Here is a 56,559-nt window from a genome sequence, read left to right on the forward strand (position 1 = left end):
CGGTGTAGAGACGCATCTTTGCGTCTTGTCGTTGAAGGAAATCGCCCAACGACAAGACGCAAAGATGCGTCTCTACACCGTTTAAAATCAGAAGAATTAACTCAAATAGCGTCTAAGGCTTGGCCACTCTAACGGGTTTGAGTAGGTCGTCATGCAGAGCGCAGCGAAGCATCTTTACCGCAATAGTAAATCGAATTACTAGTGGCGGCCAAGATGCTTCGCTGCGCTCTGCATGACGACCTTACGCGCTGCGCAGCCAGGCCTTAGCCAGCTCCAAGTCCTGAAACAGCCGAATCTCGAAGTTTTGGCCCACGCGCGTCACCAGTTCGGCGGCCGAGGCCTGCCCAAAAATGCCCGGCGATACGATGTGCGCAAAGCGCTTCAGGCCCAGGGCCAGCGCTTGCGGCATCCAGTTCTCGGCAATCCATTCATTGGCCGAGCTCCAGGAACCGATGATTTCGCGGTTGTCGTTCAGCATGTGGGCGCATGGGTTTTCCCGCAGGAAATCAATGGTCGCCTGGCAGCCCTGGATAACTTTTTCGGTGGGCAGCACCCCCACCCAGTTGTTGTAAATCCACTGGTTGGCTGCATCAAATTCGATGGTTAAGAATACTTTGTCGAACGCGTTGACCAGGGATTTCTTCATGGGTAAACAGGGAGTAGTAGGTGATTATATCGAAAGGTAGCCATATTATTTCAGCAGTTCTCTTATAAAGCAAAAGGGCCAGTGCTTCGCAGCACTGGCCCTTTTGTAATTAGTTGGCTGGCACTACGCAGGCTGGGCGCTGCTCATTTTGTCGAGCGCATCCATCACCTCTTTCACGTGACCGCGCGAGGTTTCGAGCATGGCTTTCTCTTCGTCGTTGAGCTGCAGCTCAATCACGCGCTCCACGCCGTTTTTGCCGAGGATAACCGGGGCACCGAGGTACACGCCGTTGATGCCGTACTCGCCCTGCAGCTCGAGGCATACGGGGAACACGCGGCGCTGGTCGCGCACGATGGCTTCCACCATCTGGGCGGCCGCCGCGCCGGGCGCGTACCAGGCCGACGTACCCATGAGCTTCACCAACTCGCCGCCGCCGTTCTTGGTGCGCTCCACAATGGCGTCGAGCTCCGCTTTGCCGATGAGCTCGGTAACGGGAATGCCACCCACGGTGGTGTAGCGGGGCAGGGGCACCATGGTGTCGCCGTGGCCACCCATGAGCACGGCCTGAATGTCTTTCGGGCTCACGTTCAGGGCCTCGGCCAGGAAGGCGCGGTAGCGGGCCGTGTCGAGGATGCCAGCCATGCCGAATACTTTTTCGCGGGGCAGCTTGGCGGTGAGGTGCGCCTGATAGGTCATTACGTCGAGCGGGTTGCTCACGATAATGATAATAGCGTTGGGAGAGTGGGCCACCACCTGCTCGGTCACCGATTTCACGATGCCGGCGTTGATGCCAATCAGGTCGTCGCGGGTCATGCCGGGCTTGCGGGGCAGGCCGGAGGTAATCACCACCACGTCCGAACCAGCGGTGCGGGCGTAGTCGCTGGTTACGCCCACGGTGCGCGAGTCGTATCCGATAATCGGAGCTTTCTGCCAGATATCCAGGGCTTTGCCTTCGGCAACACCTTCCTTAATATCAACCAGGACAATTTCGTTAGCAATTTCACGGGTGGCGAGCACATCAGCGCAAGTTGCGCCGACATTGCCGGCTCCGACTACGGTAACTTTCATAGGAAAAGAATTGGGGGGTTGGAGTTTCGCGGGTAAAAGTACGGACGGGCCGCCCAAGCTTGGGTGAAAAAAGCAAGTTTTTACCCAAGCCGGAGTTCGGGAGTTAAATCGATTGCCCAAAAAACCTACATCCGCTGCACCGTCAGCACACGCTCGGAGGTTTCTTCCACCTTAAAACGGTCGTCGACGCGCCAGCCCACCACCCAGCAGATTTTGCCATCGGCCGAGGTGAGCACGCGCACGTCGTCCTTCAAATTCAGCGGCACTTTCTGGTCGATGAGGAAGTCGCTGAGCAGCTTTTTGCCCTTCATGCCCAGCGGCATAAACCAGTCGCCTTCCTGCCACTTGCGCAGCGTAAGCGGAAACTTAATTTTGTCGGCATCGAGCGCGGCCGTGCTTTTCGAGCGTGGGATGATGAAGTGCCGGGAGTCGTCGTGCAGCTCGGCTTTCAGGCGCATGCCATCGGCCAGCAGGTCGGTCTGACCCGCCGTCAGTTGGAAGGTGCCATACTGCGACAGCCGGCGCGGCGTGATAACCAGATGCTCCCGGTCCTTCACCAGCCGGTGCGTAGGCGAGTCGAACTTCCGGCCACTCTCGCCGGGGAAAGCGGCCACAATGTCCTTCACCACCAGCCACGAAAAACCGAACGGTCGTAGGATTTCGTGCAGCACCAGGGCCGTGGCGGCCGTTTTTTGCAGGGTGCTGATATTTAAATACGTTACCTCGGCCTCGTCGTGGCGGGCCTGGGCGGCGGTTTCCTCCACGTAGCGGCGCACGATTTCCTCGGCGCCGCCCACGCGCTCGGCGGTGCCGTGCATGGTCTGGTCGAGGTTGGGGTTGATTTCGCGCAGCACGGGCAGCACCTCAATGCGCAGCAGGTTGCGCTGGTACACGGGGCTGGCGTTGCTGTCGTCTTCGCGCCAGCGCAAGCCGCGTTCCGCCAGGTAATCGTGCAGGGCATCGCGGCCCAGGCCCAGCAGCGGCCGGATGATGTGCCCGTTTTTCACCTGAATGCCGTGCAGGCCGGCCAGTCCGGTGCCGTGCGTAAGGTTAAGAATCATGGTTTCAGCCTCGTCGCGCTGGTGGTGGGCCGTGGCGATGTAGGCGAGGCCCTGCGCCTGCCGTACCTGCTCAAACCAGCGGTAGCGCAGGAAGCGGGCCGCCATCTGGGTCGAAATGCCTTCCTGCTCGGCGTAGGCTTTTGTCTGGAAAAACTCGGCGAAGTAGGGGAGGCCATACTGCTTGGCCAGCTTGCGCACAAACTGCTCATCGGCGTCGGCATCTTCGCCGCGCAGGCCGAAGTGGCAGTGCGCCACTGCCACCTGCGCGCCCAGCTTGTGCAGCACATCGAGCATCACCACCGAATCGAGCCCGCCACTTACCGCGACTAGAATGGGGTCGTTTTCGATGGAAAATAGATTGTTTTCTTCAATGAAGCGGCGAACGGAATCAAGCATGGTGCAACGGGCAGCCCAGAGGGCCAATAAGTACTACAGTGCAAAGATGGCCGTTAGCGCGGCCTCCGTCCGTACCTTTGCGCCCTCAATGGCCGTATTCCGCGTTTTATTACTTCTGTGGCTGCTGCTGCCACTGCTGGGGCAGGCGCAACGCGCCACGCCGCCGGCTGCTAAAGGCTCGCCCATCAAATTGCTGACGGCCGGCGAACTGGTGGGCGGCGACTTTGAAGGGGTGAAAATCCGCAAGCTGATTACCAACGTCAGCTTTCAGCAGGACGACGTGTTCCTGTACTGCGACTCGGCCTACCAGTACCTGGAGCGCAACCAAGTGGAGGCCTTCAGCAACGTGCGCGTGGTGCAGAGCGACACCATGACCATCACCGGCGACCACGGCTTTTATGACGGGGCCCAGCGCACCGCCCGCATGACCGGCAATGTGGTGATGCGCGACCCGCGCATGACTCTGACCACGCCCAGCCTCGACTATGACCTGAACCGCAAAACGGCCTCCTACACCGAAACCGGCCACCTCACCGACCCGCAGAACACCCTAGACAGCCAGCAGGGCTTCTACGATACCAACACCAAAGTATTCGTTTTCAAGCAGAACGTGCACCTCGTAACGCCCGATTCGGAGCTGAACAACGACACGCTGCGCTACAACACCGTTAGCAAGATTGCCTACTTCAACGGCCCCACCCGCATCAAGGGCAAGCAGGGAAATCTGTACGCCGAAGGTGGTAACTACAACACCAAAACCCGCGTTTCGGACTTCAAGCGCAACGCCAAAATTGACACGCCCAACTACCTGCTGGGCGGCGACCAGCTGGTGTACGATGAGGTGAAGCAGTACGGCGTGGCGAGGGGCCACGTCTCGCTCACGTCCAAGAAGGACAACCTGGTGCTGCGCGGCGATGCCGGCAAGTACTGGCGTGCCCTGGGCCGCACCAAGCTCTACGGCGGCCGGCCGGTGGTGCGCAACATCGGCAGCCAGAAAGACACGCTTTACATGGCCGCCGACACGCTCATCAGCGTTGAGGCCCGGCCCGGCCAGACCACTACGCGCACCATTCTATACGCCTACCCGAAGGTGCAGATTTTCCGGGGCAACCTCCAGGGTATCTGCGACTCGCTGACCTACGACCGCCAGGACAGCATCATCTACCTCAACCGTGACCCCGTGCTGTGGCAGGCCAAAAACCAGCTCACGGCCGACTCCATCCAGATTCGCTCGAAGCGGGGCAAGGTGGACGAGATGCGACTCTATTCCAACGCGTTTGCCGTGAATCAGGACACGCTCCTGAATTTCAACCAGACCAAGGGCCGCAACATGATGGCCTATTTCCGCGACAATAAAATGCGCCGCGTGGATGTGCTCGGCAACGCCGAAAGCATCTTTTACGCCCTCGACGGCGACACCGTGACCACCGGTATGAACCGCGTGCTCTCGGCCAACATGCGCCTGCTGTTTCTGGATAGCAAGCTGAATAAAATCTCCGTCCTCTCCAATCCGGAGGCTAAGTTTATCCCGCCCCACGAGCTCAAGCCCGACGACGAGCGCCTGAAAGGCTACCAGTGGCGCGCCAAGGAACGGCCCACTCGCCGCCAGGTGTTGGGCAAACAGTTCGACGACCGCCCCAAAAAGAAAGTCGTGAAGAAGAAAGTGGTGAAGAAAAAAACCACTTCCGCTACCAAACGCACCACCAAACCCAAGGCCAAAACCACCAGCACCAAGCCCGCCGCCCCGGCCAAATCTGCGAAGCCGGCCACTAAACCCGTCATTTCCGCCCCGGCCAAACCAGCGGCCGCAGCTGCTCCCGCGCGGCGCTAGCTGCAACCTTTGGATGGCTACCGGGCATCTGGCTTTCAGCCGGGCCTGCTCGGCCGCCGGCCGGTTTGCCTCCGCCGGCTCAAATCGTTACCTTTGCACCCCTTATGCCGATTTCCCGCCTCACGGTTCTGTTTCTGCTCGTTAGTACGCTCATCCTGGGCTCCTGCGCCAGTGGCTACCAACGCCTGCTGAAAAGCACCGACGTCAATAAAAAATACGAAGCCGCCGTTAACTACTACGAAAAGGGCGACTTTTTCCGGTCCGGGACGCTGCTCGAAGACCTCATTCCGCTGCTGAAAGGCCGCCCTGAGGCTGAAAAAGCCCAGTTCTACTTCGCCAACACCAATTACAAGCAGCGCAACTACGTGCTGAGCGCGTTCTATTTCAAGTCGTTCACCGACACGTATCCGAACTCGGAATATTCCGAAGAGGCCTCGTACCTGCACGCCAAGTCGCTATTTCTCGACTCGCCGGGCTATGAGCTCGACCAAACTAATACGGTGTCGGCTCTCGAATCCATCCAGGATTTCCTGAACCGCTACCCCGAAAGCAAGTTCAAGGCCGAGACCGAGAACATGTCGCAGGAGCTCCAGCGCAAGCTGGAAAACAAGGCGTACGAAAGCGCCCGGCTCTATTACCAGCTGCGTTACAACCAGGCGGCCGTGGTGGCACTCACCAATTTCCAGTTGGGCTATCCGGCTTCGGCCTACGCCGAGCAGGCCGCCTTTCTGCGCCTGAGCGCTCAGTACGCCTGGGCCAAGGAAAGCATCGAATCGAAGCAGCGGGAACGTTTTTTGGATGCCGTGAGCTTCTACCAGCAATTTCTCGATGCCTACCCCAAGAGCAAGAGCCTGAAATCTGCGCAGGATATGTACGATTTCAGCCAGGCTGAGATTGTTCGCCTGAAGGCCGTGCCCACGGCCGCCGCCAATTAATTTGTCACTAAATCAGCCCATGAAACCCAATCCCAACACCCCGTCGAGCTCCATCATCACGCGCAACGTGGCCGACATTACCGGCGACAACGGCAACGTGTACGAGGCCATTGCCGTGATTTCGAAGCGTGCTAACCAGCTGTCGATTAAACTGAAGGAAGAGCTGAACGACCGCCTTGCCGAGTTCGCTTCCACGGTGGATAACCTGGAAGAAGTGTTCGAAAACCGCGAGCAAATCGAAGTTTCCAAGCAGTACGAGCGCATGCCCAAGCCTACCAGCCTGGCCATCGAGGAGTTCCTGCAAGGCAAAATCTACTACTCCACGCCCGAGCCGGAAGAAGTGCCGGTGCCCCGCGAGCTGTTTTAGCGTTTAGTGCATGGTTGTTAGTGCTTGGTGCCTGGTTTTAGCGAAGTTTGCATTATGACTGCACTAGGCACCAGAAACCAGGCACCAGGCACCAATTTAGCCGGCCGGCGCATCCTGCTGGGTGTCAGCGGCAGCATTGCCGCTTACAAAGCCGCACCGCTCACCCGCCTGCTCATTAAAGCCGGGGCCGAAGTGCAGGTCATCCTCACCGAAGCCGCCACGGCCTTCGTGACGCCCCTCACGCTGGGAACCCTCTCCAAAAAGCCCGTCCTGACGGGCTTTTTGCGTGATGCGGCGGCAGGCCAGTGGCACAACCACGTTGAGCTGGGCCTGTGGGCCGATGCGCTGCTGATTGCGCCCGCCAGCGCCAATACCATTGGCCAGCTGGCCAATGGGCTGTGCCCTAACCTGCTGTGTGCGGTGTATTTATCGGCCCGCTGCCCGGTTTTTCTGGCCCCGGCCATGGACCTGGATATGTTTGCCCATCCGGCCGTGACGCAAAACCTGGCCCGGCTGCGCTCCTTTGGCAACCACGTTTTCGATTCGCCCAGCGGCGAATTGGCTTCGGGCCTCAGCGGCCAGGGCCGCATGCTGGAGCCGGAGGACATTGTGGCGAAACTTATAGAAGGGTTGAATTTTGAGGGTTGAATGTTGAGTCGAAAAGAACATTTTTGTGCTTCTTTTTGACTGAGCAATTCCGTTCAACTCAGCATTCAACCCTTAAAATTCAACCCTTCCCAAGTGCACGTCCTCCTCACCGCCGGCCCTACCTACGAGCCCCTGGACCCCGTCCGTTTCCTCGGCAACCGCTCCACAGGCAAAATGGGCTACGCGCTGGCCGAAGCTTTCGCGGCTCAGGGGGCTACGGTTACGTTGGTGAGCGGCCCCAGCCAGCTGCCAGACCCGGCCAGCCCCCGCATCCACACGGTGCGGGTGGAAACGGCGGCGGAGATGTTTGCAGCGGCGGCCGAAGTGGCGGCTGAAGCCGACGTTTGGGTGTTTGCGGCGGCCGTGGCCGACTACCGGCCGGCCCAGGTGGCCGTTGATAAAATCAAGAAATCGGGCGAAACGCTGACGCTGGAGCTGGTGAAAAACGTGGACATTGCCGCCACCCTCGGCCAGCGCAAGCGGGCTGAACAATTTGCCGTCGGTTTTGCGTTGGAGACTACGAACGAGCTGGCCCACGCCCAGGACAAGCTGCACCGAAAAAACTTCGACCTCATCGTGCTCAATTCCCTGCGCGATGCGGGCGCGGGTTTCGGCCACGACACCAACAAGGTGACGGTGCTGGATGCGGCCGGCCAAATCGTTAATTTTGAGTTACAGTCCAAGGCCGATGTGGCCCGCGGACTGGTTAGCCTGATTCTGGCCCGTCTGACCCCTTCCTCATGATGCGAAAATTCCTCGCGGCCCTGCCCATATTTGCCCTGCTACTCCTTGCCGGCCCCGCCGCCCGCGCCCAGGAGCTGCTGGCCGAAGTACGCGTATCGACCGAAAACGTGACGATTTCGGACCCCACCATCGTCACGTCGATGCAGAACGACATCCGTACGTTCCTTAACAATCGTGCCTGGACCACCCAGACGTACCGGCCCGAGGAACGGATTCGGCTGAAGATATTTATCGGCATTACCGCCATCCCGCAGAACGGTACTTATAGCACCACCATGCGCCTGATTTCGACGCGCCCGGTGTATGGCACCGGCTACGAAACCAACGTGGTGAGCATCGTGGACCGCAATTTTAACTTCAATTATTCGCAGCAGAATCCCCTGGATTTTTCGCCCAACAGCTTCGTTTCCAATCTGTCGTCGCTCTTAGGGTATTATGCTTATCTCGTCATCGGGATTGACCGCGACACGTTTGCCCGACTGGGCGGCACGCCATATTATGAACTGGCCCGCAACGTGGTCAACTACTCGGCCAACCAGACGCAGACTAATGAAGCCGACGAAGGCTGGCGCGGCAGCGGCTCACGCGAGCGCCACTTCATCCTCGATAACCTGACCGACCCGCAGCTGGAAGCTTTTCGCACCGGCCTGTATGGCTACTACCGGCAGGGCATGGACATCTTTATCGAAAAGCCCGAAGAGGCCCGCGCCTCGGTGATGGCGGCCCTGACGGGCGTGCAGAAAGCCGCCCTCACGCGTCCGGGCACTTTGTTCGCCCGCGCTTTCTTCGATGCGAAATCGGATGAAATTGCCAACATCTTCCGCACAAGTCAGGACCAGAGCCAAAAGCAGCAGCTCGTGACTATGCTCACGGAGGTAGACCCGACAAATTCGGCAAAATATCAAACAGTTTTAAAGTGAATTATAAATTATGAATTATAAATTATAAATGTTGGCAAGTCGTTGTGAGACTGTCATCATAAACTCAATTTATAATTCGTAATTTATAATTCATAATTCAAAAATATGCTCGTCGATTTACGGATTAATAACTACGCGCTGATTGAGCAGCTGGAGCTGCGTCCGTCGCCATTGCTGAATATTATTACGGGCGAAACCGGGGCTGGTAAATCCATTATGCTGGGCGCCATCGGCTTGCTGCTGGGCAACCGGGCCGATTCGCGCATGCTCTTCGATACCGAGCGCAAGTGTGTGATTGAGGGGCAGTTCGATATTGCCAACTACCACTTGCAGGATATTTTTGAGGCCGAAGACCTGGACTACGACTCGCACTGCATTCTGCGGCGCGAAATCAGCCCAAATGGCAAATCGCGCGCCTTTGTGAACGACACGCCGGTGACGCTGGAAGCGCTACGGAAAATCGGGGCCAACCTGATGGATATTCACTCGCAGCACGATACGCTGCTGCTGGGCGATGGGGTTTTCCAGTTGAATTTGCTGGATTTGTACGCCGGGCTGGTGCCGCAGCGCACCATGTACAGCCACGCTTTCCGGCAGTACCGCAAGCTCGAAACCGACCTGCAGGCGCTGGAAGGTCAGGCGGCGCAGGCCAGCAAGGAGCTGGACTACAATAGCTTCCTGCTGAATGAGCTGGAGGAGGCCCGCCTCGACAACGAGGACCAGGACGCGCTGGAACAGGAGATAAAGCAGCTGGAGCACGCCGAAGAAATCAAGTACAAGCTGAGCCAGGCGCTGCACGGCCTGCGCGACAGCGAAACCTGCGCCACCGGCAACCTCAAGGAAGCCGTGGGCCTGCTGGGCCAGGTGGCGAGCTACGCCGATAACTTCCGCGACCTGCGCGAGCGGCTGAGTTCCTGTCTGATTGAGCTGCACGACATTGCCGATGAGGTAGAAACCGCCGAGCGCCGCACCGAAGGCGACCCCGCCCGCGCCGAGGAGCTCCAGGACCGTCTGAACGTGCTCTACACGCTGCAACGCAAGCACCAGGCCCGCGACCTGCCCGCCCTCATCGAAGTGCGCGACGCGTTGCGCCAGAAGGTGAGCTCGGTGCTGAGCCTGGATAAGGAAATTGCCCGCCTGCGCAAGGATTCGGATGCCGCGCTGGCCGCCGTGACCAAGCAGGGCAACAAGCTGTCGGAGAGCCGGCGCAAGTCGTTTCCGCACTTTGAAAAGCAGCTGGGGCTATTGCTGGCCGATTTGGGTATGCCGCACGCCCGCATTGTGGTGCAGCACAGCACCAGCGCGCCGGCCACCAGCGGCATCGACGTGGTGAGCATCCTCTTTACCGCCAACAAAGGCGCGCAGCCCCAGACGCTGAGCAAGGCCGCCTCGGGAGGCGAGTTCTCGCGCCTGATGCTGTGCATCAAGTACATGCTGGCCGATAAAACGGCTTTACCGACCATTGTTTTTGACGAAATTGACACCGGCATCTCGGGCGAAATTGCCGTGAAAGTGGGCCGTATGATGCAGCAGATGGCGCAGAAGCATCAGCTCGTGGCCATTTCGCACTTGCCGCAAATGGCGGCGGCCGGCGACGTGCACTACTTCGTGTACAAGGAGGACCGCGCCGACCGCACTGTGAGCCGCATCCGCGAGTTGACCCAGGAGGACCGCATCAAGGAAATCGCGCACATGATTGCGGGCGCCAAGCCCAGCGAAAATGCTTTCCAGAGCGCCCGCGAGCTGCTGGCGCTGCGGGGCGAGGTGGTTGGAATGTGAGGTAAGCTTTAGCTTGCCGCCAAATTCCTACTTTTGTCCAACACTTTTACCCCAACGGCAAGCTAAAGCTTACCTCACTTATATGGCCAACAACCTTCTCGCCGGCAAAGTCGGCATCATTTCCGGCGCCCTCAACGAACATTCCATTGCCTGGAAAGTGGCCCAGCGGGCGCACGCCGAAGGGGCGCGCTTTGTGCTTACCAACGCGCCGCTGGCCATGCGCATGGGCGAAATCAACAAGCTGAGCGAAGAGTGTAACGCGCCGATTATTCCGGCCGATGCTACTTCGACCGAGGAGTTGGAGGCGCTGTTTTCGGGTGCGCAGGAGCAGCTGGGTGGCAAGATTGACTTTGTGCTGCACAGCATTGGCATGAGCGCCAACATCCGCAAAAAGAAGCACTACGGCGAGCTGGACTACAAATTCTTCAACCAGACCATTGATGTTTCGGCCATGTCGTTTCATAAGATGATGGCCGTGGCCGAGAAGCAGGATGCCATGAACGAGTGGGGCAGCATTGTGGCCCTGAGCTACATTGCCGCCCAGCGCGCCTTCCTCGACTACACCGACATGACCCAGGCCAAGGCCATGCTCGAAAGCATTGCCCGCAGCTATGGCCAGCGGTTCGGCAAGCTGAAAAAGGTGCGCGTGAATACGGTGTCGCAGTCGCCTACCAAAACCACGGCTGGCACCGGCATCACTGGCTTCGACGCCTTCTACAACTTCGCCGACATGATGTCGCCGCTGGGCAACGCCCCGGCTGAAGCCTGCGCCGACTACTGCATCTCGCTGTTCTCGGACCTCACGCGCTACGTGACCATGCAGAACCTGATGCACGACGGCGGCTTCAGCACCACCGGCATCTCGGCCGAGATTGTGGACATGATGACCAAGGCAGCCGGCGTTTCGGAGCAATAAGCCTTCGTATTGATTGACCAGAAAGCCCAGCCACTTGGCTGGGCTTTCTGTTTTTAGACGCTTTTGGCATTTAAGTACTGGCGCAGAAGTAAGCGTATGCTCCGGTCCGACCGCCCAAGGCGGTCTGACCAGCAGGCCGGACTCGAATACAGTTACTTCTGCGCCAGTAGTTAGAATGATGCAGTGACGCGACCATTTTCGTCTCGGCTAATGCAACATTACCGGCATCGATTGCGCAGAAATTTCGTGCTTTCGGCGCTGCCAGCCGTTAGGTTTGCGCCACAATAACCGGCTTAACCTATGAAGAACCTATTGCTGCTAATGCTGCTGAGTTTCGGCGGGCTGGGCCAGGCCTTCGGCTACGACTTCGTGGTGGCAGCAGACGGCAGCGGCAAGTTTCGCACGGTGCAGGAGGCCTTCAATGCCGTGCCGGACTTCCGGAAAAAGGTCACTACCATCTTCATCAAGAAGGGGATTTACAAGGAAAAGCTCATTCTGGCCGGCTCCAAAAATATGGTCCGGCTCATTGGCGAGGACCGGGATTTGACCATCCTGACCTACGACGACTACAACCAGAAGAAGAACATTTTCGGGGAGGACAAGGGTACCTCGGGCTCGGCGAGCTGCTACATCTACGGCTCCGATTTTTCGGCCGAAAACCTCACGTTTCAGAACTCGTCGGGGCCGGTAGGGCAGGCGGTGGCCATGTGGGTGGATGGCGACAAGGCCGCGTTTGTGAACTGCCGGTTTCTGGGGTTCCAGGACACGCTGTACACGTTTGGGCGCGGTAGCCGGCAGTTTTACAAGGGCTGCTACATCGAAGGGACGGTCGATTTCATCTTCGGCTCCAGTACGGCATGGTTTGAGGACTGTGAGATTTTCTGCAAAAAGGGCGGGTACGTCACGGCCGCCAGCACGCCCGACACGGCGCGGTTTGGCTACGTGTTCAGTCACTGCCGCATTGGCGGCGATGCGCCGGCGGGCAGCTTCGGGCTGGGCCGGCCCTGGCGGCCCTATGCCAAAACTGTGTACCTGAATTGCGAGCTGGGGGCCATGATTCGGCCCGAAGGCTGGGACCCGTGGGAGAAAGAATCGAACAAGAAAACGGCCTATTATGCCGAGTATCAGAGCTACGGGCCGGGGGCGGCGGCGGCGGCTAAGCGCGCGCCGTGGGCGCATCAGCTCACGGAAGCCGAAGCCAAAAGCTATACCCGCGACAACGTGCTGCACGGCTGGCAGCCGGCCAAGTAGGGGCGGGGCTTGCCCCCGCCCGCCGTGCGAGCCAAAAAAACGATTCTGTTCAACGATGGGCGGGGGCAGGCCCCGCACCCTACACTTATGAAACTCCTATTTCTATTGCTGCTGGCCGCCGCGCCGGCTTTTGCCCAAACGGTTCCCAAAGCCGGCCCCATTACCGTGGCACAGGACGGCAGTGGCACTTACCGCACCGTGCAGGAAGCCGTGGATGCCGTGCCCAACCAATCGCAAACCACGGTTATCATCCGCATCAAGCCGGGCACCTACCGCGAAAAGCTGGTAGTTCCCACGCTCAAAATCCATCTCAAACTAGTTGGCGAAAATGCTGAAACCACCATCCTCACCTTCAATGACCACACCGGCGACGCGGCCGGGCATGACACGTATTCGTCGCACTCGGTGCTGGTGCAGGCCAATGACTTCGCCGCCGAAAACCTCACCTTTGAAAACAACGCCGGCTACACCGCCGGGCAGGCCGTGGCCCTGCACGTAGAGGGCGACCGCTGCACCTTCCGCCGCTGCCGCATAGTGGGCAACCAGGATATCCTGTTTCTGGCCGCTGGCCACACCCGCCAGTATTTCCAGAACTGCTACCTCGAAGGCACCACCGATTTTATCTTCGGGGCCAGCACGGCCGTATTCGACCATTGCATCATCAAGAGCAAGAAAAACTCGTTCATCACCGCCGCGTCCACGCCCGAGCAGCAGCCCTTCGGCTTCGTATTTCTGAATTGTAAGCTGAAGGCCGACACCGCCCTGGCACAGAAAGTACACCTCGGCCGGCCCTGGCGGCCCAACGCCAAAGTGGTGTACCTGAACACCGAGATGGGCAGCCACATTGCCCCCGCCGGCTGGGACAACTGGAAGAATCCTGCAAACGAAAAGACGGCCTATTTCGCGGAGTATAACTCCACCGGCCCCGGTGCCAAGCCGGCGGGGCGGGTGGCTTGGGCGCACCAGCTCACCGCGAAAGAAGCAAAAGCATACACGCTAAAGGCTATTTTTGCGGCCGAGGTGCCGTGGCAGCCGTGAAGAAAGTAGCGCGGACTACAAAGTCCGCGCTGCATCAATACCCCCGGCTCAAATCCACCAGATTCTCCAGCGGCTGGCCGTGGCGCAGGCGCTCCAGGTTGCGCAGCAGTACGTCGACTTTGCTTTCGTCCTCGTGGTGCTGGCCGCCGCCGGTGTGCTGGGTGAGCAGCACGTTGGGTAAGGTCCAGAGCGGGTTGTCGGCGGGCAGGGGTTCAACGGCGGTCACGTCGAGCACGGCCCCGCCGAGGTGGCCGGCCTGCAGCAGCTTGATGAGGGCGGGCTCATCGGTGGTGTTGCCACGGCCCACGCTGGCGTAAATGCTGCCCGGGCGCATGGCCTCCAGCAGCTCGGCCGAGAAAAAGCCCTTGGCGCTGCCCGGCAGAGTGTTTATCACGATGTCGGTTTCGGGCAGGGCGGCTTTCAGGTCTTCTTTGGAGTGAAGCTGCGCCTTGGGGTTGGTGCGGGCCAGCAGCTGCACGGGGCACTCGAAGCCGGACAGCTGCTGCTGCACGGCCAGGGCAATGGCTCCGGCCCCCAGCACCACCACGCGCTTGCCGCGCAGCAGGCCCGAGCGGTTGCGAACGTAGGCCCCACCCACCCATTTTTTCTCGGCTTGCAGCACAGCCAGCTCGCCTAGGTGGCGGTAGAGGGCCAACAGGCCGCCCACCATGGTTTCGGCGCAGGGCCAGGCGAAAAAGTCGCCCATATTGGCCACTGGCACATCCAGGTGCAGGTGGCGGTAGCGTTCGAAACCGGCCGAATCAATCTGCCAGAAACGCAGCAGGGGCGAGGTGCCGGCCGCCAGCCAGACGGGCGGCGGGTTGCCGAGCAGCACTTCGGCCTCCTGGAAGGCGGGAAACTGGTCTTCGGGGGCTACGTCGTGGCAGAACGTGACGTTGACCTCGGCCGGAAGCTGCTGTTGCAGGTAAGCGCGGGCGGAGGGGCTGAGGGGCGAATAAACGAAAAGATTCATAGCGGAGTGGCCGGCACGGCCGCAGGCAGTTGACAAGCGTGAGCCCCAGAAACGGGATGATGGGCAAAGTTGCTGCCCAGGCGGCGTACTTTTCGCAAAGAAGCGGCCCGACCAGCCGTATTTGCCGTTTTTTCGCGTATTCCGTCCGTTTCCTCTGCTTATGCGCGCCTACCTGCACCAGCACGCCCACCTCACCGATGCCGAGCTGGAACAAACCATGGCGCTTATCCAGCCCTGCACTTTCCGCAAAGGCACCGAGCTGTTCCACCCCGGCCCGCCGCCCGACCGGCTCTACTTCATCGAAACCGGCCTGGCCCGCGCCTACCGCCTTGTGCGCGGCGAGGACATCACCAGTGCCTTCTATGGGGTCGATTCCTTCTGTTTCGATACCCTGAGCATTGTGGCCCAGGTGCCCACCGAGCTGTATTTCGAATGCCTGACCGACGTGCAGGCCCATGAAATCCTCATTCCCGACCTCAATCGCCTGTTCCGCCGGGTGCCGCCCATCGAGCGCCTGGGTCGCCGCATCAATGAAAACCTGGTGTGTGGCCTCACCGAGCGCCTCCGGGCCTTCCAGATGGACGACCTGCGCACCCGCTACCTCGCCCTGATGCGCCAGAATCCTGAGCTGATTCAGCAGGTGCCCCAGCGGCACATTGCCACCTATCTGGGGGTGAAGCCGGAGAGCCTGAGCCGCATGCGGGCACAGCTGTGAGGGTAACTTGCTGGTATTGGTTGGCGCGCGTCTGCGACGCGTGCCGGCTGGCTCGCGCCTGTGACTCACGTTGCGAACGACTCGCAATTGCGCTGTTATGCGGGCTCTGTACCCGAGCCGCAGGCTCGCACCCAGTCGGCACGCGTCGCAGACGCGCGCCAGCGGCAACATGGGGATTGCGCATTTCTTAACCTAGGTCATTGGGGCCCGCGAAGCAAGCCGGTACTTTTACCCGCGCTCCCTTCCCACCCAACCCCTAGTCCTAATGGCCAAGCAAGCCTATTCCCGCCGCGACCTCGCGTTTCAGCTTCACGAAGTATTGCAGGTTGAACGACTCAACCGCTTCCCCTATTTTAAAGACCACGACCGCGGCTCCATCGACCTCGTGCTCGACACCGCCGGCCAGTTTGCCGACCAGCTCCTGAAGCCCCTGCTCACCGAGCTCGACCGCCAGGAGCCGCAGCTGGTGGATGGCACTATTCGCGTGCACCCTGGCGTGAAGGACATTGTGCACCGCTTCGGCCAGGATGGCTGGATAAACGCGCTGTTCTCCTATGAAGAAGGCGGCCAGCAGCTGCCTGGTACCGTGTACAACGCGGCGGTGTTTGCCATGCAGGCAACCAACTACTCGGCCAGCGTGCCGCCCTTCCTCACGCTGGGCGCGGCCAATTTGCTGCGCAGTTTCGCCGCGCCGGAGCTCACGGCTGCTTTCACGCCGCACATGTACGCCGGCCGCTGGCAAGGTACCATGGCCCTTACCGAGCCCGACGCCGGCAGCTCCCTCTCCGACATCAGCACCTCGGCCGAACCCACGGAGGATGGCTACTACCGGATTCGGGGGCAGAAAATCTATATTTCCTCCGGCGACCACGATGCCTGTGACAACGTGGTGCATCTCATGCTGGCCAAGATTAAAGGCGGACCAGCGGGGGCCAAGGGCATTTCGCTGTTTGCCGTGCCGCGCCAGCGCGTGGCCGAAGGGCTGCCCAACGAGGCCACGCAGCCGGAGGAATTAATTTCGAACGACGTGGTGACGGCCGGCATTTACCATAAGCTGGGCTGCAAGGGTGCCCCCATTGCCCACCTCATGATTGGCGGCGACGGGGACACGCGCGGCTACCTCGTGGGCGAGCCCAATAAGGGCCTCAGCTACATGTTTCAGATGATGAACGAGGCCCGGCTGGCCGTGGGCGTGAGCGCGGCGGCCATCGGCACGGCCGCGTACTACGCCGCCCTCGAATATGCCCGTGCCCGGCCCCAGGGCCGCCCCATTGCCAACCGCGACGTGACCCAGCCGCAGGTGCCCATCATCCGGCATGCCGATGTAAAGCGCATGCTGCTCTTTCAAAAAGCCACCATGGAAGGCGCCTTGGGGCTTCTATTACAGTGCAGCTACTACATGGATGTGGCCCGGGTAGGGGAGGGCGCGGAAAAAGAGCGCGCCGAGCTGCTGCTCGATTTGCTGATGCCCATCGCCAAAACCTACCCCTCGGAAATGGGCGTGCTGAGCACCAGCGCCGCCATCCAGGTGCACGGCGGGGCGGGCTACACCACCGATTTTCCGGTGGAGCAGTTCTGGCGCGAGTCGCGCATTCACCCCATCCACGAGGGCACCACCGGCATTCAGGGCCTTGATTTGTTGGGCCGGAAAATCACCCAGCACGGCGGCAAGGCCGTGGGCCTGCTGCTGGAAGAAATTCAGGCCACCATTGCCTCCGCCGCTGTCGTGTCCGAGTTGGCTCCGCTGGCCGCTCAGCTCACCAAAAACGTGGGCATTTTGCAGCAAGTAACCGGCCATCTGCTGGGCGTGGCAGCCAGGGACCACGAGCTATTCCTGGCCGATGCCACGCTTTACCTGGAGCTGGCCGGGCTGGTGGTAGTGGCCTGGCAGTGGCTGCGGCAGGCCCGCGTGGCCCAGGCCGCCCTGCCCGCCGCCCACCCCGACGACCAGAATTTCTACCACGGCAAGCTCATGGCCGCGCAGTATTTCTACGAATACGAGCTGGTGCGCGCCCCTGGTCTGGCCAAGCGCCTGCAATCGGCCAATGCCGTGACGGTGGCCATGCAGGAAGCGTGGTTTTAGCGTCACCTCACCCCCCGGCCCCCTCTCCTTGGGGAGAGGGGGAGGCTAACGGTTTTCGTAGGCACTCCTTTCTTCTGTTTTCCATCGCGCCGCCTCAGCTCCCCCTCTCCCCAAGGAGAGGGGGCCGGGGGGGGAGGTGACCCGTCAGCACATGAAAAAACTCCAAAACAAAGTCGTCTTCATTACCGGCGGAGCCTCGGGCCTGGGCCGCGCCGCCGCCGTGGCCGCCGCTGAAGAAGGCGCGAAAGTCGTCATCGCCGACCTGCCCGGCTCCGACCACGCCGCCGCGCTGGCCGAGGTGAAGTCCACCAGGGCCGAAGCCGTTTTTATTCCGCTCGACGTGACCGATTCGACCAATATCCAGCAGGCCATTGCCGCTACGGTGGCGCAGTTCGGCCGGCTCGATGTGGCGTTGAACAACGCGGGCATTGGCGAAGGCTTCTTTAGCTTCCTCGAAACCAGCGAAGAGTCGTTTCAGCGCATCATCGACGTAAACCTGACCGGCGTGTTCACCTGCATGAAGTACGAGCTGGCCCAGTTCATGCAGCAGGGTGGGGGCGTGATTGTGAACATGTCTTCCCTGGCTGGCCTGAAGGGCGCGGCGGGCCTGAGCGCCTACGTAGCATCCAAGCACGGCGTGCTGGGCCTCACCCGCGTAGCGGCCCAGGAGTTCGCCCGGCACAACGTGCGCGTGAATGCGCTCTGTCCGTACTACATCGATACGCCGCTCATTCAGGATGTTCACCCCGACCAGCGTCAGCAGATGATTTCGGCCAGCCCCATGAGGCGCCTCGGGCGGGCTGAGGAAGTAGCCAAGGCCTTTATTTACCTTGCTTCGGATGATTCGAGCTACACCAATGGCACCCAGCTGGTGATTGACAGCGGCATCATTTCGTGATGTAGCGCGGAAGTTCAATTCGCGACTCACGCACTAATCCAGCCCACTCGCGGACTAAAAGTCCGCGCTACTTCGCATTCAATATGGATTTCACTCCCAGCCCTAAAACCCAGGACTACCTTGCCCGCGTGCAGGCCTTTATGGCCGCGCACATCACGCCCATTGAAGACGACTACCACCGCGAAAATCTGGCCGCCAACCCTGGCGCCGACTGGCAAAGCTGGCGCGTGCTGCCCATCATCGAAGAGCTGAAAGCGAAAGCCAAAGCCGCCGGCCTCTGGAATTTATTTCTGCCTGATGCTACCCACGGTGCCGGCCTCAGTACCCTCGAATACGCGCCCATTGCCGAGGAAACCGGCCGCAGCTTCCTCGCGCCCACCGTGTTCAACTGCAACGCGCCCGACACCGGTAACATGGAAGTGCTGCACTACTTCGGCAGCGAGGCGCAAAAAGCGGAGTGGCTCGCGCCGCTGCTGGCCGGCGAAATTCGCTCCGTTTTCTGCATGACCGAGCCCGACGTAGCCTCCTCCGATGCCACCAACATGCAGGCCACTATTGTGGAGGACAACGACGAACTGGTGCTCAACGGCCGCAAGTGGTGGGCCACCGGCCTGGGACACCCCAATGCGAAGCTGGCCATTTTCATGGGCCTCTCAAACCCCGAAGCTGCGCCCCACGCCCGCCACAGCATGGTGCTGGTGCCGCTCGATACGCCCGGCGTGAACATCCGGCGCATGCTGCCCGCCTTTAGCGACTACGACCCGCCCTATGGCCACGGTGAAGTGTGGTTTGAGAACGTGCGCGTGCCCCGCGCCAACCTGCTGCGCGGCCTGGGCGAGGGCTTTGCCATCGCGCAGGGCCGCCTTGGGCCGGGCCGCATTCACCACTGCATGCGCTGCATCGGGGCCGCCGAGCGGGCGCTGGAATTGCTGATAACCCGTGGCCTCGCGCGCACCGCTTTCGGTAAGCCGCTGCTGCACCTGGGCGGCAACCTGGAGCGCGTGGCCGACCTGCGCATGGCCATCGACCAGGCCCGCCTGCTCACGCTGTACGCCGCCTGGAAAATTGACACCCAGGGAGTGAAAGCGGCCATGAGCGAGATTTCGGCCATTAAAGTAGTGGGCCCCAACGTGCTTCAGCGCGTGGTGGACGAGGCCATTCAAATTCACGGTGGCGCGGGCGTGTCGCACGACGTGCCGCTCACGGCCCTCTTCACCGTGGCCCGCGCCCTGCGCCTGGCCGATGGGCCCGATGAGGTGCACCGCGCCATGGTGGCGCGAGTGGAGCTGGCGAAGTATAAGGCGAAGCGGGAGTGAGTGAAACGAAACTCCCCTCCTCAGATGAGGAGGGGACGCTGGCGCGAAGCGCCAGCTGGGGTGGTTGAACTCGTTGAACGACACCCGAACAACACCAGAACAAACCCAACCCTAACCGTTCAACGCCCACAACCACCCCCGTTTCCGCTGCGCTGAAACATCCCCTCCTTGGTAAGGAGGGGAGTTTGACGTTCCATCTTTTCCTGACTTTATGACTCCTAATCCCGCCGCCCGCCTCCTCGACACCGCCGGCCCGCTACGCCCCGGCGAGGAGCTGGACGCTACCGCCGTCGATGGCTGGCTGAAGCAGCAGCGCCCCGACCTGCGTGGGCTGCCGCGCGTGACGCAGTACGCCGGCGGGGCATCGAACTGGACCTATCGCCTCGAATACGACAACGCTGACCTCATCCTACGTCGCCCACCAGCCGGAACCAAGGCCAAATCGGCCCACGACATGGGCCGCGAATACCGCGTGCAAAAGGCTCTGAAACCGGTGTTTCACTACGTGCCCGAGATGGTAGCCTACTGCGAGGACACCAGCGTTATCGGGGTCGATTTCTACGTGATGGAGCGCGTGGCCGGCATCATCCCGCGCAAGAACCTGCCACGGGGGCTGGAACTGCCGCCCGCCACCGTACACCAACTCTGTCTGAACGTGCTCGATGCGCTGATTGAGTTGCATCAGGTCGACTACCAGGCAGCCGGCCTCGCGGGCCTGAGCAGCGGCACCGGCTATACCCAGCGCCAGATTTCGGGCTGGAGCAAACGCTACACCCAGGCCCGCACCTGGAACGTGCCCAGCGGCCGCCGCATCATGCAGTGGCTGGAGGCGCACCAGCCGCAGCAGGAACGCATCTGCATCACGCACAATGATTTTCGGTTCGATAACGTGGTGCTCGACGCCGACGACCCCACGCGTATTCTGGGCATTCTGGATTGGGAGCTGGCCACCCTCGGCGACCCGCTCATGGACCTGGGCAACCTGCTGGCCTACTGGGTGCAGGCCGACGACGACTTCCTGGCCCAGGCCACCCGCCGCCAGCCCACCCACCTCCCGGGCATGCTCACCCGCAAAGAAGTGGTGGCCTACTACTGCGAAAAAACCGGCTTCCAGCCCGAAAAATGGGCGTTTTACGAGGTGTATGGCCTATTCCGGCTTTCAGCCATCGCCCAGCAGATTTATTACCGCTACCACCACAAGCAGACCCGCAATCCGGCGTTCAAGAACTTTTGGATTTTCGTGCATTACCTGCACTGGCGCTGCCGGCGGGCCATGCGTGGGAGTTGATAACGATACCAAAAGGGCGTCATGTCGAGCGCAGCCGAGACATCTTGCGTGCTCCCACAAATCAATGACGTGGCAACGATTGGATTACTATCACACGCGAGATGTCTCGGCTGCGCTCGACATGACGTTCAATTCATATCCTCATTCCCACCCTAAAACATGACCACCACCCGCCACAACATCCTCATCACCGGAGCCAGCTCGGGCCTGGGCGAAGGCATGGCCCGCGAATACGCCCGCATGGGCCGCAACCTCGCCCTCTGCGCCCGCCGTACCGACCGCCTCGACGCCCTCAAAGCCGAGCTGGAAACCGCTCACCCCACCATCAAAATCTTCGTGCGTGCCCTCGATGTGAACAACCACGACCAGGTTTTCGAAGTCTTCCGTGCTTTCCAGACCGACCTGGGCACCATCGACCGCATCATTGTGAATGCTGGCATGGGCAAGGGCGCCTCGCTGGGCACCGGCTACTTCCACGCCAACCTGCAAACGGCCCAGACCAACTTCGTGGCCGCGTTGGCGCAGTGCGAAGCGGCGCTGGAGATTTTTCGGGCCCAGAACGCGGGCCATTTGGTCACTATTTCGTCGGTGGCTGCCATGCGCGGCATGCCCCGCGCCCAAACGACCTACGCCGCCACCAAGGCCGGCCTCTCGGCCCTCACCGAGGGAATTCGGGCCGATTTGCTGAACTCGCCTATTAAAGTCAGCATTATGTACCCCGGCTATATCCGCTCCGAAATCAATGCCAAAGTGAAGAGTACGCCCTACATGGTGGATACCGAAACCGGCTGCCGGGCCCTCGTGAAAGCCATTGAGCGCGAGCCGGTGCAGGCCTTCGTGCCCGGCTGGCCCTGGGCCCTGATGGCCCGTGCCATGAAATGGCTGCCGCTGCGTTGGGTACAAAAGCTATTGTAATACAATGATTTAATTAAACAATTGCGGCGGTTTGCTGAAAAATCCGTTTCTTGCATGCCCAAATTCCTGACCCACCAGGAAAGTACGGTGACTGGCCTTTCGGAGCAAACCGCCGCATTTTGTCTTTGCTACTTACTTCTATCTCTGTGAATCAAACGCTACGTAAACTGCTGGTAGTGGCCGTGGTGGGCTTGCTCCCATGTACGCCAGCCCCCGCCGGGGCGCAAGGGCGGCCCGTTCGCACTCCGGCCGCACCGGCACCCGTCAATACCATTCTATTCGTTGGTAATAGCTTTTTTCACGGCAAATACCAACCCGTACTGGCTTACAACGCCGCCCACGTAACCGACGAGAACTACGGCCTGCCCGCTACCCACCCCCGTTGTGAAACCACCACCGGCGAGCCCGTGGTATGGGGCGGTATTCCCGGCATCTTCCAGAAATTCACCGAAGAAGCAGGCCTGAAATACGAAGTGCACTTCGAGGAAATTAACGCCCGGCCGCTGCAATACCACTACGAGCACGCCCTCCCCATCATTCAGCAGCCGCGCTGGAACACTGTGGTGCTGCAGGAGCACAGCCAGTGGGCCCTGCCCCCGCGCCACGGCGGCCACCCCGAGCTGTTCCGCGACTACGCTACCCGGCTGGAGCAGGCCGTGCACGCCGCCAACCCCGCCGCCAGCGTATTCCTGTTCCAGACCTGGCCCCGCGCCGACCTTTGCTACCCAGCCGGCACGCCCTTCGCCGGCCTGCCCATCGACTCGATGGCCCGCGAGCTGCACGCGGCCTACTACGGCTTGCTGGCGCAAAACCCGGGCTTCAAAAGCATCGCGCCGGCCGGCGATGCCTGGCTGCGCGCCGTGCAAACCGGCCTGGCCCAGCGCAACCCCTACGCCCCCGAGCCCGGCAAAATCGACCTCTGGGCCGAAGACCACTACCACCCCAGCAACTGGGGCGCCTACCTCACGGCCTGCGTACTGTTTGGCGAAATCACCGGCCGCGACCCCCGCGCCCTCGGCGCCGCCGAGCAGGCGGCCGTGGCGCTTGGCATCAGCCCGGCCGAGGCCGTTTTCCTGCAGCGCGTAGCCGCCGAGCAAGTACAGGCCGCCCGCCCCGGAGCGTTTGCCGACCAGCCGTTGAAATCGGGAAAAGCTGCGCCTGGTAAAGTCAAGCTCAAATCGTGACCTGCGCGCCGGGCGGGGTTAGCGGGATATTCCAGCCCGCCTCCGCCATTATCGCAACGCTGGTTTCATCGCGTGGCTGCAGGGTAGTCGCGGCCACGCGTACGCGCACAAGCTGGTCTGCAATAGTTAATTCCACTTCCGAGTAGCTGCCCAAAAACCGCACGGCCTGCACCGTGCCCCGGGCCCCGCCGCTGCCCACCGGCCGCAGCTGTAGCTGCTCGGGTCGCACCAGCAGGGCCGTGTCTTTTTTGATGCGCCGCCCCGGCAGCAGCGCCCGCCGGGCCGCGCCGCGCACCAGGTTATAGTCGCCAAACAGGGCCGCCGTGGCCTCGTCTACCGGCTGGTGGTAGAGTTGTCCGGGGGTGCCCTGCTGCACCAGCCGGCCCCGGTGCAGCACCAGAATCTCATCGGCCCAGCCCAGCACGTCGGCCGCGTCGTGCGATACCAGCAGGCAGGTAATGCCCAGCCGCGTGCCCAATTCATCAATGATGCCCTGCAAAAGGCGCTTGTGCGTCCGGTCAAGGTTCGAGAACGGCTCGTCGAGCAGCAGCAGGCGCGGCGCACCTAACAGCAGCCGCGCCAGGGCCACGCGCTGCTGCTCGCCGCCGGAAAGCTGGTCGGTGCGGCGCGTCATCAGGTGGGCAATGCGGCACAGCTCGTACACCGCCTGGGCTTCGGATTCGGGGCGCTTATTGGCGTAGCGTAATACCTGTTCCACGCGCAGAAACTGCGGCAAATCGGACTTTTGGGAGAGGTAGGCCACGCCGGGGTGGCCGGGCACCAGTACGTCCTGCGGCCCGCGCACACGGCTGCCGTTGGCCTGCACCGTGCCAGTAGTAGGCTGAATAAGGCCGGCCACCAGTTGCAGCAGCGTGCTTTTGCCGGCTCCGCTCTCACCGGCCAGCGCCAGCTTTTGCCCAGGCTTTTGTCTGAAGCTAATGGGCTTGAGCGCGGTAAAGCCGTTTTCGGTGAGGCTGAGGTTGGTTACAGTGAGAATGTCCATGCGGCCGCAAAGAACGGGCTTGGGTTCGCATCGTCTACTGCTGGCGCGCGTCTGTGACGCGTGCCGACTGGTGTGACGGTGGCTTACGAAGATAGCAGTAGCTGCTTGCCGGGCTTTTCGTGGGGATAGTTGGCAATGATGTCGCACAGGATGGCCATGTCGTGGGGGCAAGCCTGGGCGAAGGCTTGCCAGTGCTGCAACAGCCAAGCAGTCCGGCATTTCGACCACGGCGATGATGGCATCCCAAAAGGCGTCCCAGCTCACGCCGTACCAGTTGGGAAAGCCCAGCTCGCGTTTCATCAGCATGTGAAAAGCGGCTTTGGTGTCGATGTCTATGAGGTCGATGGTCATGGGGTAGATATACTACCGGCTGATTAATACCAACAGCTTTTTGTAAACTGCAAAACATAATTCGGCGTCTTGATACGCATTGTGATGAGCCGACCTTTCTAGTCCAAAATAATTAATACAGTCGGATAATGAATTTATCTGACTATCAAATTTCCCCAGCCTGTTAGCTACTTGTGATATTGTTTGCACATCAATATGTCTGTAATTGACTTTATTGAATTTATCCATCATGTCATTTTCATGACATACTTTTTTGAAAAAGCCCACATCGAAACTGATATTCCAAGATGCGAAACAAAAATCGTGGCCCATAGTGCTGAAAAAACGCTGAATAACGTCTCTTCTTGAGGGGCTTTCTAATAAGTCTCTGTCCGAAATACCATGAATGCTAAATGATTCATTGCTTATGTTTTTTCCTTTTGAAAGTTGAAATCTGGAATGAAACTTATTCTCAACAACAGATTCATTATTTACAATGATTGCACCAATTTCTATTGGCTCATCGCTGTATACATCAATGCCAGTAGTTTCAAAATCAATGAAACATATTTTAGGTGAAGTGTTTTTCATTCTTTTTAAAAGTTTCGCAACTCGTAAGAGCTTGTCTCTTCCATTACCCCACGTATTTCATCCATACACTTGCTAAAGATGCATCCGCTGTTACCGTTGTCGCGGACGTATAATGCCATTGGCTTTACTGACTTGTTAGTAGATATTTTTGATGGGCAGAATAATATATGGTTATCTAGCTTGTAAAAAGAGTAAAATACAGGATGTTTCTTCATTAGAAATATCTGAACTTTAGCTTTCAATAGCTTCTTTTTTTTTAGCTCGTCGAAATACGAAATCATGGTTTGCTGCGACTCCAGGACTCTTTGTTTGATACGCATAACATTGTAATTCGGGTCATTTGCTCCCCAATGTTTGCCGAGGCCATTGATAAACTCATTGTCTTCGTGGTACATGAAGATTTTGATTGTTGATTTCTTCTTGGCAACTATGTCAAGGGAGTCTCTTATGTTACTGAATGTAGTTTGTCCATAGGTCAAATAAATTATTATATCAGTTGAGTTGCTTACTGATTTTCGTAAATCAAAATCGGAAAAATTTTGATAGTATTTCATAATGCCTGCGCCAAGCACTTCTTTGGACATCTCAAAGTGCTTAAGCATATTATCTGCTATCTCCGACCTAGATGAAAGGTCAAAGTAAATTCCAACAATCAGACCAGTCAATATTGCAAGCAGTATGTTAAAGACTACATTTATTGATGTATTTGCAAGACCAACTTTGTAAACTGTTTTAAGGTATTCAAACAGAAAGACCAGAGCCAACAAAGAGACGGTTCCGAGCCATAAATAACCTTTCTTGTTCATCGTTTTGCTTGTTAAGTTGTAATGAATCACATCTGGGTGTGCATTCGAGGTTTACAGAATGTGAATCTACTCTACGAAGCCGTATCCAGCACCTCGTCCCCATCATCGGCCATACTCTTCGCCAGCTTCTCGATATTTAAGCTTCTCGCTGAGGCGTCGAAAATCTCGCGGTAGGTGCCTTTCATATCGTAGAGTTCGTCGTGGGTGCCGCGTTCTACCATGTGGCCTTTTTTCATAACGTAGATGCAGTCCGAATCCACGATTTGGGCGAGGCTATGGGAGATGATAACCACCGTGCGGCCCTGCTTGATGGCGTCGAGCGAGTTTTTGATTTGCTCGGTGGCGATGGCGTCGAGGCTGGCGGTGGGCTCGTCGAGGAAGATGATGGGCGGGTTTTTGAGGAAGAGCCGGGCGATGGCGATGCGCTGCTGCTGGCCGCCGCTGAGCTGCTGGGCATCGGATTCGTACTGGCGCGGTAGGTCCAGAATCTGGTCGTGCAGGTAGGCCTGGCGGGCGGCGGCTTCGATGTCGGCCTGGGTGGCGTGGAAGTCGCCGTAACGGATATTTTCTTCGATGGTGCCCTTGAAAATGTGGTTTTTCTGGAGCACCAGGCCGATTTCCTGGCGCAGGGCGAAGGTATCGTACTCGGCCAGCGGGTAGCCGTCGAGCAGGATTTCGCCGCTGTCGGGGCGGTAGAACTGGCAGAGCAGGTTGATGATGGTGCTTTTGCCCGCGCCGCTGAGGCCCACCAGCGCGGTGGTTTTGCCGGCCTCGATGCGGAGGCTCACGTCGTGCAGGGCGGCCGTGCCGCTGGGGTAGGTGAAGTTGACATTGCGCAGCTCGAACTGGCCGCGCAGGTCGGCGTCGGGGGCCAGTGGGCCGGGGCGTTCGCGCTGGTCGTCGGCGTCGAGGATGGCGAAGAAGCCTTCAGAGTATGTCAGGGCCTCGTTCATCTCGTCGTAGATGCGGTGGAGCTGCCGGATGGGCGCCGACACGTTGTTGAACAGCAAAATGTGGAACATGATGGCCCCGATGGAAATCTGGCGGCCGAGCACGAGGTAGGCCGTGAGCACGATGATGGCCACCACGCCAATCTGCTCGACGAAGGTTTTGAGGCCGTCGAAGCGGAAGTTGGTTTTGCGGGTTAGGAGCTGGGCGGCTTCGAGGCGGCTTTGCACTGCTGCTTGTTTCGTGCCCTCGTAGGGCTCGCGCACGAAGCTTTTGATGACCACAATGCTGTCGATAATGCTGATGAGGCCGTGGTTTTTCTCCTCGCGCAGGCGCTGGAGGCCGCGCCGCACACCCTGCAATTTGGCGGCCTGCGCGTAGCTGAGCCAGAAATACACCGGCAACACGGCCAGCGCCACCAGCCCCACCCACTTGTTGTTCAGGAAAATGACCACCAGCGCCACAATGGCATTGGCGAAGAGCGGCATGATGTCGATGAAGAAATTTTGCACCAGCTTCATGAGGCTCTCCACGCCCCGGTCGATGCGGGTCTGGAGCTTGCCGGTCTGGTTGCCGTCGTCGGAGAAAAAGCCGAGCTGGTAGCTGAGAATCTTGCTCACGGCCGTCTGGGCCAGCACGCCGGAAATGTGGATGCGGATTTTCTCGCCGAAATACTTCTGCCCGAACTGGATGAAGGTGTTGATGATTTCCTTGCTCAGCAGCAGCCCGCTCACCCAGGCCAGCAGCGTCCAGCCCTGGGCCAGGCCCTCGCCGCGGTCCAGCATGCCCTGCACGGTGTCCACGGTGTAGCGCAGCACGAAGGGGTTGACCTGCGCGGCCAGCGAGCCCACCAGCGTGAGCAGCAGCGTGGCAATGACGAGGCGGCGGTAGGGCCGCACAAAGGGCAGCAGGCGTTGGATAATCTGCCAGAGGCTCATCTAATCGGGGGCTGGGTGAAGCCGGTTAGACGAGTGGGGTGGGGGCGGGGTTATTTTACGCTTCGCCAATGGGTTGAGGTGGACCAAAGCCTCCACCTAATTTCCCGCCGAATTTTATAATTGAAAGCATTCGCTCTACAGCCCGATACAAATAATCCTGATTGCACCAGTATTCTTCGAACTCGCCATAGCGCCTGTAAGGCGAAATGTTGAAGCCATCTTCAATATCATTGTACCAAATGATATGCCTGCCGCAAACGGCTACTACCCAAAATCCACCACCTTCTTTACCATATTCTTCCTGCGTCCACTTCTCAGGAAATATTTGAATCAATTCCCAAAGCCGTAAGATTTCGCCGTGCATTTCTTCTTCTGAGCGCAGAATTTCATCATACAGCTTTTCGATAGTTATAGACTCCCAAGTCATCATCAATTTTAGTTTGATTACATTTCAATTGAAACGAATTTAGGGGTTTTCGGGGTACCTGTTCCTGGCGCGAGTTTAGCGCAGCGTAACTCGTGCCCACTATCGGGTAAGGCATGTGCTGCTTAACAGCATGGTTTATGCCAGCGCAACTTTTCCCAAACCTCCCTTGCCGCTGGCGCGGCAAGGGAGGCGCAGCCTCCCCACCATAATCGGCACGAGTTACGCTGCGCTAAACTCGCGCCAGCAGGGCCAGCAGGACCAGTAAAAGGGTAATTACTGCGAAATACGAAATGTTGAACATTCAATAAATAATTAAATGAGTGCTAATTAAAGATGGATAAAATTATTAATTAGCACATAATCTGCTGATTGTTGCTGAAAGTGGAGAAAAATAACATGAGCTATTAACTGCTCATTCTCAACTGTTCAGACACCTGTTTCGTCGATTAGAAGAAAGTGATAGTCGATAAAAAGGACAACGCAGGCAATAATTCTTCCGTTTTCGGAGTTACTGTTTCAGTAGCAAGCAGCTACCGCTGGCGCAAAACGCCATGTGCACGTACCACCATTACCACCTTTTTTATGCTGCGTACCGCCCTGTTATTTTTCTGCATGTTGGGCTTTTTGGCCTCCGAATCTTACGCCGCGCCGGCCACGGCAGCCACGTCGCGACCCATTCATCGGCGCAAGCCCACTGCTGGCAACTACGTGCCGGTGTACCGCTACTATCGCGGCCACAGCAACCAAAAAAGAGGCTTCTTTGGCCTGTTCAAGCACCGCTCCAAGGCGGCCAAGCGGCATAGCTCGGCACCGCGCGTGGCCCGGGGCGGCCGGGCTCACCGCACGCTGTAGCGCTGGAGCTTCCCCAAAAACGAATAATGAAAAGGCTACTCCTGCATCAGGAGTAGCCTTTTGCTTTTCAGGACTCCGGCCCCGGACGCCCCACGGGACGCAATGCACCAAAACGCAACAACGCCCCGGCCAGCTGGCCGGGGCGTTGTGTTTTCAGCTGCCGAAGCCGCTTTATTTATCGGTTTTTACTTTGATTTTGTCACCGTCGGTCGACTTGGCTTTCATTTTCTTCATATCCGGGCCGCCCATTTCGGGGCCGCCGCCGCGGTTCTTGCGGTCAGCCTGCATGGTGGTGTACTTGTTGTACTGGTCGGCGGTCAGTACTCCCTTAAACTGGGCGTCATACTTGGCGCGGCCGGCCTGCATTTGCTCGCGCATCTGGTCGCGGTTGCCGGCGTCGCGACCCTGGCCGCGCATGGCCTGCATTTCCTGGTCGCGGGCCAGCATAATCTGCTGCACCTTGGCCGTCTGGTCAGTATTGAGGCCGAGCTCTTTGGTCATCCGGTCGGCCTGGCGCTTGGCCATTTCATCAGGCGAGCCTTGCTGGCGGCCCCGGCCCTGCATGGCGCCGGCATCGTTGGGGGTGGTGGTTTGGGCGGCAGCAGTGCCAACGGTGAGGGCGAAAGCAGCCAGCAGGGGAAACAGAAACTTTTTCATGGATTGGGTTGGGGAAAATTAGAAAAAAATGGGTGGTGGCAAAGAGTTGGCGCGGAAAGTCCCGTTCCCAAGGGCCGAACGGGACTTTTTAGACGGCAGTTACTGGCTAAAGTTTAGCGGCGGCCGTCGTAGCGGTGGGCGGCTTCCCAGCGGGCGCGCTCCTGAGGCGATACGCGGTGGTTGCGGTCGTAGCCGTAGTTGAAGTTTTTGTCGTTGCGGTCGTCCTTGGCATCGTGGCGGGCGTCGCGGAGGTCGCCTTTGGCCTCGCGCAAATCAGCCTTAGCCTCGCGGATATCGTTTTTGGCGTCGCGGCGGTCACCTTTGTTGTCGCGGTGAGCCGCTTCCCAACGGGCGCGCTCATAGTCGGTTACGCGGTGGTTGCGGTCGTAGCCGTAGTTGAAATCCCGGCTGTTGCGGTCGTCGTAGCGGTGGTCGAATGGGCCGGCAGCGGCAAAAGATGCCGTTGAGGTGAAGAGGGCAACGGCGGCGATAATGGAGAACAAGGAAGCTTTCATGGTTTCTGAAGGAAATGCAAGGGAGAAATGGTGGGGAAGCGCTGGGTTCGGCTGCTGCAGGCAGCGGGCTCCTGAATGTGAGAATCGACTCATCCTGCCAGGGTATTTGCAAACCACCGGCCACATCCCGCCCGGAAATAAAAAGGTGGACGGACGGGCCGGAAACCCCGACCAGACCGTCCACTTCCCGGACTTAAATACCATTTGAACAGGTCGAAATTGTCATTTCTCCCGCCTCGGAACGACCGTTTATCTACTCCACCAGCCCCAGCGTGCGGGTCAGCTTATTCTTCGGAATCGTGAAACGAAGGCTCTGGTCGCCTTTTTGCGACCGCTCGCGGCGGCGTTCCACCAGCGCCTTTACCTTGTTCTCGTCCTCGTTGCGCGAAAACAATATGCTGGCCGCATCCGCAATCAGCGACACGGCGCGGGGTACCGGCACGCTCACCTGCTCATAGTCAGGGTCGGGCGGGGGCGAAGACTGGCTTTGAGCCCGCGCCCCGCCGGTGCGCAACAGCAGCAATAGCAGCAGAATGGGTAGTTTCCTGAGCGACATGGATAGCGGATGGACACCACAAAGATGCCGCAAATTGCTACGCCGTTGCCCGGCTACCCCACTTTTTCCTTGAATAACCGCAGCGTGCGGTCCCAGGCCAGCTTGGCCGCCTCGGCGTTGTAGCGGGCGGGCGAAGTGTCGTTGTTGAAGGCGTGGTTCATACCCTCATACACGTAGAGCTCATACTTGGTGCCAGCCGCTTTCAGGGCTGCTTCGTAGGCCGGAATGCCAGCGTTGATGCGCTGGTCGAGGCCGCCGTAGTGCAGCATCAGGGCCGCTTTTATTGAGGGCACGTCCTCGGGCTTGGGCTGCTGGCCGTAGTAGGCCACAGCGGCGTTCAGCTTGGGGTCGTGCACGGCCAGCTGATTGGCCAGGCCGCCGCCCCAGCAAAAGCCCACCGCGCCGGTGCGGCCGTTGCAGTCGGGCCGGGCGCGCAGGTATTCCAGCGCCTTGAGGTAGTTATTGAGGTTTTTCACCGGGTCGAGCTGGCCGATGAGCTCGCGGCCCTTGTCCTCGTCGGCCGGCGTACCGCCCACTACCGATAGCGCATCCACGCCCAGCGCCAGGTAGCCGGCCTGGGCCACGCGCCGCGTCACGTCCTTAATGTGCGGCGTCAGCCCCCGGTTTTCGTGGATGACGACCACCGCGCCGCGCTTCTGCCGGCCCTTGGGGTGCACCAGGTAGCCGCGCACGGGGCTGCCATCGCCAATCCAGGCCACTTCCTCGGCTTCCAAATCATCGGCCCCGGGCGCAATGGTGGCGGCCGCCGCATAGCCCGGCTCCAGCACCGAGAGCGCCGTGAGGGCCAGCGCCGTGCCCCCGGCCAGCTTTATCAGCCGGTCCATAAATTCCTTGCGGGTGAGCGGGACGTGGGTATACTCGTCGAAAAGATTGATGATGCGCTGGTCCATGAGGCTAAATATAAGGGGTTTGGAAGCCGGATTATTCTTCCCGATGCACGGTATCGGGGCTAAACGCCGGCACACAAATGGACCAGTACTCGCATTCCGCATCGAAGGGGTTGGAATAGCGCACCCGGGCGCCGCCCTTTATCAGCAGGGCCTGGCCGGCTTGTAGCTCCACGATATCGCCATCGATTTCGAACTGCTTGCGGCCGCGCACCACAATCGTGATTTCATCGAACGTGGGCGTCTGGTGGGGTTCGCTCCAGTGGGGCGGGGCTACCATGTGGGCCAGGCTGTAGGCCGAAGTGCCGGTGCTGGCCCCGCCCACATGCTCTTCAATGAGCTTGCCGTCGGTGGTGGGCACTACAAAAGGAGCGGGGTTGAGGATATAGCGTTTTTCGGACATTGTTGGGGAGAATGAAGAGAAGAAAAGAGGTTAACTAAAGAAGCTGGTTTGTTATCGGCGTTTGTCATCCTGAGCGGAGCGAAGGACCTTTTCGCTCTGATTAGTCATTGCTCAGCCGCTAGAAGGTCCTTCGCTCCGCTCAGGATGACAAACGTTAAAAAGACTGCATGACCAACCTGTATTTATTATGCAGATGCAAACTTCTACGGCTTCAGCTTCTCCAGCAACTCAAAAAGCCGCGAATTGTATTTCCAGACAAAGAAATACGGCGTTTGCACCGCCCCGAAGCGCACGCGAATCCGCTCCACGCCCGGCAGCATGCTGCCCTCGAAATCAAAGCAATCCAGGTTCAAAACCTCACTGGCGTAGCGGATGCACTCCCAGGCCAGCAGCACGCCCGCGCCGCTGGCCCGCAACGCCGGGTCGTCGCCGGCCAGCAGGAAATATGCCGTGGTAGCATCCCAAATCAAATACGCCACCGAATGCACCCGGTCCTGCTCATCCACGGCAAAAAACAGCTGCCGGGAGCCCGCCGCCGCCAGCGCCGCATCGAACCGCCGGAACTGCGCGGCCGAATACGGCGCGGGCAGGCCCTGCCGGGTAAAGCTGAGCATGTTCACGCGGTAGAATTCCTCGAGCGGCAGGTCATGCACCACGCGCATTTTTTGGCGCGCCAGTCGGATGTCGCGCCGGATGCCGGTGCCCAGGCCGGCTTCTACCCCTTGCAAATTGCGCAGCTGGTGCAGGCGGTAGGTGTAAAATGTCGTCTGGCGGTATTGCTCCCAGTAAAACGGCAGCCAGTTGGTGGCAGTAGGATAAAAGTTCTGCTTGAAGGCCGCAAACTCGGGCAGCTGTGCCAGCAGCCGCTTCAGCAGCTCATGCTCTTGGGGCAGCCGGCCCCGGAACTCGGGCAGTACATATGGCCCCAGCCATTTCACAAAGGGCGGCATGGTGACGTACCGGAACGGGCCTTTCTGCTTGCAGAAATACGGCAGCGCGGCCACCACGCGGCCTTTTTCCTCGGCCAGCACCACGTCCCAGGTGCCGCCTTCGGCGCAGGCGTCCAGGTACCACGGCTGGCCAAACACCGGCACATCGGGGGCGGTGCGGCAGAAGTCGTGGTAGCGGGCTTTGGCAGACATCAACACGAAGGATTATTTAGCCGGAGCCGTGGCACAGGGGCCGGGCGTGGTGGTGCGCACGCCCGCGTTGGTGGCCACGCAGCGGTTGGTGTAGGTCTTGCCGTCGCAGCCGCACACGGGGTCGTAGTTCATAGGGCAGATGCCCTGCGGGTCGATTTTGCTCGAATCGATGCAGGCGGCGGCCGTGGCCGTGGGCACGGCGTGGCGCTGGCACGAAGCCGCACCCAGCAGCAGGACCACACCCCAAATCCAATGCTTTTTCATGGTGCCAGAAAGTAGGAGAGGGGCGAAGCTACACTGCCCGCCCGGGATTTGGCCCGGCCGTAAACCTGGATATTGAGGAATCCGGATGTCGCCACGGAAAATTTGCCCGTAAGCTCAACCCCGGGCGGAGCCTTTCGTATAGTCAGCCAGAACCAAACGCCGCCGCAAACAAAACGCGTAGTTTTGAATTCGGCCCCGCGCTGCTCTAAACGAACTTTAACCCTCATTCACCCTTCATTACCCTACACCATGTCGTACCAAGAAGAAGACAACAACGCCGGTAAAATCCTTTTAGCTGCTCTCGCCGGTGCCGGCGCTGGCATTATTGCCGGTATGCTGCTGGCTCCCGATAAAGGTTCGGCCACCCGCGAAAACTGGAAAGGCGCTGCCACCAAGTACAGCGGCCAGCTCGGCGAGCAAGCTACCAAGCTGGGTTCCGACCTCGAAAATAAATTCAAAGAATACGCCGGCAAGCTGGAGGACATGGGCGTAACCCTGCCCGGCAGCAGCCTGAAAATGAAAGGCAACTGGGACGACGTCAAAGGCAAGCTGAAGCAGCAGTACGCGCAGCTGACCGACGAGGACCTGACCTACGCCGAAGGCAAAGGCGACGAGCTGGTGGGCAAACTGCAGGACAAGCTCGGCAAAGGAAAAGCCGAAATCACCAAAATGCTGAACGACATGTAATCCGGCTTCCAGCCCGATTATTTAAAGCTCCGCGCCGCAAGGTGCGGAGCTTTTTTGTGGCCCAACCAGCCGGGCTGCTTTCCCGTTAGTAAATAATCAGATTTCTCCATTTTCCTGCAAACCCATGAAAGACGACAAAGGCAAAGTCATTTTCTCGCTCATCGCCGGGGCTACCGCCGGCATCGTGGCCGGCCTGCTGCTGGCCCCCGAAACCGGCGACGATGCCCGCTCCAACCTGCGCAAGTCGGCCACCAAGTTTGGCGGCGACCTCAGCAAGCTGGTAAAGGACACCCTGGCCAAAGCACAGGGCCAGGCCCCTTCCGACCACCCGACCCCTGACGGTGCCGTGAGCGAAGACAAACAGGCCGCCGACCGCCTCCTGCAAGGTCTGGGAACCGGTACGCCTTCCACGGCCCACACCCACAACGAGGACAACCCCGATTACGACGGCTTCGGCGATGATACCCGCCACCGGCCCAACGCTTAAGGGCGTAGCGATAGAGAAATTTTTTTCTCTGTCATTGTAACCTAAGGCCATATCACTTCGTAAAACCCCTTACAATCGCCTTGAAAGAAGGCCGAAAATATTGCCAGCAAAATTGCCGGACGTAGGAGCTTCTACCGACATTGGTTAAACAACTCGGTAGCAAAATCAGACATCCCATCGCAAGCTTCTGCCAAGAAAAGCGGTTTGAAGGGTAGGGAGATTGTAAAAGAAAAGCCCCGCACGATATTTCGTGTGGGGCTTTTCCGATTTTAGGGCTGTCCTGTTATCCTAAGCGGAGCGAAGGACATTATCACATTAGAACAAATCATTCTGACGTGATAAGGTCCTTCGCTCCGCTCAGGATGACAGACGGGCTTACTTCTCCTCGTGCTTCTCTTTCTGCACGTTCTCCGGCTTCATCTGCGGGAAAAACAGCACGTCCTGAATCGACGGGGAGTTGGTCATAATCATGCTCAGGCGGTCGATGCCGATGCCCAGGCCGGCCGTAGGCGGCATGCCGTATTCCAGGGCGCGCAGGAAATCCTCGTCGAGCACCATGGCTTCGGTGTCGCCGCGCTTGCCCAACTCCAGCTGGTCTTCGAAGCGCTGGCGCTGGTCGATTGGGTCATTAAGCTCGGAGAAGGCGTTGCAGATTTCCTTGCCGTTGCACACGGCCTCGAAACGCTCTACCAGGCCCGGACGGTCGCGGTGCTTCTTGGCCAGCGGCGACATTTCCACCGGGTAATCGGTGATGAAGGTGGGCTGGATGAGCTTGGGCTCGACATGCTCGCCAAAAATCTCGTCGATGAGCTTGGACTTGCCCATGCTGGGGTCTACGTGCACGTTCAGCTCCTGGGCGGTGGCGCGCAGGGCGGCTTCGTCCATCTCGCCAATGGCTTTGCCGGTGTACTTCTCAATGGCCTCGAACATGGTGTAGCGCTGCCAGGGCCGCTGGAAATTGATGACGTTCGGGCCCACCTGCACTTCGGTTTTGCCGTGCAGGGCCATGGCCACGCGCTCCACCATTTCTTCCACCAGGTCCATCATCCAGGCGTAGTCCTTGTAGGCCACGTACAGCTCCATCTGGGTGAACTCGGGGTTGTGGAAGCGCGACATGCCTTCGTTGCGGAAGTCCTTGCTGAACTCGTACACGCCATCGAAACCGCCCACAATCAGGCGCTTGAGGTACAGCTCGTTGGCAATGCGCAGGTACAGCGTCATGTCCAGCGTGTTGTGGTGCGTGGTGAAAGGGCGAGCCGCCGCACCGCCGTACAGCGGCTGCAGAATCGGGGTTTCCACTTCCAGGTAGCCCTTGTCGTTCAGGAAATTGCGCATCGACTGCACCAGCTGGGTGCGCTTGATGAAGGTGTCGCGCACGGCAGGGTTCACGGCCAGGTCCACGTAGCGCTGGCGGTAGCGCTGCTCGGGGTCGGTAAAGGCGTCGTAGGTCACGATTTCGCCGGTGGCCTCGTCCTTCTGGGTTTTCACCACGGGCAGCGGGCGCAGGGCTTTCGAAAGCAGTTTCAGCTCCGTGACGTGCACGGAAGTTTCGCCCACCTGCGTTTTAAATACGTGGCCTTTCACACTGATGAAGTCGCCCAAATCGAGCAGCTTCTTGAACACCACGTTGTACAGCGTCTTGTCTTCGCCGGGGCAGATTTCGTCCCGGTTGATGTAGAGCTGAATGCGGCCCGTGGTGTCCATCAGCTCGGCGAACGAGGCCTTGCCCATCACCCGCGACGACATCAGACGCCCGGCCAGCGTCACGTCCTGAAAATTATTCAGCTCAACGTGATAGTTGTCGTGGATTTCCTTGGCGTAAAACGTCACGTCCACCAGGGCCGATGGGTATGCTTCAATGCCCAGCTTTTCCAGCTCTTCGAGTTTCTGACGGCGCAGGATTTCTTGTTCGCTAAGGTGTTGCATAAATTATCTGAACCACGGATTCACTCGGATTTTTCGAATTCCACGGATTTTGTGGACGATTCAGGCGAGCCAATCGGAACACCTAGAAGCCAAGTGCTCAGACGCGGTAAGTAAAAAGTGAACCACAAAAGTACGGCACGAAAAAGCCGCTCCGAAACCGGAGCGGCTTTCCGTTCACAAAATCTGTGGAATCCGAAAATTCCGGGCGAAACAAGGGATGGCGCAACCAATCCGTGGTTGATACACTAAGCGGCCATGCGGTAGTGCGGGGCCTCTGTAGCCAGCGCCGGGGCGCTCGGCGGGGTAGGGGCCAGCACCGGCTCTACGCGGGTGCGCAGCCGCTCCTGCACGAAGCCAGCCTGCAGATGCAACGGCAGCTCGGCCACCAGCTGGCGGTAGCGCTCCAGGCCCAGGGCCTTGGCCACGTAGGTTTCGTGCACGCCGTTGAGGTAGCTCACAATGTTGAGCAGCGAGGCGTGGAAGAGGCGGAAATCAATGTCGGCCTCCACGTAGCGCTCAATCTCGCGGCTGGTTTGCGAAATGCGCAGGCGGCCCAGCAGGTCGAAGATGGTGGTGTAGCCCAGCCGCCAGGTAATCTGCTGCCAGTGCGCGGCCGTCCATTTATCCAGCGGGCGGCCGGTTTTCTGGCTGCGGATGGCCGTGTTGGGATTGGTCTGCACCTGGGCACGGGTCCACTGCGCCTGCATCTTGCGGGTGGTGCGCAGGAACTGGCCTACCTGCGCCTGTGCGTCAATCTCCTTGCTGGCAATGTGCAGCCCGGCCTTGTAGCCGGCCAGCGGCAGGCGGTGAATGCTGAAATCGCCATAAGCCCCGGCCGCATAGAACGACACCGGGCGCGGGTAAGCATTCTTCACCACCAGCCGGCCCACCTCGCGGCGCATCAACTGGCCATTGTTCGAGCGCACGCCGGTAGTGTACAGAAAGGCCTGCAGCCCCGACCAGATGGCGTGGTAAGCCTGCGGAAACGTCCAGTGCAGGGCATTGCGCAGGAAGTTCTCGTCGCCCAGCTCGGCCGTGGCCCGCAGGGCGTACTCGGTGCTCCAGCTGGTGTGCAGCATCTTGGTGAGCGCGGCCACGTCGGCGTCGGTCAGCTCAGCCTGGTGGCTGCGGAAAAACGGTAGGTTCTGCAAGCCGCCGAGGGCATCATCGTTTTCCTGAATGTGATAGTTGATAGCGAAGAAATAGTTGAGGAAAACCTGCGCCGGAATAGACTTGCGCCAGGTTTCGTCAGCTAGCTTCTGCTGTTGCTCATCGGCGATAGCGGCTACCGGCGGGTTGAGCGGGATAATGCGGGTTTCCTCTTGAGTCGTCATGCTAAGTAAACAGCAGAGGGCAGGTTTTTAGTTGCCTGATTGCTAATTTTTTTGACAAATTTTACTAACTAAATAAGTATTGTTAATCAAACAGTTATGTTGTTGCCTTGACGATTGTTGGCATTAGTAACTGAAAGGCGATTTGCTAATGAGTTGAAAGACTGCGAAAGCCATAAAAAATGCCCCGACTCAACCAGAGCCGGGGCATTCTCAATCAGCGAAATCACGGTTAATCCGCGAAAATCAGTGATTTATTTCGTCCTGAATCACCGCCACAGCTTCGCCGATAGTGATGTCCTTCTTCAGGCTCTTGGTGAAGCGGGCGGCCCGGTTCACCTTCACCGTGTCGCCACCCACGGCGCGCACGTCGGCGGCCAGGGGCGAGAAGGCCAGGGCAGTGTTGGTCTTTTGGGCAGCCTCGTAGCGGTCCGAAATGGCTTTCGATTCCTGCTGCTCGGCGCGGTAGGTGCTTAGCTTGAGCGAAACCGTGGTTTCGTCCTTGCGCTTACGCATGCTCTTCACCATCTCGTCCATCACCTTAAAGCTGGAGTTGGTCGCCACGCGGGCCTTGCTGCTGGCGCGGAGCTTATCGAGGGCAGGCGGGGCATCCCAGGTGCGGTAGCGGGCGGGCTGAATCTCATCCCACTTCAGCGGGTAGTCCGACTCTTTTTCGCCCTCATCGAGGTAGGAGTACAGGTCCGGCACCACAATATCGGAGGCCACGCCTTTGAACTGGGTCGAGCCGCCGTTTACGCGGTAGAATTTCTGGGTGGTGAGTTTGAGCGAGCCAATCGGCTTCACGCTGTTCAGCTCCGAAGGCAGGGCTTCATCGAGGTCGAAGATGCGCTGCACCGTTCCCTTGCCATACGTGCTGGTCGAGCCCATAATCACGCCCCGGTGGTAGTCCTGGATGGCGGCGGCCAGAATCTCGGAGGCCGAGGCGCTGTACTTGTTCACCAGCAGCACCAGCGGGCCGCTGTACTGCACGCGGGGGTCATTATCGGTCAGCACCTGGGTGTGGCCCTGGCCGTCGCGTACCTGCACCATGGGGCCGCTGGGCATAAACAGGCCGGCCATCGAAACAGCGTCACTCAGCGAGCCGCCGCCGTTGAAGCGCAGGTCCATCACGATGCCTTTCACGCCTTCGGCGTTGAGTTTGGCCAGCTCTTTCTTCACGTCATCCGACGAGCTCCGGCCGCCGTTGTCGTTGAAATCAGCATAGAAGCCGGGCAGGCGCAGGTAGCCAATTTTCTGGCCCCTCTCAGTGATGATAGAAGACTGCGCGTACTTTTCATCCACCACCACTACGTCGCGGATAATTGGGATAATCTTGGTGCTGCCATCCGGCTTTTTCACCGTCATGCGCACTTCCGAGCCTTTTTTGCCCCGAATCAGGGTCACCGCTTTCGCCGTGTGCCAGCCCTCGATGCTCACCGGCTCGGCCGCGCCCTGGGCCACGCGCAGAATAGCATCGCCCTTTTTCAAGTCGCCCTGCCGGGCCGAAGCCGAGCCGGGAATAATTTCCTCAATGTAAATCAGGCCGTCCTTCTCGCGCAGCGTAGCGCCGATGCCTTCAAAGCGGCCGGTCATTTCGTAGTCGAAATCCTCCTTGGCTTTAGGGGCGAAGTATTCGGTGTGCGGGTCGTAGGTATTGGCAATGGTATTGGCATAGGTCGCCAGGCGCTCATTGGCATCGGTGTCGTTGATTTCCTCGAACTGGTCGTCGTAGTACTTCAGCACGCGCTTGCGGGCTTCAGCTTCCATTTGGACGGGCGTGCGCACGGGCTCGGCAGCGGTGGGGGCTGAGGCATTTGCGGCAGCGGGGGCGGCAGTAGCAGCGCTGGGCTTGGCCTCCTTGGCCTTGTCCTGGGCTTCCATCATTTCCGAAACCCGGCTCAGGGTTTCGTACTTCAGCAGCTTGCGCCACAGCTCGCGCTGGGCCGCTTTGTCGGCGGGAAAGGCGGCTTTCTCGAAATCGGTCTGGAAGGTTTCATCCGTCGTAAAGTCAAACGGCTTGGCCAGAATGTCGCGGTACAGGCCCTGCATTTCCTTGGTGCGCTCAGTCATCAGCTTGGTACTGAGGTCGAGAAACTCATGGGTGCCGCTTTTTACTTCGTCATCAATCCGGGTTTGGTAGGGGCGCAGCTGCTCAATATCGGTCGCGAGCAGAAACTGCTTGCGGTAGTCCAGGTGCTTGAGGTACAGGTCGAAAACCCGTTTCGAGAAGTTGTCGTCAACTTTTTCGGGCTGATAATGCTGCGACGAAAGGCCACTCAGCATGAGGCCAATCAGCACCTGGTCCTTGCTCGGTACTGCCGAGTCGGACCGGCGGAACAGCCGGTAGGATGCCAGAACAAACACGGCTGCCACCAAAAAGGCATACAGGCCGACCTTCAAGCGAGGAAAAGACATTGGCAAGAAAATAAAACGAGGATGAAAATCAAATATACGGAGATTGCCAGGCAACGCGGGCACCAAACCGCTGCCGCAAAAACGCCTGCGCGGTGGGAATAAGTGCCCGGTTTTACAAATGGCTGCCAATAAGCAACTACTAATCTACAAACCCCTCAAATTGACTGAAGGTTGCAATAAAAAAGCCTTTCCCAGACGGGAAAGGCTTTTTTGATGACTAACAGGCCGGAACCTGCGACGAGACTAGTACTTGTAAATCTTGTCGCCGTTGTTGCGGCGGAACTCGTCTTCGAAATATTTGGCGTCGTCGGCGTTGCGGGGCTTCACACCCATCACAATGCCACCGTCTTTGATGCCGCTCTCGTACTCAGCAGCGTGCTCCTCGGGAATGCCCGAGCCCACCAGGGCGCCTACCAGGCCACCCGTGAGGCCACCGGCACCAGCGCCGGCCAAAGCAGCAGCCAGCGGACCGGCAATAATCAGGCCCAGGCCGGGCAGCGCTACCGAAGTACCAATTGCAGCAATTGCGCCGATGATAGCACCAGCCGTGCCACCAATGGCCGAGCCTACGCCGGCACCTTCCATGGCTTTGTCGCCGAGGTCGGTGTGCACGGTGTCATCACCGAAGTGGGTTTTGCGGGTTTCGTCCGACATCAGCAGGTTAACGTCGTCTTTGCCATAGCCACGCGAGTGCAGGGCGCTGTAGGCCTTCTCGGCGCTGCTACGGTCGCGGAACATGCCGCTCATCGAAGAGCCATCGCGGTAAGGCTCGCCAGTTACGGCGTGGGCGGCGCTGTCGGCCGTGTTCTGCACGCCATCAACGGCGCGGCCTACTGCGGCACCAACCGTGCCGGCCATAGCACCACCTTTAGCAGTAGCGCTGAAATCATCGCCGTCAACAGCGTTGGAAACGCTGGCTCCCGAGGAAGAAGAAACGCCCGTGCCCGAGGTAGAGCCGGTGCCCGCGTTGTAGCTGGTGCCTTCGTTGCTGAGGCCGGTGCTGTTGCCCATACCGGTACCGGTATTTTGGGTGCCGTAGTTAGAGCCTGCGCCGGTGCCAGTGTTTTGCGGGTTGTTCGAATCGTTAGTGTTCATGGGAAGGGAATAGAATGTGAGAAAGAAGTCCAGTCATAGCGAGCTGGATATGTCCCTTCAACGGAGCCGCCTCAACGGGGGTTACAGCAGGCCCTAATTCTATTCATTCCGCTTTCTATACTAACTGGTGGGCACAAAAAAACAGTGCATTCATATGGCAAGCTGCTCATTATGAATGCACTGTTATGAAATTACTTTCTTTCAAACAACTCAGGAAAATTTCTGAAAATTTTCTTCATCGCCCCAGAAATCCCGGCAGTCACGGATGAGGCCTTTGAGAAAATCCTCATCCTGTTTGAGGCTGCGCCACTCGCCCATTCCCATTTTTTCGCACAGCTTATAAAAGTTGTCGCCCTGGCCTTTTGAGCCCTGCACTTTCACCAACGCACTGAGCGGGGGACGGCCGGCCTCGTGTTCAGCGGTGGATATTTCGGCCAACATTTCGTTGAGTCGTGATTTTTCGTGCGAAATTTCCAGGTTGAGCCCCAATTCGGCTTCCTGTACCAGCGTGAGGTAGCTCACGGTACCGGTTTGCACCCGGGAATAGCGAATTAAATACTTGCGAATACGACCAATCATGGCAGGGTTACAAATGAACAAAAAACCGTTTTGGGGCTGAAAATTAGTGATTTTTAACTGCCGAACGCAATGTACCGGTTGCAGCTTTGTCAGTAATCCACAGTCTTGCGGCTTTGTGCATGCCACAATCGTTCCTAAAATTCTATAGCGCCCCTTTTTAATGCCAGAAAGGGTGTTTTATCCACCTGAATCTTGTGTAAAATTCAGGTGGATAACTTACAGAATTATTGCTTTTTATATCTTCAGATTTCCTTCAGAATTAATGCCTTTTGCGGCGGCGAATTTCTTTTTGAATCAGCAAAAACTCCCGGCTGCTCTGGCCGGCGATGGCTGTGTTTTCATCGGCGCGGCGCAGTAGGTAGGGCATCACGGCGGCTACGGGGCCGTAGGGTAAGTATTTGGCCGTGTTGTAGCCAGCATTGGCCAGGTTGTAGGTGAGGTTGTCGCTCATGCCATAGAGCTGGGCAAACCACACGCGCGGGTCGTTGGGCGCAAGGTGGGCCTGTTGCATGAGCTGGGTGAGCAGCAGCGAGCTAGCCTCGTTGTGCGTGCCGGCGCAAATGCTGATGCGGTCAACGTGCTCGATGCAATAGCGCAGGGACTCGTCGTAGAGGTCGTCGGTGGCCTGCTTGGTGGGGTTGATGGGGTTTTGCTGGCCGCGCTGTTTGGCTACGCGGGCCTCCTTTTCCATGTAGGCACCGCGCACCAGCTTGGCCCCGATGTAGTAGCCGGCTTCGGCCGCCACGTCGTGGGCGGCCTGCAGGGCTTCGAGGCGGTCGTGTCGGTAGAGCTGGTACGTATTCCACACAATGGCCGTCGAGCGGTTGTACTTGGCCATCATGTCATAAGCCAGCAGGTCGATGGTGTGCTGAAACCAGCTTTCTTCGGCATCCACAAACAGGCGCACGCCGTGCTGATGGGCGCGGGCGCACAGGGCCTCCACGCGGGCTACGGCCCGGGCGTGGGCCGTTTCCTCGGTGGCGGTGAGGAGCTGGCCGGCCTGGATTTTTTCGAGAATGGCCACGTTGGCCACACCGGTTACTTTAAAGACGGAGAACGGGATGTGGGCCGAGCGATGGGCCTCGTCGATGGTGGCCAGAATTTCATCGCGGGTGCGGTCGTAGCTCTGGTCGCTGCCTTCGCCTTCCACCGAGTAGTCGAGGATGGTGCCGATGTTGTATTTGCCCAGCTCGGCCGTCACGGGGCGGCATTCGGCAATGGTTTCGCCGCCGCAAAACTGCTCGAAAATGCTGTGCTTGATGAGGAACTTCGTGCCGGGCAGATTCCACTTCAGGGCCGCTTTCATGAGGCCGCTGCCGGTTTTTACGAGGCTGCCGTTGTTCATGGCCGCGAACAAGGCATACACCTTGCGCAGCTGCGCATCGGACTTGGACGCGAAGGCTACGCGGGTGTCTTCGAAGGAAACGGGCGGGGCCAGAGTAGGGGGGGCAATAGACATAAGCTGCAACTAAAACACGTGGGAATTGGGCCGGATGAGAACAGGGCGCGAAGGTAGAAGGTAAACAACGTTTCGGGGAAACGAGTTACGTTTGCCGGGCTTTTCGGCGGCTGATTGGCCGTTGGCTATTATTTGTCCCTTTCGCAGAATGCTCCCCGCTACTGATACGTATTTCACCCGCTTGCTGGCCCAGAAAGGCCAGCCTATTATCATCGCCGGTCCCTGCTCGGCCGAAACCGAGGAACAGGTGCTGGCCACGGCCCACGGCCTGAAGGCATTGGGGAAGATTGATTTGTTCCGGGCCGGCATCTGGAAGCCGCGCACGCGGCCAGGCTCGTTTGAGGGAATGGGCGCGGTGGCGCTGCCCTGGCTGCAGCGCGTGAAGGCCGAAACCGGCATCCCGACGGCCATTGAAGTGGCCACCCCGCGCCACGTAGAAGACGCCCTGCGCCACGGCATCGACGTGCTCTGGATTGGGGCCCGCACTACCGTGAATCCCTTCGCCGTGCAGGAGCTGGCCGATGCGCTGGCCGGTACCGGCGTGCCCGTGATGGTGAAAAACCCGGTGAACCCCGATGTGGCCCTCTGGGCCGGTGCGCTGGAACGCCTGGAGCGGTCCGGAATTACGGATTTGGCGGCTATCCACCGGGGTTTCAGCATGTTTGCGCCCAGCCGCTACCGCAACGCACCCACCTGGATTTTGCCTATTGAGCTGAAAACGCGGTTTCCGCACATCCCGCTCATCTGCGACCCCAGCCACATTGGCGGCCGGCGCGACCTGCTGCTGCCCATCTCCCAGAAGGCCCTCGACCTCGACTACGATGGCCTTATCATCGAAACCCACCCCGACCCCGACCACGCCTTGAGCGACGCCGAGCAGCAGGTGACCCCGCAGCGCCTGGGCGAAATCCTGAATGAGCTGAAGTACCGCTACCGCTCCAGCGACAATGCCGAGTACCTGAACAAAGCAGAAGAGCTGCGCCAGAAAATGGACGAGGCCGACCGCGAAATCGTGGAAGCCCTGGCCCGCCGCATGGCCCTGGTGGAGGAACTGGCCGAATACAAGAAGGAAAACAACGTGAAAATCCTGCAATTCGACCGCTGGCAGGAAATCTTCAATACCCGCACCGAATGGGCCACTAAACTGAACGTGAACGACAAGTTCGTGGCCGAGCTCTACAAGCTCATTCACATCGAAAGCATCCGCAAACAAACCGAAGTGCTCAACGGCCGCCCGCAGGTGGACGGCGTGGAACACCTCGGGCCGGGACTGTAACGGAGAGCAAAGCAGATTTCTCCTTCAATGTGTCACAACTATCACCAATACAAGCTATTTGAACCCAGTATCCGGCGTTGATAAGTCGCGCTGGGGCCATCATATGCATCAATGGCGAGAACCAGCGTATTGGCATCAACCCGCACGGTTTGCAATACCTGCGTATTACCAGGGTCGGTTACTAAGTAGGTTTCAAGTTGCTGAGTGAGCATGGATTGACGTTTCACCAGCGAATACGGCGTGGTATTCACCACTGTGCCGTTGAGCAGCATGGTCAACTGCCCGGCAGCGGTGAAAACAAGTTTGAGCCGCTGGGCTGGGTCAGCCGGACTGGTTCGCCCTGTCATTCCATTGGTCGAAGTTGTCTGCTGCCACTGGCCTACCAACAGCTGTTCCGGAGTAGATGCCGTAGTGGGAGTTGCCGTGTCTTTCGAGCAGGCAGAAAGGCCAGCCAGGCTTAACAGCAGGGCCGTGGCAAGCGTGTGGATGGAGTGATGCATACTGCCGAAAATAAGGATTAAACAACGGTGTACATTTTTGACCGGTTCGCCTAACGAATGGTTGCACCGGCTCACAACTTTTTGTGCCGACTTTTGCCCCATGGATAATTCCGTCATCATTGGCCCCGAGGCCCTGCCCGCGCTGGCCGAACTACTGTATCGCCCGGCCGTGAGCCAGGTATTTGTACTGGCCGACAGCAATACCGCCCGCTTGTGCCTGCCGCTGCTGGAACCGCACCTGCCGGTCGATTATAAGCTCATCGAAATACCCGCCGGTGAAGAGTATAAAACCCTGGCCAGCTGCGATACCGTGTGGAGCATGCTCACGGAGCAGCGCGCCGACCGCTTCGCCGTACTGGTGAACCTGGGCGGTGGCGTGGTCACCGATTTGGGCGGCTTCGCGGCGGCACTGTACAAGCGCGGCATCCGGTTCGTGCAGGTGCCCACCACGCTGCTGGCGCAGGTAGATGCCAGCGTGGGCGGCAAAACCGGCGTCGATTTCCAGGGCTATAAGAACCAGTTGGGCGTGTTTCAGGCCCCGGCCGGCGTTTTCGTTGAGCCAAAATTCCTGCAAACCCTCGACCCGCGCCAGCTTAAATCCGGCTACGCCGAAGTGCTCAAGCACTGGCTCATTGCCGATGCCGAAGCCTTCGACACCAACCGCCGCCTGGGCTGGCTCACCGATGACTGGACCCCCATCATCCGCGAGTCGGTGGCCCTCAAGCAGCGCATCGTGGCCCAGGACCCGCTCGAAGCCGGCCCGCGCAAGCTGCTCAATTTCGGCCACACCGTGGGCCACGCCCTCGAAAGCTACCTGCTCACGCAGCCCGGCCGCGAGGCCCTGCACGGCGAGGCCGTGGCCGCCGGTATTGTCTGTGAAAGCTGGCTATCGATGCAGCACGGCCTGCTGGGTGCGGACGCGCTGGACAAAATCGAAACCTTCGTGTTCTCGGTATTCGATAAAATTGATTTCGTGAGCCTCGAAACCGAAGCCATTGCCGACTTTGCCCGGCAGGACAAGAAAAACACCGGGGCCACCATCAACTGCACGCTGCTCGAAGGCATCGGCCACGGCGTGTATGACCAGCCGGTGACGGTGGCCGAAATCGCCGAGTCGCTGCGGTACTACAACCGGCTGTAATTGTGAGGTAAGCTTTAGCTTGCCGTCTTATCATATCAAGTAGTCAGACAGAAATCAATTGACTGATTTTTAGGTGGATGAAATCTGATTGCTGACTACCTGCTTACCAATGCTACCCACGGCAAGCTAAAGCTTACCGCACAATCCTTATGCACCTATCCTGGCCCGGCGGGCCGCTACGCGGCACCGCCCAACTCCCGGCTTCTAAAAGCGAAGCCAATCGCGCCCTCATCCTGCAAGCGTTGGCGGGCGGCGGCACCCTCGGCAACCTTTCCGATGCCAACGACACCCAACTGATGCTGCGCCTGCTGGCTGCCGCGCCCGGCACCACTGAGCTCAGCGCCGAAGATGCCGGCACGGTCATGCGCTTTCTTACGGCGTACCTGACGGTTACGAATTGGCGCGGCCGCCTCACCGGCACCGCCCGCATGCAGGAGCGGCCCATTGCCGTGCTCGTGGATGCGCTGCGCCAGGCCGGAGCCAGCATCAACTACCTGAATAATGACGGCTATCCACCGCTGGAAATCGCCGGTTTTGCGGCGGCTCCCGAAACGACGGAACCTACCGAGTTATCCGTGCGCGGTGACATCAGCAGCCAGTACATTTCGGCACTGCTGATGGTGGGGCCGCGCCTGCCCGGCGGCCTGCGCCTCACGCTCACCGGCCACATTGGCTCGCGTCCATACATCAACATGACCGTGGCGCTGATGCAGCGCTTCGGGGCCGATTACTCGGCCACCGGGGACGTGCTCACGGTGCGCCCCGGGCAGTATCGGCCCACCGATTACACGATTGAGTCGGACTGGTCGGCGGCCAGCTACTGGTACTCGTTCGTGGCGCTGGCCCCGGCGGGCTCCGAGATAACGCTGCCCGGCCTGCGCCGTGAGTCGCTGCAGGGCGACCAAGCCATTGTCGGAATGATGACGCAATTCGGGGTTGAAACGACGTTCCTGCCCGATGGTGTGCACCTGCGCCAGATGCCCCTCGCCGCCCAGACCGGAATTCAAACCCTCGATTTCACCGACTGCCCCGACCTTGCCCAGACCGTGGCCGTGGTAGCCGCCGCCCTCAACCGGCCCGTGGACATGACCGGCCTCGAAAGCCTGCGCATCAAGGAAACCGACCGCATTGCGGCCCTGCAAACCGAACTGGCCAAATTTGGCGGCGACCTGCGCGACCTCGGCGAAGGTCGCTTCCGAGCCGAATCCCGGGAGTTTGGCGTGAGCGGCCAGCTGGTGGCCACCTATCACGACCACCGCATGGCCATGGCCTTCGCGCCGCTGGCCCTGCGCGGGGCCCTCCGCATGGAAGCCCCCACGGTAGTGCGCAAGTCCTACCCGCAATTCTGGAAAGAACTGTCTAAAAGCGGCTTCGTTGTTACGGAAGCTGAGTAAAATAGGCGGCCGATTTCAGCAAGCGGCTGCCATACCAGCTGAATAATTCGCCGTCAACTATCTCAATCTTCGCGGCGGGGCATAGCTGCTGAAATTCAGCCGCATGCTTCGCCGCGAAAGGGTAGGGTTCCGACGAAAGGAAAATGCGCTGCGGAGCTGCCTGCGCTAGCTGCTCCGCGCTAATTTCAGGATAGCGGCCCAGCCCGGCGAAGGCGTTGGTGAAGCCCGCCTGGTGCAGCATGTCGTCGATAAAAGTGCCCGTGGCAGCCACCATGTAGGGTTTGCGCCAGATGAAATAGGCAACGGAAATGGGCGCGGCCGCAGAAGCGTCGGGAGTAGCCAAAGCGGTAAAAGATGCTGCAATGGTTTCGGCCATTATTGCGGCTTTCTCCTTCGCGCCGACAATAAGACCGACGCGCCGAATCATGTCCAGCGCCTCGGCCAGATTGCTGATATCGCTCAGCCAGACCGGGTATCTTGCGGCTAATTGCTCTATTCCCTCCCGGTAATTCTCTTCTTTGTTGCCGATAATTAAATCGGGTTTCAGCGTGGCTATCTTCTCAAAAGCGAAATTTTTGGTGCCGCCAACAACGCTGGCACTCGTGCGCGCCTCGGCCGGATGGATGCAGAATTTGGTTACGCCCACCACTTTCGCACCCAGCCCCAAATCAAAGAGCAATTCCGTTTGCGAGGGCACCAGCGACACAATGCGCTGCGGCGGAAACGGCACCGCCACGCGCCGGCCCATCTGGTCGGTCACGTTAAGGGGCAGCGAGGGAATGGTTGGCAGGTCCATATAAAAATAGTCATCCTGAGCTTGCGAAGGACCTTATTACGTTGAGGCACTCGCTCAGCCGTGATAAGGTCCTTCGCAAGCTCAGGATGACAGACCGTTAGTTAAACGCCTTAGTTGAAATACCGAAAGTCCTGCCCGTCCTCGATGCGCAGCAGCGTCTCGTAAATCAGGCGCGTCACGCTGTCCACGTCGTCCTTGTGCACGGTTTCGACGGTGGTATGCATGTACTTGAGGGGCAGTGAAATAAGGGCCGAAGCCACGCCCGAGCCGGAGTAGGCAAAGGCATCTGTGTCGGTGCCGGTGGCGCGGGTGGCGGCGGCGCGCTGGAACGGAATTTCCGAGGCCTTGGCGGTGTCGATGATGAGGTCGCGCAGGTTGTTTTGCACGGCCGGGCCATAGGTAATCACCGGGCCTTTGCCGCAGCTGATGTCGCCGGCCGTCTTCTTCTCATACATCGGCGACTGGCTGTCGTGCGTCACATCGGTGATGATGGCCACGTCAGGCTGGATGCGGTGGGCCACCATCTCGGCTCCGCGCAGGCCAATTTCCTCCTGCACTGCGTTCACAATGTAGAGGCCGAAGGGGAGGGTCTTGTTGTTCTCCTTCAGCATGCGGGCCACCTCGGCAATCATGAAGCCGCCCACGCGGTTGTCGAGCGCCCGGCCCACGTAAAACTTGCCGTTCAGCACCGTGAACTCGTCCTCAAACGTCACGACAGAACCCACGTGGATGCCCATTTCGGCCACCTCGTCGGCACTGCTCGCGCCGCAGTCCAGAAACACGGTTTCAATGGTGGGCGCCTTGTCCTGCTCTACCTTACGCACGTGGATGGCAGGCCAGCCGAAAATGCCCTTCACAATGCCCTTTTCGCCGAAGATATTGACACGCTTACTCGGAGCCACCAACGGGTCCGAGCCGCCGTTGCGGCGCAGGTAGAGGTAGCCTTCCTTGGTGATGTAATTCACGAAGTAGGAAATCTCATCGGCGTGCGCTTCGATGACGACTTTATACTTGGCATCGGGGTTAATGACGCCCACCACCGTGCCGTAGGTATCCACGAAATACTCGTCGATATACGGCTTGATGTACTCCAGCCACAGTTTCTGGCCTTCTTTTTCGAAGCCGGTGGGGGAGGGGTTGTTGAGGTAGCTTTGGAGGAATTCGAACGATTCGGGACGCATGTTATCTGTCATTCTGAGCGCAGCGAAGAATCTTATCACTTCTACGCCGTCTAAAAAGCTAAATCTAACGAAAGCAGCCGTGATAAGATGCTTCCTTCGTCAGCATGACAAGCGAATCTACAGCGGAATGTTGCCGTGCTTCTTACGAGGCATGGTATCCACTTTGTTTTCCAGCATTTTGAAGGCGCGAATCAGTTTCTGGCGCGTCTGCGAGGGCAGAATTACTTCGTCCACAAAGCCGCGGTGGGCGGCACGGTAGGGCGTAGCGAACTTCTCTTGGTACTCGTCCACCTTTTCCTGGAGCTTGGCTTCGGGGTTTTCGGCGGCGGCTATTTCGCGCTTGAAGATGATTTCGGCCGCGCCTTTCGCGCCCATCACGGCGATTTCGGCGGTGGGCCAGGCGTAGTTCATGTCGGCCCCGATGTGCTTGCTGTTCATCACGTCATACGCGCCGCCGTAAGCTTTGCGGGTAATCACGGTGATGCGCGGCACGGTGGCTTCGCAGAAGGCGTAGAGCAGCTTGGCCCCGTTGGTGATGATGCCGCGCCACTCCTGGTCGGTGCCGGGCAGGAAGCCGGGCACGTCCTCCAGCACCAGCAGCGGGATGTTGAACGCATCGCAGAAGCGCACAAACCGCGCGGCCTTGGTGCTGGCGTTGATGTCGAGCACGCCGGCCAGCACGGCCGGCTGGTTGCCCACAATACCGATGCTACGGCCCGCCAGCCGCGCAAATCCCACCACAATATTCTCGGCAAAATTCTGGTGCACTTCCAGGAAAGAATCAGCGTCGATAATGCCCTCAATCACCTCGCGCATGTCGTAGGGCTGGTTGGCATTGTCGGGAATCAGCTTGTCGAGCACCGGGCGGCTTTCGTCGCTGCCGGCATCGTAGGGCTGCGCGGGCGCGGTTTCCTCGCAGTTCTGCGGCATATAGCTCAGCAGCTGCTTGATGTGCGTGATGGCCGCGACCTCGTTAGCACACGAGAAATGCGTCACTCCGCTCTTGGCCGAGTGGGTGCTGGCGCCGCCCAACTCCTCGCTGGTCACGGTTTCGTGGGTCACGGTTTTCACCACGTTGGGGCCGGTCACAAACATGTAGCTCGTGTGTTCCACCATCAGAATAAAGTCGGTGATAGCCGGCGAATACACCGCGCCGCCTGCGCACGGCCCCATAATGGCCGAAAGCTGCGGCACCACGCCGCTGGCCAGCGTATTCTTGTAGAAGATGTCGGCGTAGCCACCAAGGCTCACCACACCCTCCTGAATGCGCGCCCCGCCCGAGTCGTTGAGGCCAATCACGGGCGCGCCATTCTTCATGGCGAGGTCCATGATTTTCACGATTTTCTCGGCGTGCGTCTCACTCAGCGAGCCGCCGAATACTGTGAAATCCTGCGAGAAAACGTACACCAGACGGCCATTCACGGTGCCGTAGCCCGTTATCACGCCATCGCCGAGGTAGTGTTCCTTGTCCAGGCCAAAGTCCTTGGAGCGGTGCATCACAAACTTGCCGATTTCCTCGAAGGAGCCTTCGTCCATCAGCAAATCAACGCGTTCGCGGGCGGTGAGCTTGCCTTTTTTATGTTGGGCATCGATGCGGGCCTGGCCGCCCCCGAGGAGGGCTTCTTCGTTTTTGCGGGCCAGCAAATCGGTTTTGGACAGGTGGGCGTGGGCGTGCGGGTCGGGCATGAGCAGGGGTTAGCGCGCGGGTGGGATGATTGCGCGGGAGTTGGGTCCCAAAGGTAGGTTACGGGTAGATTACGGAACTCACAAAAGGAACGTCATGCCGAGCGTAGCCGAGGCATCTCGCGTGGGGCAGTAATCCAATCGTATGAATTGGTGGTAGCACGCGAGATGCCTCGGCTGCGCTCGGCATGACGTTCTTTTACTCCGACAGGACTACAAATTCTTCCCCAGCAACATCATCATAAACGCGTATTGCCGAGCCGTGTCGTCAATCGACTTGAAGCGGCCCGAGGCCCCGCCGTGGCCTGCCGCCATGTCGGTGTGCAGTAGCAGCAGGTTCTTGTCGGTTTTCATGGCTCGGAGCTTGGCTACCCACTTGGCAGGCTCGTAATACTGCACCTGCGAGTCGTGCAATCCGGTGGTGACGAGGATGTTGGGGTATGCCTGGCGCTTCACGTTGTCATAAGGCGAGTACGAGAGCATATACTTGAAGTAATCCTCTTCGGCGGGGTTGCCCCACTGGTCGTACTCGCTGGTAGTGAGCGGAATGCTGGGGTCCGACATCGTCGTGACCACATCCACGAACGGCACGGCCGCGATGACGCCCTTGTAGAGGTCGGGCCGCATGTTCAGCACCGCGCCCATGAGCAGGCCGCCGGCGCTGCCGCCCATGGCAAAAAGCTTGTCGGTGGCGGTAAATTGCTGCTTGCCTTTGGCCGTTCCTGTGGTAGAAACCTGCGGCGTAGTGAGGTAGATAGAACAGTCGATAAAATCGGTGAAGCTGTTGATTTTGTGGAGCATGCGGCCGTCCTCAAACCACTGCCGGCCCATTTCCTGGCCCCCGCGAATGTTGCATAGCGCGTACACGAAGCCCCGGTTCAGCAAGCTCAGCCGAGCGGCGCTGAAGGTGGGGTCCTGCGAGAAGCCGTAGGAGCCGTAGGCGTACTGCAGCAGCGGCGCGGTCCCGTCCAGCTTCGTGCCCTTCTTGTACACGATGGACATGGGAATGAACTTGTTATCGCGCGACTTCACGAATACGCGCTCCGTCACGTAGTCGAATTTATTGTAGTTGCCCAGTACCGGCTGCTCTTTTAGCAGGGTGCTGGTGCGCGTGCTCATATCGTACTCAAAAATGGACGGCGGCGTGGTGAGCGAAGTATAGTTGTAGCGCAGCACGGGCGTGTCCAGTTCCCGGTTCACGCCAATGGTGGCGGTGTAGGCAGGCTCCTCAAACGGCAGGTAATGCTCCTGCTTGTCTTTCAGGCTCACTACGCGCAGCTGGCGCAGGCCGCCCTTGCGCTCATTGAGTACCAGATACTCTTTGAACAGCTCGAAATTATCGAGGAAAATTTCGGGGTGCCGGGTCAGGGCATCGGTCCAGGTGGCTTTGCCAGTGGTGGCCACGGGCGTGGTCATCAGGCGGTAGTTGGGGGCCTGCCAGTTGGTGCGAATGTAGAACTTATCTCCCAGGTGCTCAACCTGGTAGAGGTGGCCTTTCTCGCGGCGCTGAAATACCTTGGGCTGTTCGGTGGGCAAGTTGGCGTCTACGTAGCGGAATTCCGACGACAGCGAGCTGGCCAGCTCAATACCGATGTATTTCCGGGATTTCGAACGGTTTACGTGCACGTTAAACGTGTTGTCGCGCTCCTCATACACCAGCGCATCGGCCTTGGGGTCGGTACCCAACACATGCCGGTACACCTGGTAGGGCAGCAGCGTGGTCACGTTCTTTTTGGTGTAGAAAACCGTCTTGTTATCGGCCGCCCACACCACTTCGCCGCCGGTGTTGGCAATGCGCTCGGGGTAGTTTTTGCCGGTGGCGAGGTTCTTAAACCGCAGCGTATAGAGGCGGCGGCTCACCGTATCCACCGAAAAGGCCAGCAACTGGTTGTTGTCGCTCACGGCCCAGTCGCCAATCTGGAAATAGGTCTGGCCGGTGCCCATCTCATCCCCATTCAGCAGAATTTCCTCCGGATTGATAACGCTACCTTTTTTGCGGCAGTACACCGGGTATTCCGACGCAAACTCGTAGCGCGAGTAATAGTAGTAGCCGTTGTCGCGGTACGGTTCCGAGGCGTCTTCCTGCTTAATGCGGTTTTTGATTTCCAGGGCCAGCTTCTTCTGGTTTGCCTTGGTGCCAGCCATTTGCTGGTCGTAGTAGCTATTCTCCGCGCCCAGGTATTTGAGGACGGCCGGGTCGGTGGGCTGGTTCAGCCAGTAGTAGTTATCGGTGCGGTTAATACCGAAATCGGTAAATACTTTGGGCTTAATGGGGGCCACCGGGGCCGATTGCGCCATTGCGCCGCTGCTCAGGGCAATGCCAGCCCCGGTTAGTGCGGCACGTTGTACAAAATTCATCACAGAAAGAAAGATTAATTGAAAAAGAGCGCTCGAAAGTAACTTGTATATTACGATATTTTACATGAAGTATTCATGTGGGAGTATTCGTATGCGAACAGGGCCTTTCGGTCCGACCGGGGCATGCAATTATTGCTGCACGAATACTTAAATATGTCCTGCTGAGAAATGAGTCGGCCCAAACAACTGCTGTTTGACCCGAGCCGCTGGCAGCGGCTACTATACTTCATCTGTCGGCAACAGCCCGGCGTAAAGCTCGGCCAGCGCTATGTGGCAACCTACGCTGGCCAGCGTCAGCGTTTCCTGTAAATCATTGGCCGGCGAGTAATTCCAGCCGCCCGATTCCTGGCGCGTAAACAACTCCACGGCCACCGTGCGCGGGTCAATCAGCACGTATTCCTGCAGCGACTCAATACTGCGGTAGCGCATAAATTTGCCAATCCGGTCATAATCGGCAGTAGAATCGGAGAGAATTTCGATGAGCACCCTTGGGTTTAGCAGCGACGGCAGGGCCGCGTCCGGGTCGTGATATTCCGGCTTGCCGCATACGATAACGACATCAGGGTACGCGTAGGCGCGGGTGATGGGAATGTGCACGCGGGCATCGCTGGAAGCAGCTTCGCAGCCAGAGGCCAATCGGCTAAATAATAATCCTATAAGCCGGTTTTGGATGCGATAGTGCGCGGGAGTGGCCCCAGCCCGAAAGGTCGGGTCGAGTACGTTGACCATGCCCGGCGCGCCGACGGGCGTAATCCGGCCATCGGCGTACTCAAACCGGCCCTCAGCGGCGTTATCGAAGGCGAGGTACTCTTCCGGGCTGTACCAGGTTTTGGGAGGAACAACGGGTGGTTCCGGTTGCGAACGGGCAGCAGACATGAGTACTATGCTAGAGGATGTATGGTAAAAATAAGCGAAAAAAGCCGGCCCCATTACTGGAACCGGCTTCTGCTAACTGGCACAGGCTAACGCATGTGCTACAGGCTTACTTCTTCGCGTCCGCGTCGGGCGTTTCCGGCTTGTCGGCCGGGCGCTCGTCGCTGGCGAGGTTCTGGACCTCGCCGCTCTTGGTAACGGAGAAAACCAACTCTTCAGCGCCTTCGGTGTAGTCGGCGGTGATAACATCGCCGTGTACGACCTGAGCTTTGAGGATTTCCTCAGCAATCGGGTCTTCGATATACTTCTGGATAGCACGGTTCAACGGACGGGCACCATATTTCGGGTCGTAGCCTTTGTCCGACACAAAATCCTTGGCCGCTTCGGTCAGTTCGACACGGTAGCCGAGGGCCTGCACCCGCGAGAGGAGCTTGGCCAGGCTGATGTCGATGATTTTGTGAATATCCTTTTTGTCCAGCGAATTGAAGACGATGACGTCATCCAAACGGTTGAGGAATTCGGGCGAGAAGGTCTTCTTCAGGGCGTTGGTAATGGTGCCCTTGGTCAGCTCGTCCAAATTGTCCTGACGGGCCTTGGTGCCGAAGCCGATGCCGGCGCCGAAGTCCTGCAGGTCACGTGCCCCGATATTCGAGGTCATGATGATGATGGTGTTGCGGAAGTCCACCTTACGGCCCAGACCATCGGTCAGGATACCGTCGTCCAGCACCTGCAGAAGCAGGTTGTACACGTCCGGGTGCGCCTTCTCAATCTCATCGAGCAGGATAACCGAGTACGGCTTGCGGCGGATTTTTTCCGTCAGCTGGCCGCCTTCTTCGTAGCCCACGTAGCCGGGAGGCGCGCCCACCAGGCGCGACACGCTGAATTTCTCCATGTACTCCGACATATCCACGCGCACCAGCGCATCTTCCTTGTCGAACAAGTAAGTGGCCAGTACCTTGGCCAGCTCCGTCTTACCCACGCCCGTTGGGCCGAGGAATACGAACGAGCCGATGGGCTTCTTGGGGTCCTTCAAGCCAACGCGGGTACGCTGGATGGCTTTCACCAACTGCTTGATGGCTTTGTCCTGGCCAATTACTTTGCCCTGCAGCTCCTCGTTCATGTTGAGGAGTTTCTGGCTTTCGTTCTGAGCCACGCGCGAAACGGGGATGCCGGTCATCATGGCGATAACCTCGGCCACGTTTTCCTCTTTCACCGTGTAGCGCTTCTTCTTGGTTTCCTCTTCCCAGCTCTTCTTGGCCGTTTCGAGTTGGTCCAGCAGCTTCTTCTCGGTGTCGCGGAGCTTGGCGGCTTCCTCGTATTTCTGCGATTTCACCACGCGGTTTTTCTCGCCTTTGATGTTCTCAATCTGCTCTTCGAGCGTGAGAATGTCTTCGGGCACCACGATGTTGTTGATGTGCACGCGGGCACCGGCCTCATCGAGAATATCGATGGCCTTGTCCGGCAGAAAACGGTCGCTCATATAGCGGTCCGACAAAAGCACGCACTGCTCAATGGCCTTATCGGTGTACACAACGTGGTGGTGGTCCTGATACTTGTCCTTGATGTTGTGCAGGATTTCGATGGTTTCCTCGGGCGTGGTGGGGTCCACCATCACCATCTGGAAACGACGGGCCAGGGCACCATCCTTCTCGATGTACTGACGGTACTCGTCCAGCGTAGTGGCACCGATGCATTGAATCTCGCCCCGGGCCAAGGCCGGCTTGAACATGTTGGAAGCGTCGAGCGAGCCCGAAGCCCCGCCAGCACCCACGATGGTGTGCAGCTCGTCAATGAAGAGAATCACGTCGGGCGACTTCTCCAGCTCGTTCATCACGGCCTTCATGCGCTCCTCAAACTGGCCGCGGTACTTGGTGCCGGCCACCAGCGAAGCCAAATCGAGGGTCACAACGCGCTTGTTGAAAAGCACGCGGCTTACCTTTTTCTGAATGATGCGCAGGGCGAGGCCTTCGGCGATGGCCGTTTTGCCCACGCCGGGCTCACCGATGAGGATGGGGTTGTTCTTTTTGCGGCGGCTCAGGATTTGGGCTACGCGCTCAATTTCCTTT

52 protein-coding genes and 1 pseudogene (1 of these 53 only partly in view) are annotated in these 56,559 nt (G+C 58.9%); 23 read left to right on the top strand and 30 right to left on the bottom strand.

What is annotated here, in order from left to right:
* Positions 1-241: 241 nt before the first annotated feature.
* The 3 genes from HBN54_RS20900 to tilS form a co-directional block, all read right to left on the bottom strand.
* Entirely contained in the window at positions 242-646 is a 405-nt protein-coding gene (locus HBN54_RS20900; protein WP_168675184.1) for an STAS/SEC14 domain-containing protein, read from the bottom strand.
* 123 nt (positions 647-769) lie between these two features.
* Complete coding sequence (gene mdh, locus HBN54_RS20905; RefSeq protein WP_168675185.1) at positions 770-1,714, bottom strand: malate dehydrogenase; 945 nt, start codon at positions 1,712-1,714, stop codon at positions 770-772.
* A gap of 125 nt (positions 1,715-1,839) precedes the next feature.
* Positions 1,840-3,171 carry a tRNA lysidine(34) synthetase TilS gene (tilS, locus tag HBN54_RS20910; RefSeq protein ID WP_168675186.1) on the bottom strand — a complete coding sequence of 444 codons (1,332 nt, stop codon included), beginning with the start codon at positions 3,169-3,171 and terminating at the stop codon, positions 1,840-1,842.
* 88 nt (positions 3,172-3,259) lie between these two features.
* On the opposite strand from tilS, the gene HBN54_RS20915 reads away from it, so the two are divergent.
* The 10 genes from HBN54_RS20915 (at position 3,260) to HBN54_RS20960 (ending at position 13,600) form a co-directional block, all read left to right on the top strand.
* Positions 3,260-5,002, top strand: coding sequence for an OstA-like protein (locus HBN54_RS20915; protein ID WP_168675187.1), 1,743 nt, complete (start codon positions 3,260-3,262; stop codon positions 5,000-5,002).
* A gap of 104 nt (positions 5,003-5,106) precedes the next feature.
* Positions 5,107-5,937 (top strand): outer membrane protein assembly factor BamD, encoded by an 831-nt coding sequence (locus HBN54_RS20920; RefSeq protein WP_168675188.1) that lies wholly within the window; start codon positions 5,107-5,109, stop codon positions 5,935-5,937.
* Between the two features lie 19 nt (positions 5,938-5,956).
* Positions 5,957-6,304: a DNA-directed RNA polymerase subunit omega gene (locus tag HBN54_RS20925; protein ID WP_168675189.1), complete on the top strand. Its 348-nt coding sequence runs from the start codon at positions 5,957-5,959 to the stop codon at positions 6,302-6,304.
* 54 nt (positions 6,305-6,358) lie between these two features.
* Positions 6,359-6,952 (top strand): flavoprotein, encoded by a 594-nt coding sequence (locus HBN54_RS24070; RefSeq protein WP_168675190.1) that lies wholly within the window; start codon positions 6,359-6,361, stop codon positions 6,950-6,952.
* Between the two features lie 93 nt (positions 6,953-7,045).
* Complete coding sequence (locus HBN54_RS24075) at positions 7,046-7,696, top strand: phosphopantothenoylcysteine decarboxylase domain-containing protein (protein ID WP_168675191.1); 651 nt, start codon at positions 7,046-7,048, stop codon at positions 7,694-7,696.
* The gene (gene porD / locus HBN54_RS20940; protein ID WP_168675192.1) at positions 7,693-8,616 is read left to right on the top strand and encodes a type IX secretion system protein PorD; all 924 of its coding nucleotides are present in this window, start codon (positions 7,693-7,695) and stop codon (positions 8,614-8,616) included. The genes HBN54_RS24075 and porD overlap by 4 nt, the downstream gene beginning before the upstream one ends.
* Before the next feature lie 105 nt (positions 8,617-8,721).
* Positions 8,722-10,395, top strand: a complete 1,674-nt coding sequence (gene recN, locus HBN54_RS20945; protein WP_168675193.1) for a DNA repair protein RecN — start codon at positions 8,722-8,724, stop codon at positions 10,393-10,395.
* Between the two features lie 82 nt (positions 10,396-10,477).
* A complete protein-coding gene (locus HBN54_RS20950; protein ID WP_168675194.1) occupies positions 10,478-11,311 on the top strand; it encodes an enoyl-ACP reductase FabI in 834 nt (277 codons plus the stop codon).
* 300 nt (positions 11,312-11,611) lie between these two features.
* Positions 11,612-12,562, top strand: coding sequence for a pectinesterase family protein (locus HBN54_RS20955; protein WP_168675195.1), 951 nt, complete (start codon positions 11,612-11,614; stop codon positions 12,560-12,562).
* 87 nt (positions 12,563-12,649) lie between these two features.
* Positions 12,650-13,600, top strand: coding sequence for a pectinesterase family protein (locus HBN54_RS20960; RefSeq protein ID WP_168675196.1), 951 nt, complete (start codon positions 12,650-12,652; stop codon positions 13,598-13,600).
* 34 nt (positions 13,601-13,634) lie between these two features.
* On the opposite strand, the gene HBN54_RS20965 is transcribed toward HBN54_RS20960, so the two are convergent.
* Positions 13,635-14,573: a D-2-hydroxyacid dehydrogenase gene (locus tag HBN54_RS20965; protein ID WP_168675197.1), complete on the bottom strand. Its 939-nt coding sequence runs from the start codon at positions 14,571-14,573 to the stop codon at positions 13,635-13,637.
* A 160-nt stretch (positions 14,574-14,733) separates the two neighbouring features.
* Between HBN54_RS20965 and HBN54_RS20970 the strand changes: the two genes are divergently transcribed.
* The 7 genes from HBN54_RS20970 (at position 14,734) to HBN54_RS21000 (ending at position 22,972) form a co-directional block, all read left to right on the top strand.
* The gene (locus tag HBN54_RS20970; RefSeq protein ID WP_168675198.1) at positions 14,734-15,288 is read left to right on the top strand and encodes a Crp/Fnr family transcriptional regulator; all 555 of its coding nucleotides are present in this window, start codon (positions 14,734-14,736) and stop codon (positions 15,286-15,288) included.
* A 265-nt stretch (positions 15,289-15,553) separates the two neighbouring features.
* Positions 15,554-17,371, top strand: coding sequence for an acyl-CoA dehydrogenase (locus tag HBN54_RS20975; protein ID WP_168675199.1), 1,818 nt, complete (start codon positions 15,554-15,556; stop codon positions 17,369-17,371).
* A 151-nt stretch (positions 17,372-17,522) separates the two neighbouring features.
* Positions 17,523-18,269: an SDR family NAD(P)-dependent oxidoreductase gene (locus tag HBN54_RS20980; RefSeq protein ID WP_168675200.1), complete on the top strand. Its 747-nt coding sequence runs from the start codon at positions 17,523-17,525 to the stop codon at positions 18,267-18,269.
* A gap of 83 nt (positions 18,270-18,352) precedes the next feature.
* Positions 18,353-19,585, top strand: a complete 1,233-nt coding sequence (locus HBN54_RS20985; RefSeq protein ID WP_168675201.1) for an acyl-CoA dehydrogenase family protein — start codon at positions 18,353-18,355, stop codon at positions 19,583-19,585.
* A 211-nt stretch (positions 19,586-19,796) separates the two neighbouring features.
* On the top strand, positions 19,797-20,873 hold the full coding sequence (locus HBN54_RS20990; protein ID WP_168675202.1) for a phosphotransferase family protein: 1,077 nt from the start codon (positions 19,797-19,799) through the stop codon (positions 20,871-20,873).
* Positions 20,874-21,032: 159 nt separating this feature from the next.
* On the top strand, positions 21,033-21,788 hold the full coding sequence (locus HBN54_RS20995) for an SDR family oxidoreductase (protein WP_168675203.1): 756 nt from the start codon (positions 21,033-21,035) through the stop codon (positions 21,786-21,788).
* Positions 21,789-21,934: 146 nt separating this feature from the next.
* Positions 21,935-22,972 carry a hypothetical protein gene (locus tag HBN54_RS21000; protein ID WP_168675204.1) on the top strand — a complete coding sequence of 346 codons (1,038 nt, stop codon included), beginning with the start codon at positions 21,935-21,937 and terminating at the stop codon, positions 22,970-22,972.
* Here the strand turns inward: HBN54_RS21000 and HBN54_RS21005 are convergent.
* From HBN54_RS21005 to HBN54_RS21025, 6 genes and pseudogenes are all read right to left on the bottom strand, one after another.
* Positions 22,962-23,975 (bottom strand): ABC transporter ATP-binding protein, encoded by a 1,014-nt coding sequence (locus HBN54_RS21005; protein WP_235955644.1) that lies wholly within the window; start codon positions 23,973-23,975, stop codon positions 22,962-22,964. The two genes, HBN54_RS21000 and HBN54_RS21005, sit on opposite strands and share 11 nt — an antisense overlap.
* A gap of 225 nt (positions 23,976-24,200) precedes the next feature.
* Positions 24,201-24,326 (bottom strand): annotated as a pseudogene (locus tag HBN54_RS24160) (barstar family protein); the annotation flags it as partial.
* Positions 24,327-24,338: 12 nt separating this feature from the next.
* Positions 24,339-24,896 carry a 3'-5' exonuclease gene (locus HBN54_RS21010; protein ID WP_168675206.1) on the bottom strand — a complete coding sequence of 186 codons (558 nt, stop codon included), beginning with the start codon at positions 24,894-24,896 and terminating at the stop codon, positions 24,339-24,341.
* A gap of 5 nt (positions 24,897-24,901) precedes the next feature.
* Positions 24,902-25,702 (bottom strand): hypothetical protein, encoded by an 801-nt coding sequence (locus HBN54_RS21015; RefSeq protein WP_168675207.1) that lies wholly within the window; start codon positions 25,700-25,702, stop codon positions 24,902-24,904.
* 71 nt (positions 25,703-25,773) lie between these two features.
* Positions 25,774-27,588, bottom strand: coding sequence for an ABC transporter ATP-binding protein (locus tag HBN54_RS21020; protein WP_168675208.1), 1,815 nt, complete (start codon positions 27,586-27,588; stop codon positions 25,774-25,776).
* Positions 27,589-27,643: 55 nt separating this feature from the next.
* Positions 27,644-28,018 (bottom strand): hypothetical protein, encoded by a 375-nt coding sequence (locus tag HBN54_RS21025; protein WP_210428138.1) that lies wholly within the window; start codon positions 28,016-28,018, stop codon positions 27,644-27,646.
* Between the two features lie 579 nt (positions 28,019-28,597).
* Here HBN54_RS21025 and HBN54_RS21030 point away from each other — a divergent pair.
* Positions 28,598-28,867, top strand: a complete 270-nt coding sequence (locus HBN54_RS21030; protein WP_168675209.1) for a hypothetical protein — start codon at positions 28,598-28,600, stop codon at positions 28,865-28,867.
* 171 nt (positions 28,868-29,038) lie between these two features.
* Here HBN54_RS21030 and HBN54_RS21035 read toward each other — a convergent pair whose 3' ends face one another.
* The 7 genes from HBN54_RS21035 to HBN54_RS21065 all read right to left on the bottom strand — a co-directional run bounded on the left by HBN54_RS21035 (position 29,039) and on the right by HBN54_RS21065 (position 33,312).
* On the bottom strand, positions 29,039-29,524 hold the full coding sequence (locus HBN54_RS21035; protein ID WP_168675210.1) for a DUF4890 domain-containing protein: 486 nt from the start codon (positions 29,522-29,524) through the stop codon (positions 29,039-29,041).
* A 113-nt stretch (positions 29,525-29,637) separates the two neighbouring features.
* Positions 29,638-30,039 (bottom strand): hypothetical protein, encoded by a 402-nt coding sequence (locus tag HBN54_RS21040; protein ID WP_168675211.1) that lies wholly within the window; start codon positions 30,037-30,039, stop codon positions 29,638-29,640.
* Positions 30,040-30,292: 253 nt separating this feature from the next.
* Positions 30,293-30,595 (bottom strand): hypothetical protein, encoded by a 303-nt coding sequence (locus tag HBN54_RS21045; RefSeq protein ID WP_168675212.1) that lies wholly within the window; start codon positions 30,593-30,595, stop codon positions 30,293-30,295.
* A gap of 53 nt (positions 30,596-30,648) precedes the next feature.
* Positions 30,649-31,506, bottom strand: a complete 858-nt coding sequence (locus tag HBN54_RS21050) for a dienelactone hydrolase family protein (protein ID WP_168675213.1) — start codon at positions 31,504-31,506, stop codon at positions 30,649-30,651.
* A 31-nt stretch (positions 31,507-31,537) separates the two neighbouring features.
* On the bottom strand, positions 31,538-31,906 hold the full coding sequence (locus HBN54_RS21055) for a cupin domain-containing protein (RefSeq protein WP_168675214.1): 369 nt from the start codon (positions 31,904-31,906) through the stop codon (positions 31,538-31,540).
* 203 nt (positions 31,907-32,109) lie between these two features.
* Complete coding sequence (locus tag HBN54_RS21060) at positions 32,110-33,048, bottom strand: GNAT family N-acetyltransferase (protein WP_168675215.1); 939 nt, start codon at positions 33,046-33,048, stop codon at positions 32,110-32,112.
* A 12-nt stretch (positions 33,049-33,060) separates the two neighbouring features.
* The gene (locus HBN54_RS21065; RefSeq protein ID WP_168675216.1) at positions 33,061-33,312 is read right to left on the bottom strand and encodes a Kazal-type serine protease inhibitor domain-containing protein; all 252 of its coding nucleotides are present in this window, start codon (positions 33,310-33,312) and stop codon (positions 33,061-33,063) included.
* 249 nt (positions 33,313-33,561) lie between these two features.
* Here HBN54_RS21065 and HBN54_RS24080 point away from each other — a divergent pair, with 249 nt between their 5' ends.
* A complete protein-coding gene (locus tag HBN54_RS24080; RefSeq protein ID WP_168675217.1) occupies positions 33,562-33,999 on the top strand; it encodes a YtxH domain-containing protein in 438 nt (145 codons plus the stop codon).
* A 124-nt stretch (positions 34,000-34,123) separates the two neighbouring features.
* Positions 34,124-34,486 (top strand): YtxH domain-containing protein, encoded by a 363-nt coding sequence (locus HBN54_RS21075; RefSeq protein WP_168675218.1) that lies wholly within the window; start codon positions 34,124-34,126, stop codon positions 34,484-34,486.
* Between the two features lie 375 nt (positions 34,487-34,861).
* Here HBN54_RS21075 and lysS read toward each other — a convergent pair whose 3' ends face one another.
* The 6 genes from lysS to HBN54_RS21105 all read right to left on the bottom strand — a co-directional run bounded on the left by lysS (position 34,862) and on the right by HBN54_RS21105 (position 43,291).
* Complete coding sequence (gene lysS, locus HBN54_RS21080; RefSeq protein WP_168675219.1) at positions 34,862-36,412, bottom strand: lysine--tRNA ligase; 1,551 nt, start codon at positions 36,410-36,412, stop codon at positions 34,862-34,864.
* A 245-nt stretch (positions 36,413-36,657) separates the two neighbouring features.
* The gene (locus HBN54_RS21085; RefSeq protein WP_235955645.1) at positions 36,658-37,746 is read right to left on the bottom strand and encodes a hypothetical protein; all 1,089 of its coding nucleotides are present in this window, start codon (positions 37,744-37,746) and stop codon (positions 36,658-36,660) included.
* A 243-nt stretch (positions 37,747-37,989) separates the two neighbouring features.
* Positions 37,990-40,158 (bottom strand): carboxy terminal-processing peptidase, encoded by a 2,169-nt coding sequence (locus HBN54_RS21090; protein ID WP_168675220.1) that lies wholly within the window; start codon positions 40,156-40,158, stop codon positions 37,990-37,992.
* Positions 40,159-40,401: 243 nt separating this feature from the next.
* The gene (locus HBN54_RS24085; RefSeq protein ID WP_317170261.1) at positions 40,402-41,253 is read right to left on the bottom strand and encodes a hypothetical protein; all 852 of its coding nucleotides are present in this window, start codon (positions 41,251-41,253) and stop codon (positions 40,402-40,404) included.
* Between the two features lie 210 nt (positions 41,254-41,463).
* Positions 41,464-41,832: a hypothetical protein gene (locus tag HBN54_RS21100; RefSeq protein ID WP_168675221.1), complete on the bottom strand. Its 369-nt coding sequence runs from the start codon at positions 41,830-41,832 to the stop codon at positions 41,464-41,466.
* A 259-nt stretch (positions 41,833-42,091) separates the two neighbouring features.
* Positions 42,092-43,291 (bottom strand): proline dehydrogenase family protein, encoded by a 1,200-nt coding sequence (locus tag HBN54_RS21105; protein ID WP_168675222.1) that lies wholly within the window; start codon positions 43,289-43,291, stop codon positions 42,092-42,094.
* 148 nt (positions 43,292-43,439) lie between these two features.
* Here HBN54_RS21105 and HBN54_RS21110 point away from each other — a divergent pair, with 148 nt between their 5' ends.
* A complete protein-coding gene (locus tag HBN54_RS21110; RefSeq protein ID WP_168675223.1) occupies positions 43,440-44,567 on the top strand; it encodes a chorismate mutase in 1,128 nt (375 codons plus the stop codon).
* Between the two features lie 41 nt (positions 44,568-44,608).
* Here HBN54_RS21110 and HBN54_RS21115 read toward each other — a convergent pair whose 3' ends face one another.
* Entirely contained in the window at positions 44,609-45,067 is a 459-nt protein-coding gene (locus HBN54_RS21115) for a hypothetical protein (RefSeq protein ID WP_168675224.1), read from the bottom strand.
* Between the two features lie 100 nt (positions 45,068-45,167).
* Between HBN54_RS21115 and aroB the strand changes: the two genes are divergently transcribed.
* Together aroB and HBN54_RS21125 are read left to right on the top strand one after the other, a co-directional pair.
* Positions 45,168-46,208, top strand: a complete 1,041-nt coding sequence (gene aroB / locus HBN54_RS21120; RefSeq protein WP_168675225.1) for a 3-dehydroquinate synthase — start codon at positions 45,168-45,170, stop codon at positions 46,206-46,208.
* A 149-nt stretch (positions 46,209-46,357) separates the two neighbouring features.
* Positions 46,358-47,602 carry a 3-phosphoshikimate 1-carboxyvinyltransferase gene (locus tag HBN54_RS21125; RefSeq protein ID WP_168675226.1) on the top strand — a complete coding sequence of 415 codons (1,245 nt, stop codon included), beginning with the start codon at positions 46,358-46,360 and terminating at the stop codon, positions 47,600-47,602.
* Here the strand turns inward: HBN54_RS21125 and HBN54_RS21130 are convergent.
* From HBN54_RS21130 to HBN54_RS21155, 6 genes are all read right to left on the bottom strand, one after another.
* Positions 47,586-48,308: an ABC transporter substrate-binding protein gene (locus HBN54_RS21130; protein WP_317170262.1), complete on the bottom strand. Its 723-nt coding sequence runs from the start codon at positions 48,306-48,308 to the stop codon at positions 47,586-47,588. The genes HBN54_RS21125 and HBN54_RS21130 overlap by 17 nt on opposite strands.
* A 200-nt stretch (positions 48,309-48,508) precedes the next feature.
* A complete protein-coding gene (locus tag HBN54_RS21135) occupies positions 48,509-49,579 on the bottom strand; it encodes a M42 family metallopeptidase (protein ID WP_168675237.1) in 1,071 nt (356 codons plus the stop codon).
* Between the two features lie 117 nt (positions 49,580-49,696).
* Positions 49,697-51,265, bottom strand: coding sequence for an acyl-CoA carboxylase subunit beta (locus HBN54_RS21140; protein WP_168675227.1), 1,569 nt, complete (start codon positions 51,263-51,265; stop codon positions 49,697-49,699).
* A gap of 210 nt (positions 51,266-51,475) precedes the next feature.
* Positions 51,476-53,620, bottom strand: a complete 2,145-nt coding sequence (locus HBN54_RS21145; protein WP_235955646.1) for a S9 family peptidase — start codon at positions 53,618-53,620, stop codon at positions 51,476-51,478.
* Positions 53,621-53,839: 219 nt separating this feature from the next.
* The gene (locus HBN54_RS21150) at positions 53,840-54,496 is read right to left on the bottom strand and encodes a Uma2 family endonuclease (protein ID WP_168675228.1); all 657 of its coding nucleotides are present in this window, start codon (positions 54,494-54,496) and stop codon (positions 53,840-53,842) included.
* Positions 54,497-54,602: 106 nt separating this feature from the next.
* Positions 54,603-56,559 carry the 3' portion of an ATP-dependent Clp protease ATP-binding subunit gene (locus HBN54_RS21155; RefSeq protein WP_168675229.1) on the bottom strand. It continues 659 nt past the right edge of the window, so the window shows 1,957 of its 2,616 coding nt (coding positions 660-2,616); the start codon falls outside the window, past its right edge — the gene reads right to left on this strand; it ends in the stop codon at positions 54,603-54,605.

It is taken from the genome of Hymenobacter artigasi (genome assembly GCF_012275535.1).
Lineage (GTDB): Bacteria > Bacteroidota > Bacteroidia > Cytophagales > Hymenobacteraceae > Hymenobacter > Hymenobacter artigasi.

What these genes read in the sequence shown, in the direction of transcription:
- HBN54_RS20920 (WP_168675188.1), top strand. Translation starts at nt 5,107, where the DNA reads ATGCCGATTTCCCGCCTCACGGTTCTGTTTCTGCTCGTTAGTACGCTC.
- HBN54_RS21060 (WP_168675215.1), bottom strand. Translation starts at nt 33,048, where the DNA reads ATGTCTGCCAAAGCCCGCTACCACGACTTCTGCCGCACCGCCCCCGAT.
- HBN54_RS20950 (WP_168675194.1), top strand. Translation starts at nt 10,478, where the DNA reads ATGGCCAACAACCTTCTCGCCGGCAAAGTCGGCATCATTTCCGGCGCC.
- HBN54_RS21150 (WP_168675228.1), bottom strand. Translation starts at nt 54,496, where the DNA reads ATGTCTGCTGCCCGTTCGCAACCGGAACCACCCGTTGTTCCTCCCAAA.
- HBN54_RS21045 (WP_168675212.1), bottom strand. Translation starts at nt 30,595, where the DNA reads ATGTCGCTCAGGAAACTACCCATTCTGCTGCTATTGCTGCTGTTGCGC.
- mdh (WP_168675185.1), bottom strand. Translation starts at nt 1,714, where the DNA reads ATGAAAGTTACCGTAGTCGGAGCCGGCAATGTCGGCGCAACTTGCGCT.
- HBN54_RS20985 (WP_168675201.1), top strand. Translation starts at nt 18,353, where the DNA reads ATGGATTTCACTCCCAGCCCTAAAACCCAGGACTACCTTGCCCGCGTG.
- HBN54_RS20970 (WP_168675198.1), top strand. Translation starts at nt 14,734, where the DNA reads ATGCGCGCCTACCTGCACCAGCACGCCCACCTCACCGATGCCGAGCTG.
- HBN54_RS21055 (WP_168675214.1), bottom strand. Translation starts at nt 31,906, where the DNA reads ATGTCCGAAAAACGCTATATCCTCAACCCCGCTCCTTTTGTAGTGCCC.
- HBN54_RS20900 (WP_168675184.1), bottom strand. Translation starts at nt 646, where the DNA reads ATGAAGAAATCCCTGGTCAACGCGTTCGACAAAGTATTCTTAACCATC.
- HBN54_RS21035 (WP_168675210.1), bottom strand. Translation starts at nt 29,524, where the DNA reads ATGAAAAAGTTTCTGTTTCCCCTGCTGGCTGCTTTCGCCCTCACCGTT.
- HBN54_RS21020 (WP_168675208.1), bottom strand. Translation starts at nt 27,588, where the DNA reads ATGAGCCTCTGGCAGATTATCCAACGCCTGCTGCCCTTTGTGCGGCCC.
- HBN54_RS21065 (WP_168675216.1), bottom strand. Translation starts at nt 33,312, where the DNA reads ATGAAAAAGCATTGGATTTGGGGTGTGGTCCTGCTGCTGGGTGCGGCT.
- HBN54_RS21105 (WP_168675222.1), bottom strand. Translation starts at nt 43,291, where the DNA reads ATGTCTATTGCCCCCCCTACTCTGGCCCCGCCCGTTTCCTTCGAAGAC.
- HBN54_RS21145 (WP_235955646.1), bottom strand. Translation starts at nt 53,620, where the DNA reads ATGAATTTTGTACAACGTGCCGCACTAACCGGGGCTGGCATTGCCCTG.
- HBN54_RS24080 (WP_168675217.1), top strand. Translation starts at nt 33,562, where the DNA reads ATGTCGTACCAAGAAGAAGACAACAACGCCGGTAAAATCCTTTTAGCT.
- HBN54_RS21135 (WP_168675237.1), bottom strand. Translation starts at nt 49,579, where the DNA reads ATGCGTCCCGAATCGTTCGAATTCCTCCAAAGCTACCTCAACAACCCC.
- HBN54_RS20965 (WP_168675197.1), bottom strand. Translation starts at nt 14,573, where the DNA reads ATGAATCTTTTCGTTTATTCGCCCCTCAGCCCCTCCGCCCGCGCTTAC.
- HBN54_RS21100 (WP_168675221.1), bottom strand. Translation starts at nt 41,832, where the DNA reads ATGATTGGTCGTATTCGCAAGTATTTAATTCGCTATTCCCGGGTGCAA.
- HBN54_RS21010 (WP_168675206.1), bottom strand. Translation starts at nt 24,896, where the DNA reads ATGAAAAACACTTCACCTAAAATATGTTTCATTGATTTTGAAACTACT.
- HBN54_RS21115 (WP_168675224.1), bottom strand. Translation starts at nt 45,067, where the DNA reads ATGCATCACTCCATCCACACGCTTGCCACGGCCCTGCTGTTAAGCCTG.
- HBN54_RS21140 (WP_168675227.1), bottom strand. Translation starts at nt 51,265, where the DNA reads ATGCCCGACCCGCACGCCCACGCCCACCTGTCCAAAACCGATTTGCTG.
- HBN54_RS21085 (WP_235955645.1), bottom strand. Translation starts at nt 37,746, where the DNA reads ATGACGACTCAAGAGGAAACCCGCATTATCCCGCTCAACCCGCCGGTA.
- HBN54_RS21005 (WP_235955644.1), bottom strand. Translation starts at nt 23,975, where the DNA reads ATGGACATTCTCACTGTAACCAACCTCAGCCTCACCGAAAACGGCTTT.
- HBN54_RS21110 (WP_168675223.1), top strand. Translation starts at nt 43,440, where the DNA reads ATGCTCCCCGCTACTGATACGTATTTCACCCGCTTGCTGGCCCAGAAA.
- HBN54_RS21015 (WP_168675207.1), bottom strand. Translation starts at nt 25,702, where the DNA reads ATGAACAAGAAAGGTTATTTATGGCTCGGAACCGTCTCTTTGTTGGCT.
- HBN54_RS20990 (WP_168675202.1), top strand. Translation starts at nt 19,797, where the DNA reads ATGACTCCTAATCCCGCCGCCCGCCTCCTCGACACCGCCGGCCCGCTA.
- HBN54_RS20955 (WP_168675195.1), top strand. Translation starts at nt 11,612, where the DNA reads ATGAAGAACCTATTGCTGCTAATGCTGCTGAGTTTCGGCGGGCTGGGC.
- tilS (WP_168675186.1), bottom strand. Translation starts at nt 3,171, where the DNA reads ATGCTTGATTCCGTTCGCCGCTTCATTGAAGAAAACAATCTATTTTCC.
- HBN54_RS20960 (WP_168675196.1), top strand. Translation starts at nt 12,650, where the DNA reads ATGAAACTCCTATTTCTATTGCTGCTGGCCGCCGCGCCGGCTTTTGCC.
- HBN54_RS21125 (WP_168675226.1), top strand. Translation starts at nt 46,358, where the DNA reads ATGCACCTATCCTGGCCCGGCGGGCCGCTACGCGGCACCGCCCAACTC.
- porD (WP_168675192.1), top strand. Translation starts at nt 7,693, where the DNA reads ATGATGCGAAAATTCCTCGCGGCCCTGCCCATATTTGCCCTGCTACTC.
- HBN54_RS20925 (WP_168675189.1), top strand. Translation starts at nt 5,957, where the DNA reads ATGAAACCCAATCCCAACACCCCGTCGAGCTCCATCATCACGCGCAAC.
- HBN54_RS20915 (WP_168675187.1), top strand. Translation starts at nt 3,260, where the DNA reads ATGGCCGTATTCCGCGTTTTATTACTTCTGTGGCTGCTGCTGCCACTG.
- HBN54_RS21050 (WP_168675213.1), bottom strand. Translation starts at nt 31,506, where the DNA reads ATGGACCAGCGCATCATCAATCTTTTCGACGAGTATACCCACGTCCCG.
- recN (WP_168675193.1), top strand. Translation starts at nt 8,722, where the DNA reads ATGCTCGTCGATTTACGGATTAATAACTACGCGCTGATTGAGCAGCTG.
- HBN54_RS20980 (WP_168675200.1), top strand. Translation starts at nt 17,523, where the DNA reads ATGAAAAAACTCCAAAACAAAGTCGTCTTCATTACCGGCGGAGCCTCG.
- HBN54_RS21090 (WP_168675220.1), bottom strand. Translation starts at nt 40,158, where the DNA reads ATGTCTTTTCCTCGCTTGAAGGTCGGCCTGTATGCCTTTTTGGTGGCA.
- lysS (WP_168675219.1), bottom strand. Translation starts at nt 36,412, where the DNA reads ATGCAACACCTTAGCGAACAAGAAATCCTGCGCCGTCAGAAACTCGAA.
- HBN54_RS24085 (WP_317170261.1), bottom strand. Translation starts at nt 41,253, where the DNA reads ATGAACACTAACGATTCGAACAACCCGCAAAACACTGGCACCGGCGCA.
- HBN54_RS21030 (WP_168675209.1), top strand. Translation starts at nt 28,598, where the DNA reads ATGCTGCGTACCGCCCTGTTATTTTTCTGCATGTTGGGCTTTTTGGCC.
- HBN54_RS20975 (WP_168675199.1), top strand. Translation starts at nt 15,554, where the DNA reads ATGGCCAAGCAAGCCTATTCCCGCCGCGACCTCGCGTTTCAGCTTCAC.
- HBN54_RS20995 (WP_168675203.1), top strand. Translation starts at nt 21,033, where the DNA reads ATGACCACCACCCGCCACAACATCCTCATCACCGGAGCCAGCTCGGGC.
- HBN54_RS21040 (WP_168675211.1), bottom strand. Translation starts at nt 30,039, where the DNA reads ATGAAAGCTTCCTTGTTCTCCATTATCGCCGCCGTTGCCCTCTTCACC.
- HBN54_RS21075 (WP_168675218.1), top strand. Translation starts at nt 34,124, where the DNA reads ATGAAAGACGACAAAGGCAAAGTCATTTTCTCGCTCATCGCCGGGGCT.
- HBN54_RS24070 (WP_168675190.1), top strand. Translation starts at nt 6,359, where the DNA reads ATGACTGCACTAGGCACCAGAAACCAGGCACCAGGCACCAATTTAGCC.
- aroB (WP_168675225.1), top strand. Translation starts at nt 45,168, where the DNA reads ATGGATAATTCCGTCATCATTGGCCCCGAGGCCCTGCCCGCGCTGGCC.
- HBN54_RS21025 (WP_210428138.1), bottom strand. Translation starts at nt 28,018, where the DNA reads ATGATGACTTGGGAGTCTATAACTATCGAAAAGCTGTATGATGAAATT.